The sequence below is a fragment of the Nonomuraea sp. NPDC002799 genome, from assembly GCF_053592075.1.
The window spans coordinates 57,672-112,901 of sequence record NZ_JBSFVA010000013.1 but is presented as its reverse complement, the minus strand read 5'-3'; the positions used below and the strand labels follow the sequence as shown (position 1 = coordinate 112,901).

At 70.6% G+C, this 55,230-nt stretch carries 56 protein-coding genes (2 of these 56 running past the window's edge); 29 read left to right on the top strand and 27 right to left on the bottom strand.

What is annotated here, in order from left to right; genetic code table 11:
* The 5 genes from ACWD0F_RS24105 to ACWD0F_RS24085 all read left to right on the top strand — a co-directional run.
* Nucleotides 1-326: the 3' portion of a YbaB/EbfC family nucleoid-associated protein gene (locus ACWD0F_RS24105; protein WP_449878952.1), read on the top strand. Its footprint begins 25 nt before the window's first position; 326 of the gene's 351 nt are visible here — the last part of the coding sequence; its start codon lies off the left edge, out of view; its stop codon occupies nt 324-326.
* A gap of 2 nt (nt 327-328) precedes the next feature.
* Nucleotides 329-928 carry a recombination mediator RecR gene (recR, locus tag ACWD0F_RS24100; protein WP_449878950.1) on the top strand — a complete coding sequence of 200 codons (600 nt, stop codon included), beginning with the start codon at nt 329-331 and terminating at the stop codon, nt 926-928.
* Nucleotides 921-1,451, top strand: a complete 531-nt coding sequence (locus tag ACWD0F_RS24095) for a DUF5063 domain-containing protein (RefSeq protein ID WP_449878948.1) — start codon at nt 921-923, stop codon at nt 1,449-1,451. Before recR ends, ACWD0F_RS24095 begins: the two co-directional genes overlap by 8 nt.
* 113 nt (nt 1,452-1,564) lie before the next feature.
* Nucleotides 1,565-2,839, top strand: a complete 1,275-nt coding sequence (locus ACWD0F_RS24090) for an aspartate kinase (RefSeq protein WP_449878946.1) — start codon at nt 1,565-1,567, stop codon at nt 2,837-2,839.
* The gene (locus ACWD0F_RS24085) at nt 2,836-3,894 is read left to right on the top strand and encodes an aspartate-semialdehyde dehydrogenase (protein WP_449878944.1); all 1,059 of its coding nucleotides are present in this window, start codon (nt 2,836-2,838) and stop codon (nt 3,892-3,894) included. Before ACWD0F_RS24090 ends, ACWD0F_RS24085 begins: the two co-directional genes overlap by 4 nt.
* A gap of 157 nt (nt 3,895-4,051) precedes the next feature.
* Here the strand turns inward: ACWD0F_RS24085 and ACWD0F_RS24080 are convergent, their stop codons facing one another.
* Complete coding sequence (locus ACWD0F_RS24080; protein ID WP_449878942.1) at nt 4,052-5,176, bottom strand: hypothetical protein; 1,125 nt, start codon at nt 5,174-5,176, stop codon at nt 4,052-4,054.
* 175 nt (nt 5,177-5,351) lie between these two features.
* On the opposite strand from ACWD0F_RS24080, the gene ACWD0F_RS24075 reads away from it, so the two are divergent.
* From ACWD0F_RS24075 to ACWD0F_RS24060, 4 genes are all read left to right on the top strand, one after another.
* The gene (locus ACWD0F_RS24075; RefSeq protein ID WP_449878940.1) at nt 5,352-6,020 is read left to right on the top strand and encodes a TetR family transcriptional regulator; all 669 of its coding nucleotides are present in this window, start codon (nt 5,352-5,354) and stop codon (nt 6,018-6,020) included.
* Between the two features lie 53 nt (nt 6,021-6,073).
* Nucleotides 6,074-7,033, top strand: a complete 960-nt coding sequence (locus ACWD0F_RS24070; RefSeq protein ID WP_449878938.1) for an LLM class F420-dependent oxidoreductase — start codon at nt 6,074-6,076, stop codon at nt 7,031-7,033.
* 9 nt (nt 7,034-7,042) lie between these two features.
* Nucleotides 7,043-8,461, top strand: a complete 1,419-nt coding sequence (locus tag ACWD0F_RS24065) for an amidase (RefSeq protein ID WP_449878936.1) — start codon at nt 7,043-7,045, stop codon at nt 8,459-8,461.
* 262 nt (nt 8,462-8,723) lie between these two features.
* Nucleotides 8,724-9,053 (top strand): YkvA family protein, encoded by a 330-nt coding sequence (locus tag ACWD0F_RS24060; protein ID WP_449878934.1) that lies wholly within the window; start codon nt 8,724-8,726, stop codon nt 9,051-9,053.
* On the opposite strand, the gene ACWD0F_RS24055 is transcribed toward ACWD0F_RS24060, so the two are convergent.
* From ACWD0F_RS24055 to ACWD0F_RS24040, 4 genes are all read right to left on the bottom strand, one after another.
* Nucleotides 9,050-10,246: an amidohydrolase family protein gene (locus ACWD0F_RS24055; protein WP_449878932.1), complete on the bottom strand. Its 1,197-nt coding sequence runs from the start codon at nt 10,244-10,246 to the stop codon at nt 9,050-9,052. The two genes, ACWD0F_RS24060 and ACWD0F_RS24055, sit on opposite strands and share 4 nt — an antisense overlap.
* A 164-nt stretch (nt 10,247-10,410) precedes the next feature.
* Complete coding sequence (locus ACWD0F_RS24050; protein WP_449878931.1) at nt 10,411-11,154, bottom strand: tyrosine-protein phosphatase; 744 nt, start codon at nt 11,152-11,154, stop codon at nt 10,411-10,413.
* A 10-nt stretch (nt 11,155-11,164) separates the two neighbouring features.
* Nucleotides 11,165-11,983 (bottom strand): SURF1 family cytochrome oxidase biogenesis protein, encoded by an 819-nt coding sequence (locus tag ACWD0F_RS24045; RefSeq protein WP_449878929.1) that lies wholly within the window; start codon nt 11,981-11,983, stop codon nt 11,165-11,167.
* A 33-nt stretch (nt 11,984-12,016) separates the two neighbouring features.
* Entirely contained in the window at nt 12,017-12,478 is a 462-nt protein-coding gene (locus ACWD0F_RS24040; RefSeq protein ID WP_449878927.1) for a winged helix-turn-helix transcriptional regulator, read from the bottom strand.
* A 59-nt stretch (nt 12,479-12,537) separates the two neighbouring features.
* Between ACWD0F_RS24040 and ACWD0F_RS24035 the strand changes: the two genes are divergently transcribed.
* From ACWD0F_RS24035 to ACWD0F_RS24025, 3 genes are all read left to right on the top strand, one after another.
* The gene (locus tag ACWD0F_RS24035) at nt 12,538-13,053 is read left to right on the top strand and encodes an N-acetyltransferase family protein (protein ID WP_449878925.1); all 516 of its coding nucleotides are present in this window, start codon (nt 12,538-12,540) and stop codon (nt 13,051-13,053) included.
* Nucleotides 13,050-13,646 (top strand): TetR/AcrR family transcriptional regulator, encoded by a 597-nt coding sequence (locus ACWD0F_RS24030; protein WP_449878923.1) that lies wholly within the window; start codon nt 13,050-13,052, stop codon nt 13,644-13,646. The genes ACWD0F_RS24035 and ACWD0F_RS24030 overlap by 4 nt, the downstream gene beginning before the upstream one ends.
* An 82-nt stretch (nt 13,647-13,728) precedes the next feature.
* The gene (locus tag ACWD0F_RS24025) at nt 13,729-14,703 is read left to right on the top strand and encodes an NAD(P)-dependent oxidoreductase (protein WP_449878921.1); all 975 of its coding nucleotides are present in this window, start codon (nt 13,729-13,731) and stop codon (nt 14,701-14,703) included.
* Between the two features lie 54 nt (nt 14,704-14,757).
* On the opposite strand, the gene ACWD0F_RS24020 is transcribed toward ACWD0F_RS24025, so the two are convergent.
* Nucleotides 14,758-15,060, bottom strand: a complete 303-nt coding sequence (locus ACWD0F_RS24020; RefSeq protein ID WP_449878919.1) for a hypothetical protein — start codon at nt 15,058-15,060, stop codon at nt 14,758-14,760.
* A 150-nt stretch (nt 15,061-15,210) separates the two neighbouring features.
* On the opposite strand from ACWD0F_RS24020, the gene ACWD0F_RS24015 reads away from it, so the two are divergent.
* On the top strand, nt 15,211-16,692 hold the full coding sequence (locus tag ACWD0F_RS24015) for a DUF7059 domain-containing protein (RefSeq protein ID WP_449878917.1): 1,482 nt from the start codon (nt 15,211-15,213) through the stop codon (nt 16,690-16,692).
* A 282-nt stretch (nt 16,693-16,974) separates the two neighbouring features.
* On the opposite strand, the gene ACWD0F_RS24010 is transcribed toward ACWD0F_RS24015, so the two are convergent.
* From ACWD0F_RS24010 to ACWD0F_RS24000, 3 genes are all read right to left on the bottom strand, one after another.
* Entirely contained in the window at nt 16,975-20,142 is a 3,168-nt protein-coding gene (locus ACWD0F_RS24010; RefSeq protein ID WP_449878916.1) for an AfsR/SARP family transcriptional regulator, read from the bottom strand.
* Nucleotides 20,143-20,402: 260 nt separating this feature from the next.
* Nucleotides 20,403-21,047: a GNAT family N-acetyltransferase gene (locus tag ACWD0F_RS24005; protein ID WP_449878914.1), complete on the bottom strand. Its 645-nt coding sequence runs from the start codon at nt 21,045-21,047 to the stop codon at nt 20,403-20,405.
* Between the two features lie 157 nt (nt 21,048-21,204).
* Nucleotides 21,205-22,476 (bottom strand): pyridoxal phosphate-dependent aminotransferase, encoded by a 1,272-nt coding sequence (locus ACWD0F_RS24000; protein ID WP_449878912.1) that lies wholly within the window; start codon nt 22,474-22,476, stop codon nt 21,205-21,207.
* Between the two features lie 79 nt (nt 22,477-22,555).
* On the opposite strand from ACWD0F_RS24000, the gene ACWD0F_RS23995 reads away from it, so the two are divergent.
* Genes ACWD0F_RS23995 through ACWD0F_RS23985 form a run of 3 tightly spaced genes read left to right on the top strand, consistent with a single transcriptional unit; the run spans nt 22,556 to nt 25,389 of the window.
* Nucleotides 22,556-23,587 carry a LysR family transcriptional regulator gene (locus ACWD0F_RS23995; protein WP_449878910.1) on the top strand — a complete coding sequence of 344 codons (1,032 nt, stop codon included), beginning with the start codon at nt 22,556-22,558 and terminating at the stop codon, nt 23,585-23,587.
* Nucleotides 23,588-23,617: 30 nt separating this feature from the next.
* Nucleotides 23,618-24,289, top strand: coding sequence for a ribonuclease HII (locus ACWD0F_RS23990; protein WP_449878908.1), 672 nt, complete (start codon nt 23,618-23,620; stop codon nt 24,287-24,289).
* 11 nt (nt 24,290-24,300) lie between these two features.
* Entirely contained in the window at nt 24,301-25,389 is a 1,089-nt protein-coding gene (locus ACWD0F_RS23985) for an LLM class flavin-dependent oxidoreductase (RefSeq protein WP_449878906.1), read from the top strand.
* Between the two features lie 38 nt (nt 25,390-25,427).
* On the opposite strand, the gene ACWD0F_RS23980 is transcribed toward ACWD0F_RS23985, so the two are convergent.
* Entirely contained in the window at nt 25,428-25,814 is a 387-nt protein-coding gene (locus ACWD0F_RS23980) for an SCO5389 family protein (RefSeq protein WP_449878904.1), read from the bottom strand.
* 71 nt (nt 25,815-25,885) lie between these two features.
* A complete protein-coding gene (locus tag ACWD0F_RS23975) occupies nt 25,886-26,815 on the bottom strand; it encodes an ATP-binding protein (RefSeq protein WP_449878902.1) in 930 nt (309 codons plus the stop codon).
* Between the two features lie 67 nt (nt 26,816-26,882).
* Between ACWD0F_RS23975 and ACWD0F_RS23970 the strand changes: the two genes are divergently transcribed.
* Entirely contained in the window at nt 26,883-27,362 is a 480-nt protein-coding gene (locus ACWD0F_RS23970; protein ID WP_449878900.1) for a tetratricopeptide repeat protein, read from the top strand.
* Here ACWD0F_RS23970 and ACWD0F_RS23965 read toward each other — a convergent pair.
* Nucleotides 27,359-28,753 (bottom strand): LCP family protein, encoded by a 1,395-nt coding sequence (locus tag ACWD0F_RS23965; RefSeq protein ID WP_449878898.1) that lies wholly within the window; start codon nt 28,751-28,753, stop codon nt 27,359-27,361. The genes ACWD0F_RS23970 and ACWD0F_RS23965 overlap by 4 nt on opposite strands.
* Before the next feature lie 126 nt (nt 28,754-28,879).
* On the opposite strand from ACWD0F_RS23965, the gene ACWD0F_RS23960 reads away from it, so the two are divergent.
* Entirely contained in the window at nt 28,880-29,602 is a 723-nt protein-coding gene (locus ACWD0F_RS23960) for a class I SAM-dependent methyltransferase (protein WP_449878896.1), read from the top strand.
* Nucleotides 29,603-29,643: 41 nt separating this feature from the next.
* Nucleotides 29,644-31,074 carry an MFS transporter gene (locus ACWD0F_RS23955; RefSeq protein ID WP_449878894.1) on the top strand — a complete coding sequence of 477 codons (1,431 nt, stop codon included), beginning with the start codon at nt 29,644-29,646 and terminating at the stop codon, nt 31,072-31,074.
* Here the strand turns inward: ACWD0F_RS23955 and ACWD0F_RS23950 are convergent.
* Nucleotides 31,052-31,609, bottom strand: coding sequence for a hypothetical protein (locus ACWD0F_RS23950; RefSeq protein ID WP_449878892.1), 558 nt, complete (start codon nt 31,607-31,609; stop codon nt 31,052-31,054). The two genes, ACWD0F_RS23955 and ACWD0F_RS23950, sit on opposite strands and share 23 nt — an antisense overlap.
* Nucleotides 31,610-31,660: 51 nt before the next feature.
* Nucleotides 31,661-32,332, bottom strand: a complete 672-nt coding sequence (locus ACWD0F_RS23945) for a hypothetical protein (RefSeq protein ID WP_449878890.1) — start codon at nt 32,330-32,332, stop codon at nt 31,661-31,663.
* Nucleotides 32,333-32,486: 154 nt separating this feature from the next.
* Here ACWD0F_RS23945 and ACWD0F_RS23940 point away from each other — a divergent pair, with 154 nt between their 5' ends.
* Nucleotides 32,487-32,996, top strand: coding sequence for a flavoprotein (locus tag ACWD0F_RS23940; protein WP_449878888.1), 510 nt, complete (start codon nt 32,487-32,489; stop codon nt 32,994-32,996).
* A 50-nt stretch (nt 32,997-33,046) separates the two neighbouring features.
* Nucleotides 33,047-34,009, top strand: a complete 963-nt coding sequence (locus ACWD0F_RS23935; protein ID WP_449879186.1) for a serine hydrolase domain-containing protein — start codon at nt 33,047-33,049, stop codon at nt 34,007-34,009.
* Between the two features lie 114 nt (nt 34,010-34,123).
* On the opposite strand, the gene ACWD0F_RS23930 is transcribed toward ACWD0F_RS23935, so the two are convergent.
* On the bottom strand, nt 34,124-34,993 hold the full coding sequence (locus ACWD0F_RS23930) for a LysR family transcriptional regulator (RefSeq protein WP_449878886.1): 870 nt from the start codon (nt 34,991-34,993) through the stop codon (nt 34,124-34,126).
* A gap of 71 nt (nt 34,994-35,064) precedes the next feature.
* Between ACWD0F_RS23930 and ACWD0F_RS23925 the strand changes: the two genes are divergently transcribed.
* Nucleotides 35,065-35,943, top strand: coding sequence for a 4-hydroxy-tetrahydrodipicolinate synthase family protein (locus ACWD0F_RS23925; protein ID WP_449878884.1), 879 nt, complete (start codon nt 35,065-35,067; stop codon nt 35,941-35,943).
* A 191-nt stretch (nt 35,944-36,134) separates the two neighbouring features.
* Nucleotides 36,135-36,509 (top strand): MarR family transcriptional regulator, encoded by a 375-nt coding sequence (locus tag ACWD0F_RS23920; RefSeq protein ID WP_449878882.1) that lies wholly within the window; start codon nt 36,135-36,137, stop codon nt 36,507-36,509.
* 70 nt (nt 36,510-36,579) lie between these two features.
* On the opposite strand, the gene ACWD0F_RS23915 is transcribed toward ACWD0F_RS23920, so the two are convergent.
* Genes ACWD0F_RS23915 through ACWD0F_RS23905 form a run of 3 tightly spaced genes read right to left on the bottom strand, consistent with a single transcriptional unit; the run spans nt 36,580 to nt 43,991 of the window.
* Nucleotides 36,580-41,397, bottom strand: a complete 4,818-nt coding sequence (locus ACWD0F_RS23915) for a DNA repair ATPase (protein WP_449878880.1) — start codon at nt 41,395-41,397, stop codon at nt 36,580-36,582.
* 6 nt (nt 41,398-41,403) lie between these two features.
* On the bottom strand, nt 41,404-43,500 hold the full coding sequence (locus tag ACWD0F_RS23910; protein ID WP_449878878.1) for a flotillin family protein: 2,097 nt from the start codon (nt 43,498-43,500) through the stop codon (nt 41,404-41,406).
* Nucleotides 43,500-43,991 (bottom strand): hypothetical protein, encoded by a 492-nt coding sequence (locus ACWD0F_RS23905; RefSeq protein WP_449878876.1) that lies wholly within the window; start codon nt 43,989-43,991, stop codon nt 43,500-43,502. The genes ACWD0F_RS23910 and ACWD0F_RS23905 overlap by 1 nt, the downstream gene beginning before the upstream one ends.
* A 205-nt stretch (nt 43,992-44,196) precedes the next feature.
* Here ACWD0F_RS23905 and ACWD0F_RS23900 point away from each other — a divergent pair, with 205 nt between their 5' ends.
* Nucleotides 44,197-45,108, top strand: coding sequence for an NADP-dependent oxidoreductase (locus tag ACWD0F_RS23900; protein ID WP_449879185.1), 912 nt, complete (start codon nt 44,197-44,199; stop codon nt 45,106-45,108).
* 19 nt (nt 45,109-45,127) lie between these two features.
* Here the strand turns inward: ACWD0F_RS23900 and ACWD0F_RS23895 are convergent, their stop codons facing one another.
* Nucleotides 45,128-46,042, bottom strand: a complete 915-nt coding sequence (locus ACWD0F_RS23895; protein WP_449878874.1) for an aminoglycoside phosphotransferase family protein — start codon at nt 46,040-46,042, stop codon at nt 45,128-45,130.
* A 101-nt stretch (nt 46,043-46,143) separates the two neighbouring features.
* Here ACWD0F_RS23895 and ACWD0F_RS23890 point away from each other — a divergent pair, with 101 nt between their 5' ends.
* On the top strand, nt 46,144-46,986 hold the full coding sequence (locus ACWD0F_RS23890; protein ID WP_449878872.1) for a hypothetical protein: 843 nt from the start codon (nt 46,144-46,146) through the stop codon (nt 46,984-46,986).
* Nucleotides 46,987-47,037: 51 nt separating this feature from the next.
* On the opposite strand, the gene ACWD0F_RS23885 is transcribed toward ACWD0F_RS23890, so the two are convergent.
* Together ACWD0F_RS23885 and ACWD0F_RS23880 are read right to left on the bottom strand one after the other, a co-directional pair.
* Entirely contained in the window at nt 47,038-47,916 is an 879-nt protein-coding gene (locus ACWD0F_RS23885) for a 1,4-dihydroxy-2-naphthoyl-CoA synthase (protein WP_449878870.1), read from the bottom strand.
* Nucleotides 47,917-47,926: 10 nt separating this feature from the next.
* Complete coding sequence (locus tag ACWD0F_RS23880) at nt 47,927-48,439, bottom strand: PadR family transcriptional regulator (protein WP_449878868.1); 513 nt, start codon at nt 48,437-48,439, stop codon at nt 47,927-47,929.
* 78 nt (nt 48,440-48,517) lie between these two features.
* Here ACWD0F_RS23880 and ACWD0F_RS23875 point away from each other — a divergent pair, with 78 nt between their 5' ends.
* Nucleotides 48,518-49,072 (top strand): hypothetical protein, encoded by a 555-nt coding sequence (locus tag ACWD0F_RS23875; protein ID WP_449878866.1) that lies wholly within the window; start codon nt 48,518-48,520, stop codon nt 49,070-49,072.
* Here ACWD0F_RS23875 and ACWD0F_RS23870 read toward each other — a convergent pair.
* The gene (locus ACWD0F_RS23870) at nt 49,065-49,397 is read right to left on the bottom strand and encodes an ArsR/SmtB family transcription factor (RefSeq protein WP_449878864.1); all 333 of its coding nucleotides are present in this window, start codon (nt 49,395-49,397) and stop codon (nt 49,065-49,067) included. The genes ACWD0F_RS23875 and ACWD0F_RS23870 overlap by 8 nt on opposite strands.
* A gap of 86 nt (nt 49,398-49,483) precedes the next feature.
* On the opposite strand from ACWD0F_RS23870, the gene ACWD0F_RS23865 reads away from it, so the two are divergent.
* Both ACWD0F_RS23865 and ACWD0F_RS23860 read left to right on the top strand, forming a co-directional pair.
* A complete protein-coding gene (locus ACWD0F_RS23865; protein WP_449878862.1) occupies nt 49,484-49,654 on the top strand; it encodes a DUF3073 domain-containing protein in 171 nt (56 codons plus the stop codon).
* A 273-nt stretch (nt 49,655-49,927) separates the two neighbouring features.
* Entirely contained in the window at nt 49,928-50,494 is a 567-nt protein-coding gene (locus ACWD0F_RS23860; protein ID WP_449878861.1) for an NADPH-dependent F420 reductase, read from the top strand.
* Between the two features lie 61 nt (nt 50,495-50,555).
* On the opposite strand, the gene ACWD0F_RS23855 is transcribed toward ACWD0F_RS23860, so the two are convergent.
* From ACWD0F_RS23855 to ACWD0F_RS23835, 5 genes are all read right to left on the bottom strand, one after another.
* On the bottom strand, nt 50,556-51,962 hold the full coding sequence (locus ACWD0F_RS23855; RefSeq protein ID WP_449878859.1) for an LCP family protein: 1,407 nt from the start codon (nt 51,960-51,962) through the stop codon (nt 50,556-50,558).
* 114 nt (nt 51,963-52,076) lie between these two features.
* A complete protein-coding gene (locus ACWD0F_RS23850; protein WP_449878857.1) occupies nt 52,077-52,343 on the bottom strand; it encodes a DUF6510 family protein in 267 nt (88 codons plus the stop codon).
* 1 nt (nt 52,344) lies between these two features.
* Nucleotides 52,345-53,070, bottom strand: coding sequence for a ferredoxin reductase (locus ACWD0F_RS23845; protein ID WP_449878855.1), 726 nt, complete (start codon nt 53,068-53,070; stop codon nt 52,345-52,347).
* Nucleotides 53,071-53,670 (bottom strand): sulfite oxidase-like oxidoreductase, encoded by a 600-nt coding sequence (locus ACWD0F_RS23840; protein ID WP_449878853.1) that lies wholly within the window; start codon nt 53,668-53,670, stop codon nt 53,071-53,073.
* A gap of 140 nt (nt 53,671-53,810) precedes the next feature.
* Entirely contained in the window at nt 53,811-54,284 is a 474-nt protein-coding gene (locus tag ACWD0F_RS23835; RefSeq protein ID WP_449878851.1) for an MSMEG_6728 family protein, read from the bottom strand.
* A gap of 73 nt (nt 54,285-54,357) precedes the next feature.
* Here ACWD0F_RS23835 and ACWD0F_RS23830 point away from each other — a divergent pair, with 73 nt between their 5' ends.
* Nucleotides 54,358-55,230, top strand: the 5' end (the start) of a protein-coding gene (locus ACWD0F_RS23830) for a xanthine dehydrogenase family protein molybdopterin-binding subunit (protein ID WP_449878849.1). 1,449 nt of this gene lie beyond the right edge of the window; only the first 873 of its 2,322 coding nucleotides appear in the window; its start codon is at nt 54,358-54,360; its stop codon lies off the right edge, out of view.

Here is a 55,230-nt window from a genome sequence, read left to right as displayed (position 1 = left end):
AGCAGCTTCTGGAGCAGGCACAGCTCATGCAGCAGCAGCTTGTGAGCGCCCAGCAGGAGCTCAACGACGCGCAGATCGAGGGCTCATCAGGCGGCGGCCTGGTCACAGCCGTCGTCAACGGCTCGGGCGAGCTGCTCGAGCTCAAGATCAACCCGAGCGTGATCGACTCCGGCGACGCGCAGGATACCGCCGACACGATCGCCGACCTGGTGATCGCCGCGGTCCGCGACGCCGTGCGCGCGGCAGCCGACCTGCAGCAGGAGAAGCTCGGCCCGCTGGCCCAGGGGCTCGGTGGCGGCGGCCTCGGACAGTTGCCAGGGTTCTAGGCATGTACGAAGGGGTCGTCCAGAATCTGATCGACGAGCTGGGCCTGCTGCCCGGCGTCGGTCCCAAGAGCGCGCAGCGGATCGCGTTCCACCTGCTGGCGGCCGATCCAGCCGACGTCAAACGGCTGGCGCACGCGCTGCTTGAGGTCAAGGAGAAGGTGCGCTTCTGCCGGGTCTGCGGAAACGTGGCCGCTGAGGAGGAGTGCCGCATCTGCCGCGACCCGCGCCGCGACACGCATGTGATCTGCGTGGTCGAGGAGTCGAAGGACGTCGTCGCCATCGAGAGGACGCGCGAGTTCCGCGGCACCTATCACGTGCTCGGTGGCGCGATCAGCCCGATCGACGGCGTCGGCCCCGACGACCTGCGCATTCGCGAGCTCATGACCCGCCTGGCCGACGGCAGTGTGACCGAGCTCATCCTCGCCACCGACCCCAATCTCGAGGGTGAGGCGACGGCTACTTACCTTGCCCGTCTGGTCAAGCCGATGGGTCTGAAAGTGACACGACTGGCCAGCGGTCTGCCTGTGGGCGGTGACCTCGAATACGCCGACGAGGTGACCTTGGGCCGCGCGTTCGAAGGACGGAGGCTGCTGGATGTCTGACCAGTGGAGCACGCTGGCGGGAGAGATCTCCGCGCATGCGCAGAACTACGTGGACGGCCTCACCAGGGTCGCGGGCGGCGAGGGCGGCGACGCCATCTGGTCGCTGCTGCTGGTGGAGGTCGCGCAGGTCAGCTTGGCCGGTGCCAAACTGGGCGCCAATCAGGACGTGATCCTCGCCGGCAACTACGAGCCGCCGATGAGCGAGGACCCCGACATCGACGGCGTACGCACGGCGCTGGCCGAGCGGCTTGAGGCGGTCGACGACTACGCCGAGGTCTTCGACCCCTACAAGGACACCGGCGTCACCCCTTACCGGCTGTCCGACGACCTGACCGCGGTCGCCGCCGACCTCATCCACGGGCTGCGTCACTACCACGCGGGCCGTCCCCTTGAGGCGCTGTGGTGGTGGCAGTACTCCTACTTCAACACCTGGGGAAACCACGCGGGCGCGGCCATGCGGGCCCTCCAGGCGCTGGCGGCGCACTCGCGCCTCGACGTCGCGGAGGAAGCCACCGCGGTGTGACCAGCACAGCATGGTGATCAGCGGGATGATCATCCACATAGTGGTATGAGCCATCGAGCGCATGAGAGGCCCCCAGTAGACTGGCAGCTCACAGTCCAAACCGGGAGACTCTCGTGGCACTCGTTGTGCAAAAGTACGGTGGTTCGTCCGTCGCCGACGCGTCCTGCATCAAGCGGGTAGCGCAGCGGATCGTCGCGACGAAAAAAGCCGGCAACGACGTGGTCGTGATCGTCTCGGCGATGGGCGACACCACCGATGAGCTGCTCGACCTGGCCGAGCAGGTGTCGCCGCTGCCTCCAGGCCGCGAGCTGGACATGTTGCTGACCTCGGGCGAGCGCATCTCGATGGCGCTGCTGGCGATGGCGATCGCCAACCTCGGCCACGAGGCCCGCTCCTTCACCGGCTCGCAGGCCGGTGTGATCACCGACTCCACCCACGGCAAGGCGCGCATCATCGACGTGACGCCCAGCCGCATCCAGGAGGCCATCGACCAGGGTCACATCGCGATCGTGGCCGGCTTCCAGGGCGTTTCGCAGGACACCAAGGACATCACCACGCTGGGTCGCGGTGGCTCCGACACGACGGCGGTGGCGCTGGCGGCGGCCCTTGAGGCCGACGTGTGCGAGATCTACACCGACGTCGACGGCATCTTCACCGCCGACCCGCGCATCGTGCCGGCGGCCCGCCAGATCCCCAGGATCTCCTACGACGAGATGATGGAGATGGCGGCCTGCGGCGCGAAGATTCTGCACCTCCGCTGCGTCGAGTACGCTCGGCGGTTCAACCTGCCGATTCACGTCCGCAGTTCGTTCAGCACCAAGGAAGGCACGTGGGTCGTCATCGACCCTTACACCGAAGGAACCGAGATGGAGCAGCCGATCATCTCCGGCGTCGCGCACGACCGGAGCGAGGCCAAGATCACCGTTGTCGGGGTCCCCGACAAGGTCGGCGAGGCTGCCTCGATCTTCAAAACGCTCGCCGAGGCCGAGGTCAACATCGACATGATCGTGCAGAACGTGTCGGCCGCGGCCACCGGCCGCACGGACATCTCGTTCACGTTGCCCACGGCCGACAGCTCGACGGCCCTGACGGCGCTGAAGAAGATCCAGGCCGGCATCGGCTACGAGTCGCTGCTCTTCGACGACCAGATCGGGAAGGTGTCGCTGATCGGCGCGGGCATGCGCTCGCACCCCGGCGTCACGGCGACGTTCTTCGCGGCCCTCGCCGACGTCGGGGTCAACATCGAAATGATCTCCACCTCGGAGATCCGCATCTCAGTGGTCGTCGAGCAGGACGGTGTCGACGCGGCCGTGGCGGCCGCCCACCGTGCCTTCGATCTCGACGCCGACCAGGTCGAAGCCGTGGTGTACGGAGGTTCCGGACTATGAGCAAGCCCAATCTCGCCCTGATCGGGGCCACCGGCGCCGTGGGCACCGTGATGCGCGACATCGTCTCCTCGCGCGCGGACATCTGGGGCGAGATCCGTCTCGTCGCCTCCGCCCGCTCAGCGGGCAAGGTGCTCCCCGTACGCGGTGCGGACGTCGTGGTGCAGGCCCTCACGCCCGAGGTGTTCGACGGCATCGACATCGCCATCTTCGACGTGCCCGACGAGGTCTCGGCCGTGTGGGTGCCGATCGCGGCCGAGCGCGGCGCGATCGCGATCGACAAGTCCGGCACGTTCCGGATGGAGGCCGACGTTCCGCTGGTCGTGCCCGAGGTCAACCCGCTCGACGCGCGCGAGCGGCCGCGCAACATCATCTCGACCCCCAACTGCACGACCCTGTCGATGATGGCGGCCATGGGCGCGCTGCACGCCGAGTTCACGCTCAAGGAGCTCGTCGTCGCCTCCTACCAGGCGGTGTCGGGCGCGGGCGTGGCGGGCTCGGAGCGGCTCTACGACGAGATCGAGGCGCTGGCCGGTGACCGGTCGATCGCCCAGGTGGCGGGCGACGTGCGCAAGGTGCTGGCCAACAAGCTGCCCGCCGAGTCGCCGTTCCCGGCGCCCGTGGCGTTCAACGTGGTGCCGTGGGCCGGCTCCTACAAGGACGGCGGCTGGGCCTCCGAGGAGCTCAAGCTCCGCAACGAGTCCCGCAAGATTTTGGGCATCCCCGATCTCAAGGTCTCCGCGACCTGCGTACGCGTGCCGGTGATCACGACCCACTCGCTGGCCGTGCACGCGCGCTTCGAGCGCGAGATCACGGTCGCCGACGCGCACCGCATCCTGGAGGCGGCGCCGACGGTGGTCCTCATGGACGACCCGGCCAACGGGGTGTTCCCGACGCCTCTGGAGACCGTGGGCAACGACCCGACCTACGTGGGCCGCATCCGTCAGGCGATCGACTTCCCCAATACGCTCGACCTGTTCGTGTGTGGTGACAACCTGCGCAAGGGAGCGGCGCTCAACGCGGCGGAGATCGCCGAGTTGGTGGCTTCCGAGCTGTAACCGGTTGGTCAGGAAGGGCGCCGTGCGAGATGTCGTGCGGCGTCCTTTCATGTCCGGCGCAGGGTCATGTCCGGCGCAGGGTCATGTCCGGCGCGGCAAGGCACGTCGCGCGTCGGGTGTCCGTGTCCGGTCGCCGGGACGGGGCACGGTTGCTCTGTCACCGGAAGAGGATGTCCCAGTGGCTGCTCTCGTCGGCGAACGTCGTGCCGGTGTCCGAGCGGTAGAGCGCGGCGCCGTCACTGCGTACCCCGCTCTTGTGGTGGTTCTTGGTGATGTGCCGGTCGATGCAGGCGCTGTGTGAGATGTCGAGTTTGTAGCCGTTGCCGTGGCTGAAGTGACCGGCGGCGTGGCCCTCTTCGGTTCCGCCCGTGACCATGATCGGGCAGCCGCTCTCGCGCTTGAGCTCGATGACGCGGGCGATCGTCCCGGCGCGTACGGAGTCGAGCGAGGTGCAGTGATGCATGTGCTTGCTCGTGCAACTTCCGGTCGAGTGCGTCCGCAGCCCGGCGCTCTTCAGCCAGCTGCTCGCGGTGCGGTGGGACATGTGCATGGCCGCCTGCCGGGGCATGACGCGTGACAGGTCGGGACGAACGCGCTTGTGGGCCACGTGAGGCCGCGCTTCGGGCATCACGGCCACACCGGTGCGCACCGGCCGCTTACGGACGGTCTGAAGCGGCGTCTGGGGCCGCTCGCGGGCCGTCTCCTCCTGCACGGCCCGTGGCTGGACCCGCGAGGGCCGCCCGGCGCGTGCGTGGATCGGCCTGTCCTGTGCGGTTCGTGGCTGGATCCGCGAGGGCCGCCCGGCGCGTCGGTGGATCAGCGCGGGTTGCTCGGCCCGTGGGCGGATCAGCGTTTCCTGCTCGGCCGGTGGCTGGAGAAGCGTCTCCTGCTCGGCTCGTGGCTGCGGGGCTTCCTGCTCGGCCGGTAGCTGGAGCAGTGCTTCCTGCTCGGCCCGTGGCTGGACTCGCACGGGCCGCTCGGCCCGTGGCTGGAGCAGCGAGGGCTGGTCGTGGATCTCGTTCGAGCCTTCCGTCATGGTCAGCGGCCAGCCGTTCCGCAGATCGAGCAGGTGCCCGCGAGCCATCATGAGACGCTCGTGGGCCACCCATGGGCCGACCTCGAAGGTCTCGAGGAAGCCCAGGGCCGCCGGGTGGGGAGGCACGGCCTCGTACGGTCCGCTCTGTGCCGGCTGCCCTTCGGGGAAGGTAGCGGCGGAAGCGGCCGAGGCCAGCGCGATTATGGAGATCTCAATGCCGAGGAGCGCGACTACGATGAGGCGCACTGTTCCACGTATCCACATGTCGATGCCTTTTCGCGGAAAAGAGCCCTTCCGCCACAAACGACAATCCCACCATTCACAGGAGATAACTCATGCCGCGAGCGCAACTTTGCCTTGTGGCGGTGATCACCGTGCGGCTTCATGACCGAACCAGGTCTCACGACGTAAAGTGACGAACGTGTCCGAAGCCCGAAACCGAGGATCGGAGAGCACCCGAGAGGTCATCGTCGACACGGCTTTGCGCCTGTTCCGGGAGCGCGGCTTCGACGCGACCACGATGCGTGCCATCGCCGCCGAGGCCGGAGTGTCAGTGGGCAACGCCTACTACTACTTCGAGGGCAAGGAGGCGTTGATCCAGGCGTACTACGACCGTGCCCAGGCCGAGCACGAGCAGGCCTGCAGGGATTTCCTGGCCACCGAGGAGTCGTTCGCGGGCCGGCTGACCGGGGTGCTGCGCGAATGGATCCGCGTGTCCGAGCCGTACCACGAGTTCGCCGTGAAGTTCTTCAAGCACGCGGCCGAGCCGGCGAACCCGCTGAGCCCGTTCAGCGAGCAGTCGTCCCCCGCCCGTGAGGCGTCCATCGCGATCTACCGCGAGGTCGTCGAGGGGTCGCGGGACCGCATGAACGCCGAGCTGCGCGAGGAGCTGCCCGAGTTGTTGTGGCTCATGTCCATGGGCATGGTGCTGTTCTGGGTGCACGACACCTCGCCGGGGTGCCGGCGTACGCACCGGCTGATCGACGTCACGGTGCCGCTGGTGGACCGGCTGGTCGGGCTCTCCCATCTGCCAGGACTGCGGGGGATCACGAAGGACTTCATCGCGGCGGTCCACGAGCTGCGCGCATAGGGAAACATACCGAGCGGTTGGTATGGTCGGCCCAAAAGATCTGGAGGCCGTGTATGACGCAGAACTGGGGCATGACGATCCCCTTCTACGACCGCTCGCTGTCGAAGTCCCAGGAGCTGATCGCGCAGTTGCCGGGGCTCGGCTACACCGACGCGTGGTCGGCCGAGGTCAACGGCGCCGACGGGTTCGTGCCCCTGGCCATGGCCGCGCAGTGGGCGCCGGGGATCAGGCTGGGCAGCGCCATCGTCCCGGTGTCGACGCGCGGCCCGGGACTGCTGGCCATGTCCGCGGCGACACTCGCCGACCTGGCGCCCGAGCGGTTCGTGCTGGGCATCGGCGCGTCCTCGCCCGCGATCGTCGAGCGGTGGAACGCGGGCACGTTCGACAAGCCGTACGCGCGCACCCGCGACACGCTGCGCTTCCTGAAGAAGGCGCTGGCGGGGGAGAAGGTCTCGGAGAAGTACGAGACGTTCGAGATCAAGGGGTTCAAGCTGGAGCGGGCCCCCAAGATCCCGCCCAAGGTGGTCCTGGCGGCCCTGCGGCCCAGGATGTTGCGGCTGGCGGCCGAGGAGGCCGACGGGGCGATCACGAACTGGCTCTCGCCCGACGACGTCCGCCAGGTGCGCTCCGTGATCGGCCCCGGCACCGAGCTGATCGCCCGCCTGTTCGTCTGCGTGAGCGAGGACGCCGACAAGGTACGCGAGCTGGGCCGGTGGATGCTGGCCAGCTACCTGACCGTCCCGGTCTACGCCGCGTTCCACGACTGGCTGGGCCGCGGCGAGGTGCTGCGCCCCATGCACGAGGCGTGGGCGGCCGGCGACCGGCAGGCGGCGCTCAAGGCCATCCCCGACGAGGTGGTCGACGCGTTGATCGTGCACGGCGACGCGGCCACCTGCCGCGCCAGGATCCAGCAGTACGTGGACAACGGGCTCGACACCCCCGTGCTCGCCCCCATCCCGGGCGGAGAGATCTCCATCGAACAAGCCGTGCGAGACCTGGCTCCCAAAGCGTAGGAGGGGTTCATGGACGACTTACTGAGGCTGGACGCGGTCGGGCAGGCGCAGGCGGTCAAGGACGGCCTGGTGTCCCCCCGTGAGCTGACCGAGGCCGCGATCGCCGCCATCGAGGCCCGCGACGGCGAGCTGAACGCGGTCATCCACCGCCGTTTCGAGCGGGCCCTGGCCGAGGCCGGCGCCGTCCCCGGCGAGGCGCCCTTCGCCGGTGTGCCGATCCTGCTCAAGGATCTCGGCTGGCGGCAGGCGGGCGAGCCGTACAGCGCGGGCTCGAACGTCCGCGACGGCCTGGAGGACGCCGCGGACGGCTACGGCGTCGTACGGCTGCGCTCGGCCGGCTTCGTGATCCTCGGCCGGACCAACACCCCCGAGTTCGGCAGCACGATCACCACCGAGCCGGTGGCCTTCGGGCCCACGCGCAACCCGTACGACCCGGCGTACTCGGCGGGTGGTTCGAGCGGCGGCTCCGCCGCGGCGGTGGCGGCCGGGATGGTCGCGCTGGCGTCGGCCAGCGACGGCGGCGGGTCGATCCGCATCCCCGCGTCCCTGTGCGGCCTGGTGGGGCTCAAGCCGACGCGGGGGCGGACGAGCATGGGACCGAGCATGGGCGAGGGCTGGAACGGCTTCTCGTGCCCGGGATTCGTCACCAGGACCGTACGCGACACGGCGGCGGCGCTCGACCTCGTCGCAGGGCTGCACCCCGGTGACCCGTACGACGCTCCCGCGCTGCCGGGACCGCTGGCCGCCGAGACGAAAGCGGAGCCGGGGAGGTTGCGGATCGGGTTCCTGACCACGCATCCCCGGGGCGACGTGCCGGAGGCGCCCGAGCTGACCGAGGCCGTGGCCACGACCGCCGCCCTGCTGGAGGCGCTCGGCCACGACGTCGCCCCGGGCGGCCCCGAGGCTCTGGGCGACCCCGAGTTCACCGGTCACTTCGGGGCCATCGTGGCCAACAACCTCGCGGCGCAGGTCGCCGGCCTGGGCGAGCTGCGCGGCAAGCCCGTGGAGCTGGAGGAGCTGGAGCCGCGCAACGCCGCCATGGTCACCGCCGGCCGCGGGCACAGCGCGGTCGAGCAGATCCTGGCCACCCAGTGGGTGGACGGCTTCCGCCGCCGGATGGCCGGGTGGTGGAGCTCCGGCCACGACCTGCTGCTGATGCCGTCGCTGGGCGTCGCGCCGTTCCGGCTCGGCTGGATCCCGCCCGATGACCTCAGCATCGCCATGGGCAGGACCATGCACGGCGTGGCCTTCACCTCGCCGATCAACGCCACCGGGCAGCCGGCCATCTCGCTGCCGCTGCACCGGGACGAGGCGGGGATGCCGGTCGGGGTGCAACTCGTGGCGGCGGCCGGCCGGGAGGACCTGCTCATCAGGGTGGCGGCACAGATCGAGCGGGCCAGGCCGTTCACGCACACGGCCATGCGCTGATCGAGCGGCCAGGCCGTTCACGCACGCGGTGATGCGCTGATCGAGCGGCCAGGCCGTTCACGCACGCGGTGATGCGCTGATCGAGCGGCCAGGCCGTTCACGCAGGGTGATGCGCTGAACCGGCAGGAACTCCTCACCTCGGCAACGCGTTATGTCGTGAGAAGCCGGGGGTAGGGGGTTTTCCATGATGGCTAAGGCAGCACGGGCAGCGGCGGCGTGGCGCACGTATCGCGATGTGACCAAGCCTGGTTCTCCTGGCCTGTTGACCAGGGTCCGGGCCATCCCCCGCATGGTGGGCGCGGTCATGCGCGGCCGGTACGCCGGGATGGGCAAGGGCAAGCTGGGCCTGCTGGGCCTCGGGGTGCTCTACATCGTGTCGCCGGTCGACGTCCTGCCCGACTTCCTCGTGCTGATCGGGGTCGCCGACGACTTCGGCGTCTTCCTGTGGCTCATGGCCTCGCTGCTCGGCGAGAGCGGGCGCTACGTCGAGCACGAGCGCAGCGTCATCCAGGGCCGGCTCGAAGCGGACCGGCTTGATCAGGGCCGGCTCGACGAGGGCCGGCTCGGGCGGGGCCGGCTCGACGAGGGTTAGATCTCCTCCATCCGCAACCAGGCGCGTGACGGCAGCGGGTGCCCGAACAGGCGGGCCGCGTTGCCGTAGGCGACCCTGGCGATGTCGGCGGGCGGAAGCGTGCCGAGGTTGCGCGCCACCGACTTCTGGGTGTCGGGCCAGGTCGAGTCGGAGTGCGGATAGCCGCTCTCCTGCAGCACGTGGTCGAGGCCGACCGCGAGCCGCACCCCCGACAGCGCGTGGTCGTCGAGCGTGCCGAAGAAGAAGTTGCGGCGCATCACCTCGCTGGGCTTGAGCCCGCCCTCCCACTGCGCCTCGCCGGCGACCGGGTGGTCGAGGGCGTAGTCGGCGCGCTCGGCCAGCATCGGCAGCCAGCCGACGCCACCCTCGACGATGAGGATGCGCAGCGCGGGGAAACGCAGCGGCAGCCCCGACCAGAGCCAGTCGGCGCAGGCGAACATGGCGCTGGTCGGCATCAGCGTGGTGATGGCCTCGATGGGCGTGTCCGGCGAGGGCACGGGCGACCACGACGAGTCACCGGCGTGCAGGCAGACGACGGTCCCGGTCTCCTCACAGGCGGCGAAGAACGGGTCCCAGTGGCCGGTGTGGATCGACGGCAGGCGCAACCTGGTGGGGAACTCGGGGAAGACGACGGCCTTGAAGCCCCGGGCGGCGTTGGCGCGGATCTCCTTGGCGGCCACGTCGGGATCGGGCAGCCACGGAAGTTGCAGGCCGATGATCCGCTCGGGATAGGTGCCCGCCCAGACGTCGATGTGCCAGTCGTTCCACGCCCTGACGAGGGCGAGGCCGAGCTCCTGGTCGCGGGTCCTGGCGAACGGCATGCCCGACTGACCGGCCAGCATGCCGGGGAAGCAGAGCGCGGCCCAGATGCCGGCGACCTCCATGTCCTGGATGCGGGCCTCGATGTCGTGGCAGCCCGGCCGCATGTGCTCGAACCGGACGGGATCCAGCGTCCACTGCTCGCGCGGCAGCCCCGCGCCCACGTCGATGCCGGCGCACGGATAGGTGGCCCCGCCGTAGCGCCAGACTTGGTGACCCGCCTCCGTCTCCACGACCTTGGGCGCGACCTCGGCGTATTTCTCCGGCAACCGGTCTTCGAAAAGGTCGGGAGGCTCGATCAGGTGATCGTCGGCGGAGATGATCACATAGTCGCGCCGCCTCGGGTCAGGGTCGGGGAGCAGCGGCGTAGTCACGCAGGTAACCGTACGACGGCGGCATAACGTCGAACAAGCTGCGACGTATCCGTTGGGTATCCGTGTTTTTCTGACCCGGGACCGCCGGGAGGGGGAATGCGGGCGATCCCGGGCTCAAAGGGCCCGCTCGCCGAGCCGCAGCCGACGGGGGGCCTCGGGTCCCACTACCCCTCTGAGATCTCTTCAGTCAGCAAATGCCGGCGAAGTTCGGCGACCGTGGCCGGGCCGAGCTGGAGGACGTCTGTGACGTAGTTCTCGACCGAGCCGTGCCGCCTGGTCATGTCGGTGAGGAAGAAGCGCATGGCCTCGGCGGGAGCCTGGCCGAAGCCCGGCCACAGCGGCGCGTCGGGATGTCTCCTGCTCCAATCGGCCACGAAGCGCTCGGTGGCCAGCCCGGTGAGCGCGTAGTCGGCCACGATGTCGTCCTCGCTCACGCCCGCCAGCGACAGGATCATCGCGATGAGCACGCCGGTACGGTCCTTGCCGGCGGCGCAGTGGACGACGGCGGGGGAGTTGTCGGCCCGCGCCACCGTCTCCAGGGCGGTCCTGAGGTTGCCGACGCCGTCCTCGGTCACCTCCAGGTAGCGGTCGGCCAGGTATCTGCCGACGCCCGCCTCCTCGCTGAAGGCGGCGGTGTCCCAGCGACGTCCCTCGATGGGCAGGTTCTGGTAGTGCTGGCCCTCGGCCTCCGGCACGCGTCCCATTCTCTCGACCTCGAACGGGTGCCGCAGGTCGATGACGGTGCGGACGCGCAGCGCCTGGAAGGCCGTCAGATCGTCGCCGGTCAGCCAGCCCAGGCTGTCGGCGCGGTAGAGGCGCTGCCACTGGACGGTGCGCCCGTCCCTGGCGGCATATCCACCTATATCGCGAAAATTGCAGAGATTAGTGAACTCAATGTGGCGGATCACCCTCAATACCTTAAGTGGTGGCGGTCTCGGCCTCCTGGGCCGCTGACGAGCCGCCGCCCTCCTGGGCCCGGCGCTCGGCCACCTCACGCCGGATCAGCAGGATCCACCCCCCGATGGCGATGCCGATGAACAACCACCACTGCACCCCGTAGGCCAGGTTGAGCCCGCCGCCCGCGCCGACGTCGGGCGCGGGCACCGGCTCGGGCGCGGTGGCGGGCGCGGGCTGCTGCTCCATCAGGTCCACGTAGCCGCCGACGAGACGGTAAGGGAGCCCTTGCCCGATCTTGTCGCTGTTGATCAGCAGGACCTGCCCGGCGGGCAGCCCGGAGCGCTCCCTGATGCCGCTGGACTCCTCGGTCTCAGTGAGCCGTAGCCGTCCGGTGACACTTACCTGTCCGGTGGCCGGAGGGGGCACCTCCGGCGTGGCGTCGGCGGTGGCGCCCGCCTTGACCCAGCCCCGGTTGACGATCACGGCCGTGCCGGAGCCGGTGACGAGGGGGGTCAGCACGTAGTAGCCGGGCCGGCCGTCCTGGGGGCGCCGGCGTACGAGAAGGGCGTGGGACGGGTCGTACGTGCCGGAGACCGTGACGGTCTTGAACCGGTCGTCCTCGCGCACCTGCCGCCCCGGGGCCGTCAGGCCCGCAAGGGGCACCGGCGCGGCCTCGATGTTGGCCGTGACCAGCTCGCTGTTGGCGGAGCGCTCCTCGAAGCGCCCGAACTGCCACCGCCCGAGGAACACGAAGGCGGGAATGACCAGCAGCACCACCACATGGAGCGCGAGCCATCGAGGCGTCAGCAGGAACCGGTACACGCCTTCAAGGGTAGGCACCGGCACCGGTGCTCCTCCACACGGCTCGGCTGCTCAGGCACTCTCGCGGGCGGCCCCGGGCGCGGGGCTGACCTCGCGCGGCCCGCTCACCTCGTGGCCGTCGGCGCAGCGGAAGTGCTGCTCGATGGCGGCTCCGCAGTCGCGGTGCGTCAGCAGCACGGGGGGCCCGTCGTCGCCTGCCAGGTATTTGTCGCCCCAGTGCATCAGCGCGACGAGCAGCGGATAGAGGTCGCGGCCCTTCTCCGTGAGGCGGTATTCGTCGCGCTGGCGCTGCCCAGGCTCGCGGTAGGGCTTCTTGCGCAGCAGGCCCTCGTCGACCAGCCGGCAGAGGCGGGCGCTGAGCACCTGGCGGGGGGCGCCGGTGGCCGCCTGCATGTCGGCGAACCGCCGGACTCCGCTGAACGCCTCGCGCAGCACCAGGAAGGTCCACTTCTCCCCGACGATGTCCAGGGTGCGCTCGATCGAGCAGTTGTCCACCCGGAAGGGAACGTTCATTTTTACATTATACCTGAGTTCGATTGACAGACTCAGGCACGCGGATGCACGCTGGGTCTATGCACCGAACTCAGATCCGGCCGGCTCGCCCGGACGACGAGGAACGGATCAGGCGCTTTCTGACGGGGTTGTCGCTGCACACGCAGACACTCCGCTTCTTCACCGGCATCACCACACCGGCCGCCGGGCTGGTCCGCACCCTGATCGCGGTGGACGAGCGCCGCGACGCCCTCGTGGCCACGGCGGCGGGCGGGGAGATCGTCGGCCACGCCATGAGCTACCAGGGCGGTTGTGCCGACGTGGAGATCGCCGTGGTCGTGGCCGATCAGTGGCAGGGCTTCGGGCTGGGGTCCAAGCTGATCGACACGCTGTTGTCGCGGGCCTCGGTCAGGGGCGCGCGGACCGTGGGCATGGACGTTCTCGGCGAGAACCGGCGGGTGCTCAGGCTCATCCGCAGGCGCTGGCCGGAAGCCGAGATGAAGGTCACGTCAGGGTCCGTTGCGGTGACGGCTATGATCAATCAGGCCGGGTCATTTGCGGAACAACGTTCTGGTAGCACACCATTGACAGCGTGAAGAGTGTCAAGAACGGACGCGACGGCCGTACCCGCATCATCGAGGGCGCCCTCCGCCGCTTCAGCCAGGACGGGGTGTCGGCCACCACGCTGGCCAGCCTCCGTGAGGAGAGTGGCGTAAGCGTCGGCAGCTTCTACCACCACTTCGCCAGCAAAGAGCACGTCTACGGAGTCCTCTACTCCGAGATCCTCGCGGCCTACCAAGAGGCCTTCCTGGCCGAGCTGGTGGGCCACGAGGGCGCCCGAGACGGCATCGAGGCGGTCGTGGCCTTCCACATGCGCTGGTCGGGAGAGCACCCGGAGCGGGCCAGGCTGCTGGTCAGCGAGCGCCCGCCACGCAAGACCGAGCCGGGTGGAGCGGAGGTCGCCGAGGCGCGACGCGCCTTCTTCCGCAAGGTCTCCGACTGGTGGCGGCCGCACATGAAGAACGGCCTGCTCCAGCCGGTGCACGCGACCATGTGCTACGTCCTGTGGCTGGGCCCGGCGCAGGAGATGTGCCGGTTGTGGTTCGCCGGGGCGCACACCCCCACGGAGGAGGAGATCAACGGGCTGGGCGAGGCCGCCTGGCAGAGCCTGCGCCAGCGCGAGGAGTGAGGTCCGGCCAGCGTGGGGATTAAGGTCCGGCCAGCGCGGGGAGCAATGATCTGAGCACCGTGTGTGGTGTTATTGTCCAGATGTGACACGACCGCGGGCGCTGGTGCTGCCCACCCTGCCGGAGCGCGCGCTCGCCCGCCTGGGTGAGGTGGCCGAGCTGGTCGAGGTTCCCGCGCGGCCGGATCTCGGCTTCACCGATGACCAGCTCGCCGATCTGGTCATCGAGACCGGCGCGACCGTCGTCATCACCGACGGCGACCAGGTCCGCACGTCCGTGCTCGGGTTGCATCTGGACGTGGTGGCCATCATGGGCGCGCCCGCGAGCGTCGACCTGACGCTGGCCACCGAGCGCGGGATCACCGTGCTGTACGCCGCCGACCGCGATCCCGAGGCGGTCGCCGAGCTGACCCTCGCGCTGCTGTTCGCCGTCAGCAGGAACATCGTGACCGCCGACAGGGAGCTACGCCACGGGCACGTGCACCGCGGCCGGGTGCCGCCCGCGCAGCGCCACCGGGGCAGGCGGCTGACCGGCAGGACGTTCGGCATCGTGGGCCTCGGCCGCGTCGGCCGGGCCATGCACTGGCGCTGCGAAGGGCTCGGCATGCGGGTGATCACCTGCGATCCGTTCGTGCCCGAGGCCACCCACACGCTGCCCGACCTGCTGGCCGAGTCTGACGTGGTGTCGCTGCACGTGCCGCTGAACTCGGAGACCAGGGGCCTGTTCGGCTACACCGAGTTCGGCGCGATGCGGCCGGACTCCATCTACCTCAACACCTCGCGTGGCGCGCTGCACGATCTGAAGGCGCTGGTCGACGCGCTGCGCTGGGGTCAGGTGGGCGGCGCGGGGCTCGACCACTTCGAGGGCGAGTGGCTCGATCCGGCCCACCCTCTGACCAGCCTGCCCAACGTGGTGCTGACGCCCCGGCTGGGCGAGGCCACGGGGGAGAGCCAGGAGGAGCTGGCCGAGACACTGGTGGCGGACATCGCGCGGCTGCTGCGGGGCGAGGCGCCCGCGCACGCGTACGCGCCCGTCATGCCGCTGGCGGGGCCGGCGTAGATCAGGCGGGGTCAGCGGGCGTTGGTCGGGGTCAGCGGGCGGGTGCCGCTGGGATCAGGCCGGCTGCCGGAGGCGGGTGGGGACCCGCCAGCTCGCCCGGTCGAGTGAGATGTCCAGCCGCAGATCGCCACGCTGCCTGCGCAGCCCGGGGACCCGGACCCGGTCGTGCACGTCGAACCTGCCCCGGTGCGGATAGCCGAACCCGAGCTCGCCGGGCAGCACGCGGAGGTCGTCGCGGTTGCCGCAGCGCGGGCAGGTCCATGAGACCAGGTCGAGGCCGCGGTTGTAGTCGGAGCAGGCGCTGAAGTACTCGTCGGGCCCGAATCGGGATTCGCAGGCCAAGCAGGGGATCAGCATGTGTCCGCTCCTCGGTATGGCGTTCTTGCACTCCTAGAGATACCGCGCCCTACTTGTCCAACGCTTGCAGAACGCTTGGGCGCTTAAGTAACAGTATGAGCACTGTCGGTATCGGATCATGCGTGGAGTCCGCGGTGAAAGGATGGGCTCGTGGAAAGACTGCGCCAGCATCTCCTGGAAACCGGATACACGATCGACGGCGTCCGCGAGCGGCTGGGGAGCATGGCCGCCTCGGCGCTGTCCCGCGAGGAGCTGGTCCCGGCTCTGCGGGCGACCGCCGACGGCGACCCGCTGGCCACGTTGATCAGGCTGTGGTGGCTCGGCGTTGCCGTTCCCGCCAAGGACGTCGCGCGCGAGGTGCTCGACTCCGGGCTGGTCGAGGCCGTCAACGGTCAGGCGGGCGGCGATGGCCGGTCGGGCGGTGACCAGCTCAGCGGCAGTCAGACGGGCGGCAGTCAGGCGGGCGGTGGTCTGGTGCGGGCGACCGTGCACCTTCAGCCGTGGGAGACCGGCGGCTACCTCGTCTCCGACCGTAAGGTGCGGCCCGGCGACCCGTCGTTGCGGTCCGACCACGTCGTGGGCGCCGGGGGCGCGTCGGCCAACCTGGCTCAGCTCGTCAGCCGCCGCCCGGTCCAGCGCGCGCTCGACCTGGGCACGGGGTGCGGCGTTCAGGTGCTGCACCTGGCGGGGCGGGCCGAGCACATCACGGCCACCGACCTCAACCCGCGCGCCCTGGAGCTGGCCGAGCTGAGCTGGCGGTTGTCCGGCGTCGAGGGGGTGGAGCGGCGCACGGGGTCGATGTACGAGCCGGTCGGGGACGAGCTGTTCGACCTGATCGTGAGCAACCCGCCGTTCGTCATCGCTCCCACGCGCGACCAGCGGCTGACCTACCGGGAGTCGGGGGCCAGGGGCGACGGCTTCTGCCGCGACCTCGTCCGCCGCACGCCCCGCCACCTGGCGCCGGAGGGCCAGGCCCACTTCCTGGCCAACTGGCTGCACGTCGAAGGCGAGGACTGGCACGACCGGGTCGGCGGCTGGTTGCGCGAGACCGGCTGCGACGCCTGGGTGGTCCAGCGTGACGTGCAGGACCCGGCCGAATACGTCGAGCTGTGGCTCAAGGACGCGGCCGAGCAGGGCACCAGGGACTACACCGCGCACTACGACCGGTGGCTGGCCTGGTTCGACGAGCTGAAGGTGGAAGGCGTCGGCTTCGGCTGGATCACCATGCGCAACTCCGGCACGCTCGACCCGGTCGTCCGCGTGGAGCACCTGGATCACCAGGTCATGCTCCCGGTCGGCGACTATGTGGACGCCGTGGTCGACGCCATCTCCGTCGCACACCGCGCTCGGGGGCTGGACGCCGCGCTGCTGCGTACGGTCGACGGTCTGCTGGACGAGCGGATCGGCCTGCCCGGCGCGGAGGACCCCATGCGCATCGTGCTGCGCCAGACGCAGGGGCTGCGCCGCAGCAGGGAGGTCGGCACGGTGGAGGCCGCGCTGGCCGGCGTGTGCGACGGCGAGCTGGCCCTCGGGCCGCTGCTCAACGTGATCGCCGAGCTGGTCGGCGACGGCGAGATGCCTGACTCCGACGCGATTAGGCCCCTCATCGCCGAGGGTTATTTCTTGCTTTAATTCGCCGTTGATCCGACGTTGACTCCGTGGGTGGAGTCTCTTGACCAGGACACGGACCTGGGGGGTTCGAGGGCCGTGTCAGGTTCGGCCGGTCGTCCTGAGTGAGGCGGCTAGCTACTACGCGGAGCATCCGGATAACCGGGCCCCCTAGCGACGCGTGGCGGCGAGGGCGACCGGCCGGGCTCAACATCGTGATCAGCAGTCCGCTTCGCAGGTTTCCCATGAGAAGGGAGAGCCTTGATCAACCACGTGTGGATGACACGTCTGGACGACGAGCTGTACTCAGGGCTCGACGACGGACTCAGCGACGGACTGGGCGACAGGGTCAGTAATGGACCCAGTGACGGACCCAGCGGCGACGGACCGGACGACGGGCTCAGCGGCGGACTCGGTGGCGGACTCGGTGGCGGGCTCGGGGACGGGCTCGGGGACGGCGTCCGTGCGGGGGACGCTGTCGAGGAGGAGCTTGAGGTCGCCGGCCTCGGGAGCGCCGAGCCGGGCGAAGATCTCGAAAGCCTGCCGTAGACAGTCGAGGCTCCGCATCGTGCTGCCTAGACCGCGCAGCGCCTTGCCCAGGACGGTGAGCGAGAGCGCCTCCCCATAGGGATGGCCGATGTCGCGGGCGACCACCAGAGCCTGCTCCGCGTGCCGCACGGCGTCGGGATAACGCTCGGCGGCGATGAAGGTCTCCGCCAGCCTGGAGCACACCCGCTGCTCCCACACCCGCTGCTTGCTCGCCCGGAAGAAGGCCAGGCACTCGGCGTGGTGGTGGACGGCCTCGGTGAGGCGGCCGACCCGGGACAGGACGATCCCCAGGTGGTAGCGGGCACGGGCGGTGCCGGCGCCGCTGCCGATCTCCGTGAAGATGGCCAGGCCCGCCTCCGCCGCGGCGATGGCGTCCTCGGGACGGCCGAGGCCCAGGTGGTCGCGGGCGGAGTAGCTGAGGACGAGGGCCTCGCCGGCCGGTACGCCGTTCTCGCGGTAGAAGCGCGTCGCCGCGTCGAACAGGGCCAGCGCCTCGGTGTGGCGGCGCTGCCTGCCGACGACGACGGCCAGGGCGTTGAGCACCTCGCCGGTGACCAGCTTCTCGCCGCGGGCCTGCGACAGCTCGTGCACGACCCTGAACTGCTCCTCGGCCTCCTTGAGCCGGTTGCCGGCGAACAACACCCGGCCCAGCACGTAGCGCGACCGCAGCTCGCCGGCCTGGTCGCCGAGTTTCTGCGCGGCGGCCAGCACGGCCCGCGTGCTCTGGTCGAACTCGCGCGTGTGCGTGCCCGACTCCAGCAGCGGCTCCATCGCCACCAGCAGGTCGCCGGCGGGCAGGAGCTGCTCGCCGGTACGGGCGGAGGCGGCGGCCTGGTTGATGGTGGCGAACAGCGAGTCGCCCTCGGCGATCAGCCACGCCACGGCCTCGTCGGCGCTGGTGAACGTCCGCCCGCTGCCGATCACCACGATGTTGGCCGGAATCATGCTGCCCTCGTAGGCCAGCCCGTGGGCGGACTGGGCCGAGGCCAGGTAGAAGCCGAGCAGCCGGCGCAGCGCCAGGGTCTTGGCCTGGGGCCGCTCGCTCCGCTCCAGCGCCCGCCGGGCGAACAGCTTGAGCAGGTCGTGGAAGCGGTAGCGGCCCGGGCCCGGCGCCTCCAGCAGGCTGGCGTCCACCAGGGACTCCAGCACCTCTTCGGCCTCGAACTCGCTCATCGACAACACCGCGGCCGCGGCTCCGGAGGAGATGTGCGGCCCGTTGGGCAGCGAGAGCAGGCGGAACGCGCGCGCCTGGCCGGGCTCCAGCTGCCCGTAGCCGAGCGCGAACGTGGCCTCGACGGCGAGGTTGCCCACGCGCAGCTCGTCGAGGCGGCGCTGCTCGTCGGCGAGCCTGGGCACCAGGGAGGCGACCGTCCACGTGGGCCGCGCGGCGAGCCTGGCCGCCACGATCCGGACGGCCAGGGGCAGGAACCCGCACGCGGCCACCACGTCCATGGCCGCGCCGTGCTCGGCCGACACGCGCTCGGCCCCGGCCACGGTCGAGAAGAGCGACAGCGCCTCGTCCGGCTCCATCACGTCGAGGTCGATCAGCTTGGCGGAGGCCAGGTCGGCCAGCTTGACGCGGCTGGTGACGAGGGCCGCGCACCCGGCCGAGCCCGGCAGCAGCGGGCCGACCTGCCGGGCGTCGCGGGCGTTGTCCAGCAGCACGAGGATGCGGCGCTCGGCCAGGATCGACCGGTAGAGCGCGGAGCGCTCCGGCAGCCCTTCGGGGATGACGTCGGGCGGGACGCCGAGCGCGCGCAGGAAGCCGCCGAGCGCCGACTCGGGGGCGGTGGCCTCGTCGGTGTAGCCGCGCAGGTCGGCATAGAGCTGGCCGTCGGGGAAGGCGTCGTCCATCAGGTGGGCCACGTGCACGGCCAGCGCGGTCTTGCCGACGCCGCCGATGCCGGAGATCGCGGCCACCGGCACGCCCTCGGGCGACGAAAGCGACGAGGACTGGGCCGACAACAGCGAGCGCAGGCGGACGGAGATCTCCTTGCGGCCGGTGAAGTCGCTGGCGGCGGCGGGGAGTTGCGCGGGGCGGGGCAGCTCGTGCGCCGGCGGCTCCTCCTCGTGCGCCGGTTCCTCCTCCTTGGCGGTCGTGACCAGCCCGGGAACGAACACCAGGGTGGGCAGGGGGGCGGCCAGCGTGGGGTCGGCGGCCAGGATGCGCTGGTGCAGCGCGGCCAGCTCGGGCCCCGGCTCGATGCCCAGCTCGTCGACCAGCGCCTCGCGCGTCTCGGTGAAGACGTTGAGCGCGTCGCCCTGCTGGCCGCACCGGTAGTAGGCCAGCATGAGCTGGGCCCGCAGCCGCTCGCGCAGCGGGTGGTCGGCGGTCAGCGCGATGAGCTCCGAGACGACCTTGGCGTGGTTGCCCAGCTCCAGGTCCACGTCCATGAGCGTCTCGACGACGCTGATGCGCCGCTCGATCAGCCGGTCACGCTGGTGCTCGCAGTAGGGGCCGACGGTCCCGGCCAGCGGCTCGCCCTCGAACAGCGACAGGGCGCCCCGTAGCGCCACGGCGGACTCGGCCAGCCGGCCCGCCTTGCGCGCGGACTCGGCCTCGTTGATGTCGTGTTCGAGGCGGCTCACGTCGAGCGCGCCGTCGGACAACCGCAGCGCGTAGCCCCTGCCGATGGAGGTGAGCAGCTCCGGCCGGGCGCGGGCGGCGCGGTCCGGCTCCAGCACCGTGCGGAGCCTGGAGACGTAGGTGCGCAGCGCGCCGAGGGCGCGTGGCGGCGCCTCCTCGCCCCAGACCGCGTCGATCATCTCGTTGGGGGTGACCGCGTGACCCGCACGCAGGAGCAGCATGCCGAGGATGGAACGCTGCAGCGGAGTGCCCAGGTCGAGCTCCTGGCCATCGCGCCACGCGCGGACGGGACCGAGCACGGCGAACCGCAGCCCGCCCTCAACGCTCTGACCAGCCATGCCGTCTATCTCCAAGTTAATGGAACGATTTGTTACCAAATGATAGATCCGTGGCGGCTCATCACCTATATGTGGGCTGATCGTTAACCGACTCGTTGATCCGCCTTTAATTAGCTGTTGAGCCCGTCCCCCGATGCTGAAGGTCCGGCTAGGCCTGACGCACCATCGCGGGGGTGTGTCATGTAGAGCACGTGCAGGCACGAAAAAATACAGGCCCCGCCCGAGATTCTGGGCGGGGCCATCCGGATGTACGGGAACGCTCAGGCCGCCTCGACCAGCCCGAGCCTCATGACCAGGCGTTCTCTGACGGCCGGCCATTCGGAGTGCAGGATCGAGTAGAAGGCGGTATCTCGGACCGTGTTGTCGGCGCCTCGGCTGTCCGCTCGCCGCACCCCGTCGAAGTGTGCGCCGAGGGCCTCGATGGCGGCCCGGGATTTCGCGTTGCGTATGTCTGCTTTGAGGGTGATGCGGTGGACGTTCCACGTCTCGAAGGCGTGCGAGAGCATGAGGAACTTGCTCTCCCGGTTGACCCCCGTGCCCTGGGCGCCGGCGCCCAGCCAGGTGTAACCGATGTCGGCCACGGACGGGATGTCGCCCACCGCGCCACGTGTACCCGGCGGCCAGGGCATGGGGCCCTGCCAGTACTCCAGGTGCATGAGACGGGTGGCACCGACCACGCGGTCGGTGTTCAGCCACCGGATGGCGAAGGGCAGAGTGCGGCCCTCCGCCTGCTCAGCCATGGCCGCTTCCACGTAGGAGACGACCTCGTCCCGGCCATGCGGGACACGAGTGAAGGCGTAAGTGGAACGATCTTCACTCGCCGCGGTGACCAGGTCATCGACCACCGCGAGGCTGAGAGGTTCCAGGCGCACGGAGCGCCCGGACAGGGTGACAAGAGCGGGCATGTGCACATGATGGGGCTTACCGCTCCGTGTACGGAACCAGGCTCCAGGACTCATCTTTTGCCGGTTTCTGCAACTGCAGTGTTTCCCCAGGTCAGAGGCCCCTTTTGGGGGACGGTCAACCGGTTCTTGGGGAAAGATTCGCCTAACCGTGACATGGCTACCGGACCAGCGCCGGGCGCCGTTCACGTCCCGTCCCCCGGTGTGCCGGAGACAACCTCTGCAAACCCCTCGACAGGAAGTCCAGATTGGCGGCGATCCACGGCAGCCGCAGCGGGTCGGTGCTGCTCAGAGCGGTCAGCCGCTCCTCGGTGGTCTCGCCGTAGAGCAGGCTCACCGCGACCCGCACCCGCGCCGCCGCGGGGTCGTCGCCGAAGGCGTGCCCGGGAAGGACGCCGATGCCGTGTTCCTCCAGGAGCATCTTGGTGAGCTCGGTGGCGCCGCCGAGCCGGAGGTGACCCAGGTCGGGATAGAGATAGAAGCCGCCCTGTGGCGGGGCCACCTCGGCGCCGATCTCCGCGAACCTGTCGTGGACGGCCCCTGCGACCAGGCCGTGCAGCCGCCGGCTGCGGATGATGCGGTCGGTCAGCTCCTGCGGATCGCCGAAGGCGTAGGCCGCGGCCTCCTGGACCGGCGCCGCGGGCGCCGACCAGATCTCGCTGGCCACCGCGAGCAGCCGGGCGCGCAGGTAGTGGCCGCCCTCCGGCAGCCTGGCCACACCGATCCGCCAGCCGCCCAGCGCCAGGCTCTTGCTCAGCCCGGTGGTGATGATCGTGCGCTCGGGCGCGAGCTCGGCCGGCGAGGTGTACGGCAGGGCCGGGTCGTGCAGCAGATCCCGGTAGATCTCGTCCGAGATGATCGTCAGATCGAGTTCGCGGGCGACCTGGGCCAGCCGGCCGATGGTGGCCGGCGTGGCGAGCCGGCCGGTCGGATTGTCGGGCAGCGTGACCAGGATCGAGCTCACGGTCCTGCCCTCGGCCCTGGCCCGCCGCACCTCGGCGGCCACCCGGCCGGGGTCGGGCACTCCGCCCTCTCCTGGCGGTGCGGGCACCAGGATGGGGCGGGAGCCGACGAGGTCGGCCTGCGCGGCGTAGCTGACCCAGCTGGGCATGGGCAGGACGATGTCTCCGCCGATCGCCAGGAGCAGGCCGTACAGGAGCGACTTGCTGCCTGGGCCGCAGACGACCAGGTCGGGGTCGGTGCTGAGGCCACGTCGTGTCCAGTAGCCCGCCGCGGCGGCGCGCAGTTCGGGCGCTCCCGCGACCGGCCCGTAGCCGTTGCGGGCCGATGCGGCGGCCAGTCTGTCGCGCAGTGCCGGGTGGACGGGCAGCCCCGCCTCGCCGAAGGCGAGGTTGAGCACGCGTTCCCCGGCGCGCCGTCTTCGTTCGATGTCCTCGTTGGCCGCCAGGGTCGCGGACAGGGTTACGGTCATGTTTGTCACGTTCCCAGGGTGGTTGGATGAAGGCATCACGACAAGCGAGGCTTTTTGTGGGTAGGCATAAGGAAGTCTGATGCTCGAATTGCGGCGTTTGGTGCTGATCTGCGAGTTCGCCCGCCGGGGCAGCATCGCAGCGACCGCTGAGTCGCTCGGCTACAGTCCTTCGGCTGTGTCGCAGCAGCTCGTCGCGCTCGAACGCGAGACCGGCACGGCCCTGATCGACAGGACCGCGCGCAGCGCCGAGCTCACCGACTCGGGCCGCCGGCTGGTCGCGCACGCGGAGCGCATCCTGTCCATGGTCGAGGAGGCCGAGTCCGACCTCTCGGCCCACGCGGGGACCCCGGCGGGGCGCGTCGTGGTCACCGCCTTCCCGACGGCGGCGGTGGCGTTCGCGCCCGCGCTGGCGCGCTCGCTGCGCCGCCACACCGAGCTGACGCTCCGGCTGGGGCAGAGCAGATCGGGCCGGGGGATGCGCGAGGTGCAGTCGGGAGAGGTGGACATCGCGCTCGTCGACGACTGGTACGGGCGGGTGCGCGACAGCGAGAGCCTGCGGGTCTTCCCGCTGCTGCGTGACCCCGTGGTGCTGGTCGTGCCGCGCAGGCACCGGCTGGCCGACCCCGGCGTGCCACTGGACCTGCGGGAGTTGCGGAACGAGCCGTGGATGGCGACGCCGGACGGTGAGCCGTCGCGGCTGGCGGTGGACCGGTTGTTCGTGGACGTGGGCGGCACCCGGCCGACGCCATGGGAGTTCGAGGGGCTGGGGACGATCCTGTCGCTCGTGGCCAAGGGGATCGGCATCGCGGCCGTGCCCGCGCTGGCGCTGGCTGCCGGGGTGCGGGGGCTGGCCGTGCGGCGGTTCCCCGGCGACCCGGTGGGGCGCGACGTGCACGCCGTCGCCCGCGGCTCCAGCGTCCACCGGCCCTCGGTGTCGGTGACGCTGCAGGCCGTCCACGAGGCCGCCCGCTACATCGCCGCCGACCTCGATCCGGTGGGCCTGGCGGAGCGGACGCGGGACGACCACGGTCCTGAGGAGGAGCCCGGGGACCGGCCCGGCGGCCTGCGCCACTCGGCCCGTGGCGCGATGGGCCGGCCGTTCGGTGAATGAGCGCGGGCGGAGGCGGTAGCGTCTGCGTTCATGGCGCCGACGTACGACATCGAGCACCTGCTGCTCTCCCAGCCCAGCATCCGCACGGTCGCGGGCGTCGACGAGGTGGGCCGGGGCGCTTGGGCGGGACCTGTGACGGTCTGTGCCGTCGTCACCGACCTGTCGGAGCCGCCGGCCGGCCTGACCGACTCCAAGCAGGTCTCCGAGGCCAGGCGCACGCCACTGGCCGCCGAGGTGGCGGCCTGGGCGGCGGGCGTCGGCTACGGCGAGGCCACGCACGAGGAGATCGACACCGTCGGCATGACCGAGGCCCTGCGCCGCGCCGCGCGCCGCGCCCTGCGGGCCCTTCCCGTCCGGCCCGACGCGGTGATCCTCGACGGCAAGCACGACTACATCGGCGCGCCCTGGCCGGTGCGCCTGGAGGTCAAGGGGGATGCGGCGAGCGTCTCGGTCGCGGCGGCGTCCGTCCTGGCGAAGGTCCGCCGCGACGCCTACATGGGAACGATCGGATGCGACGAGTACGGCTTCGCCGAGAACGCCGGTTATCCGTCGCCCCTGCATCAGGATGCGCTCGCCCGTCTGGGCCCAACGCCGCATCACCGGCTTTCCTGGTCATATCTCGACGGCCTTCCGCAGTGGCGCCATCTCAAACACCATCGGGATCCGCTCGCGGGTGAAGGGCAGGCGGCCCTTTTCGGCTGACGTCGGCCATCATGGGTCGGGTGCGCATCGGAATCTTTCTGATCGTGGCGCAGTTCCCCGGCCACGGATCCGGGCAGGTGCTGACCGACGCCGTCGAGTCGATCGTGGCCGCCGAGGAGGCGGGATTCGACGACGCCTGGATCGCCGAGCATCACTTCATGTCCTACGGCGTGTGCCCGTCCGCCACCACCCTCGCCGCCGTCGCCGCCGGCCGGACCACGCGGATCGGGCTCGGCACCGCCGTGAGCGTGCTGAGCACCCAGCATCCCGTCGCGCTGGCCGAGCAGGCGGCGATGTTGCACCACCTGTCCGGCGGGCGGTTCACCCTGGGCGTCGGCAGGGGTGGGCCGTGGGTGGATCTGGAGGTGTTCGGGGCGGGGATCGAGCGGTTCGAGCGCGGGTTCGGGGAGTCGCTGGACCTGCTGCTGGCCGCTCTCTCGGCGGGATGGGTCGGTGCTGACGGGGAGTTCTTCCGGTTCAGGCGGGTTCGGATGGTGCCTGAGGCGCGGTTGCGGCCCGTGGTCGCGTGCACGTCGGTGGCGACCGTGCGGCTGGCGGCCGAGCGCGGGCTGCCGATGTTGCTCGGCATGCACGTGGGGGACGCCGAAAAGGCCGCCCTGGTCACGGCGTACGCGGAGTACGCGGCGCGCGTGGCCGGCGCGGGAGAGGGCGGCGCGGGAGGGGCCGGCGCGGCCGGGCACCTGGCGCGCGGGGTCGGCGCGGCCGGGCGGGTGGCGGGGGACGGCGGGGCGGTCGGGCATGTGGCGGCCGGGGTGGGGTATGTCGCGGATTCGACGGGTGCGGCGGTGCGGGAGCTCAAGCGGTCGATGCCCGCGTGGCTGGGGCCGGGGCTGGCGGGATATGTGCCGGTGGACGGCCGGGCCCGGCCAACACGGGATATTTCGGCATATGTGGATCTGCTGACGCAAATTCACCCGGTCGGCTCGGCCGAGCATTGTGCCGAGAACATGTTGCGGACCGCGGCGAACACCGGAATCGGCCATCTGATCCTCATGGTCGAGGGCCTGGGGGACCATCAGCGGACATTGGAGAACATCCGGCGCTTCGGGAGTGAGGTGCTGCCGCTGCTGCGCGGCTGACCGGCGAGCCGGGAGACGCCGGCTCGCCGGGTGGGGGTTCAGCAGTCCACCAGCTCCGGTTCCTGGTTGAGGATCTGGGCTCTCGGCGTGACGAAGTCCGCCAGCGCCTTCGTGGCCGCCGGGTCGAAGACGGCCACCCGATGGCAGTTCTGGAAGGCCAGCCGCATCCCGAAGTGGCGCTCCAGCGCGCCGCGCATGGAGTCGCTCGCCAGGCAGCGCAGGAGCTGACCGCGGGCCTCCTCCGACGGCGGTGGCACCTGGTTGTCGGCGAACTCGGCCCCGCTGTGCTCACGCTGCTTGACCAGCTCGCTGATCAGCGACCACGCGTAGGGGAGGGAGTCGCGGACGCAACGGATGAAGGCGGCGTCGTCCACGTCACCGGCTCTCGCCTGGTCGAGCAGATCGTTCGGAACGGTCAGCGACATGCTGTCTCCTCTCGAAGGGGGTCAAATCTGACGCTAAGTCGAAAAGCGGTAACGCTCCAGGTGTCAGTTCGTCAGGGACCGTAGACGAAGTCCGGATCTATCTGGACGGACAGGTCGAAGCCGACCCGCTCGTTACCCCACGCCTGCGCGTTGCGAAGGTGGAACTCCACGGTCTGCCGGCCGAAGCGCGCCCAGTCCTTCTCCTGCTCATCGAGGGTTTTGCGGAGCGCGGCCAGGGCGTCGGCGTTGGCGGGCTCCAGGTCGGTGAGCGCGAAGTGGCGGCCCTGCTCCATGGCACGGACGGCGGCGGAGTGCTCCATCCAGGTGAGGAGATCGTCACCTACGTGCTCACGCAGGAAGTCGACGTCGGAAGGACCGTGCACCTTGTTGCCGATCACGGCGAGGGCGACGCCGTACTTGGCGGCGTAATCGCGGTATTGCCGGTAGACGCTCACGCCCTGCCTGGTCGGCTCGGCGACGAGGAAGGTCAGGTCGAAGCGGGTGAACAGGCCGGAGGCGAAGGAGTCGGCGCCGGCCGTCATGTCGACCACGACGTATTCGCCCGGGCCGTCGACCAGGTGGTTGAGCAGCAGCTCCACCGCGCCGACCTTGGAGTGGTAGCAGGCCACGCCGAGGTCGTCCTCGCTGAACGGGCCCGTCGCCAGCAGGCGCAGGCCGTCGGGGGTGGCGAGGGAGCAGGGGTCGGCGGCCAGGTCGTCGAAGGTGAGCAGCGTGGAGCCGCGGCCGGGCGGCGTGGTCTTGACCATGGCGTCGGCGGCGGGGATGCGCGGGTTGCTGCCGCGCAGCCGGTCCTTGATCTCGCCGAGATGGGCGCCGAGGGGCTCGGGCTGCCGGTCGAGGCCGAGGACGAGGGCCAGGTGCTGGTTGATGTCGGCGTCCATGGCGACCACCGGGTCGCCCTGGCTCGCCACGTGCCTGGCGAACAGCGCCGACATCGTCGTCTTGCCGCTGCCGCCCTTTCCGACGAACGCCACTCTCACTGCTGACTCCAGGTGGAATGAAAATCGTTTCCGTTTGAACTGGTCCTCATCATGCCACACTCCGTGCATGCGTGATGGGGAATTGGCCCGTGCCGTGCGGCTCCGGGAGGAGGGTGCGCACGAGCAGGCTCGTGCGGTGCTCGTGGAGCTGGCCCGGCGGCATCCCGAGGATGCCGAGGTGGCTTACCAGACGGCGTGGGCGCACGACGTGCTCGGCCTGGAGGCCGCGGCGGTGCCCTACTACGAGCAAGCCCTGGCGGGGCCGGGGCTGAGCGACGGCGATCGGCTGGGGGTCTACACCGGGCTCGGCAGCACGCTGCGCGTGCTCGGGCGCTACGCGGAGGCGCTGGAGACGTTCACGCGGGGGCTGGCGGAGTTTCCCGAAGACGCGGGGCTGCGCACGTTCATGGCGATGGCGCTGCACAACGCCGGGCGCTCCGGCGAGGCGGTCTCGGTGCTGCTCAAGGTGGTCGCCGAGTCGGACCGGTCGGGGCCTTACCGGCGGGCCATCGCGTACTACGCCGACAACCTGGACGAGACGGTCTAGGCGCAGGTCGCGTCGAGGGTGACCGGGTCGTCCTGACTCGGCGACTGTGACGGCGACGGCGACGGCGACGGTGTACGCGCGTCGGTGGCGGACCTGGTCGTGTGGCGCTCGTCGAGGGCGTCGGAGACCTTGCGGCGGATGAGATACCAGTCGGGGTCGGCCGTGACGATCAGCGGCGGCACGAAGTTGAGGCTGCGGATCTTGGTCTCCTTGACCTTCTGCGACAGGTCCACGACGGCCGGCAGCAGGTCCTGCGGGAGGTCGGTGGAGATGGCGCGCTTCGTGGCCGCGGCCAGCCGTTCGAAGCTGTTGAGCACGGTCATCGGATCGGCCTGCTTGGCGACGGCGTTGAGCAGGCACTTCTGGCGTCCCATACGGACGTAGTCGTCGCTGTCGGTGCGGGAGCGGCCGTACCAGAGGGCCTGCTCGCCGGTCAGCTTGCGGGTGCCGGCGGGGATCAGGCCCTCGCGGTGGCGGCCGTAGACGATGGGCTCCTTGATGGTGACCCGCACGCCGTTCATGGCGTCGATGATCTCGGCGAAGCCCTTCATGTCGACCATGGCGTAGTAGTTCACCGGGATGCCCAGCATGTCGCCGACGGTCTGCTTGATCAGGGCCGGGCCGCGTTTGCCCTTCTCCACGCCCGGCACCATGTCCGGGTGGTCCTCGGCGTACTGGAAGATCTCGTTGAGCAGGCCCGGGGTGTCGGGGCCGCTGCCGGTGAAGCCGAAGGGGAAGCGGGCCCTGGCCGGGCCGTGCGGGAGTTGCACCTGCTGGAGGTTGCGTGGCAGGCCGAACAGCGTGGTCGCGCCGGTCTCGACGTCCACGCTGGCCACGGTCATGCTGTCGGTGCGCACGCCGGGCCTGCTGGGCGCCGAGTCGCCGCCGAGCAGCAGGAAGTTGACGCGCTCCGCGCCGCTCCACGGATCGTGGGCCAGGACGGGCGCGGTGCCGGTCGTGGGGAACAGGGAGTTGACGACGTCGCGGGAGACGTAGGCGAGCCTGGTGGCGTAGGCGGTGGGGGCCAGGACCAGGGCGCAGAGGGCGACGGCCAGCGCCGTGGTCAGGAAGCGGCCGACGGTGTCGGAGCGCGCGGGGCGTACGAGGACGAACGACCAGACGATCACGCCGGTCCAGACGAGTGCGATCACCACCAGCGCGACGGTGAGCACGATCAGCCAGCGGGGCTGGACCGCCAGCGACAGCAGGTTGGTGCTGAACGCGGTGAACACCGTGAGCACGAAGGCGAGCATCAGGACATAGGCGGCCATGAGCGTCAGACCGGTCTTGCGGCGTTCGGCGGCCAGGTGCGCCACTCCCCACAACAGGGCCGATCCCAGCGTCAGTGCGAGGCTCACGCCCAGGCCGAAATGTCGCTCTTTTCCTGTCATGCCTGGTCAAACCCCCATCGAGTGCCCATCTAAGCCACCTTAGTAATGCGTTGTGCGTCATCGGCGGTGTGCGGGGAAGGGTTCGGTCAATTCCCAGTCAAGTCCACCTTGAGATATAACGTGAGTGTGAGCAAGAGGCGCGGTAGCTACGGGTTCGACGCACCTTGGGCGCTGTCCGGTCTGCTGTTCGGGGCGATCGTGCTGCTGGCCCTGGGCGTGTTCTCGATCACCCTCGACATCGTGGCCGCGGGCCTCGCCTTCCTGTTCGGCGGGCTCTACACGCTGGCGAGCGCGGCCAGCTACCTCTACACGATCAGACGCGGCAAGTTCGCCGTCTGGGCGGAGGAGCTGGAGCGGCTGGCGGGCGACGAGCGGCTGCTCGACCTCGGCTGCGGGCGCGGCGCGGTGCTCATGCTGGCCGCCCGGCGGCTGGAGAAGGGCCGGGCGACCGGGGTCGATTCGTGGCGTTCCAGAACCGGCGGCGGGGAGTCGGCGGCCAGGGCCAACGCCGAGGCCGAGGGCGTCTCCGAGCGGGTGGAGCTGGTGACGGGCGACGTCCGGGAGTTGCCCTTCGACGACGGCGCGTTCGACGTGGTGGTGGCGAGCCAGTCGATCCACGACGTCCCCGGCGCGGAGGGTCGTGAGCGGGCCGTCCGCGAGGCGCACCGGGTGTTGCGGCCCGGCGGGCTGCTGCTGGTCGCCGACATCCAGCACACGGCCGCGTACGAGCGCACGCTCCGCGACTTAGGCGTCATCGACGTGCGCCGGCGCGACGCCGGCTGGCGGTTCTGGTACGGCGGCCCCTGGTTCGGCACAGGCATCCTGGAGGCCAGAAAGCCTTCCGCATAGGCACGTTTGCCCTCCGCCCGCCGGGTAAGCGGGATGACCTTATGAGCGACGTGGAAACCGGCACGATCAGCACGAGGGTGCCCGCACGGCTGGATCGGCTGCCGTGGTCGCGCTGGCACTGGATGATCGTCATAGGTCTGGGCACGGTCTGGATCCTCGACGGGCTCGAAGTCACCATCGTCGGCAACCTCTCGGCGCAGCTCGCCAAGCCGGGCAGCGGCCTGGACATCACCCAGGCGCAGGTCGCGGGCCTGGCCGCCGCGCTCTACGTGGCGGGGGCCTGCACGGGGGCGCTCTTCTTCGGCTGGCTGACCGACAGGTACGGCCGCAAGAAGTTGTTCATCCTCACGCTGGTCGTCTACCTGGCGGCCACGCTGCTGACCGCGTTCTCCTTCAGCGCGTGGTGGTTCTTCCTGTTCAGGTTCATGACGGGGTTCGGGATCGGCGGCGAGTACGCGGCCATCAACTCGGCCATCGACGAGCTCATCCCGAGCCGGCATCGGGGCCGCGTCGACATCATCATCAACGGCAGCTACTGGCTCGGCGCGGCGGGCGGCGCGCTGCTGACGGTCCCGCTGCTGAACGACCTGCCGGTGAACATCGGCTGGCGGGTGGCGTTCGGTCTCGGCGTGGTGCTGGGGCTGGCGATCCTGCTGGTCCGGCGGAACGTGCCGGAGAGCCCGCGCTGGTTGTTCATCCACGGCAGGGACCGGGAGGCGGAGGAGATCGTCGGCGACATCGAGCGGCAGATCGGCGGGGATCTGCCGGAGGCGACGGAGTCGATGACCATCCACCAGCGCAAGTCGATCGGGTTCGTCCGGATCGCGCACACGATGGTGGCGCTGTATCCCAAGCGGACCGTGCTGGGGTTGTCGCTCTTCATCGGCCAGGCGTTCCTCTACAACGCGATCACCTTCGGGTACGCGCAGATCCTGTCCACGTTCTTCAAGATCGACACGCATACCGGCTACTACTTCGCGGTCATCGCGGTCGGCAACTTCCTCGGCCCGCTGCTGCTCGGCCACCTCTTCGACACCATCGGTAGGGTGCCGATGATCTCGGCCACCTACATCGGCTCCGGGGTCCTGCTGCTGGGCACGGCCTGGCTGTTCAGCCAGGGTCTGCTCACCGCGGTGACGCTGACCGCGTGCTGGTCGGTGGTGCTCTTCGTGGCCTCGGCCGGGGCCTCGTCGGCCTACCTGACCGTGAGCGAGATCTTCCCGATGGAGACCAGGGCGATGGCCATCGCGTTCTTCTTCGCGATCGGGACCGGCGCCGGCGGCATCGCCGGACCGCTGATCTTCGCCTCGCTGGTCGAGAGCGGGAAGCTGGCGGACACCGCGCTCGCCTTCGCCATCGGCGGAATCGTGATGATCGTCGGCGGGCTGGTCGAGGTGTTCCTCGGGGTCAAGGCCGAAGGAAAGGGACTGGAGGCCATCGCGCCGCCGCTCACGGCGGTGAAGGACGCATGACCCGCAGCGCGCGGGTGCTGTCGGTCAGATAGAGGTGCGGAACGTCCACGAACACCCGCATGGGGCCGCGCTCCCTGCGGAGTTCGCGGGCCATGTGCGCGTGGACGTCGGCCAGCGGCACATAGTTGAGGTAGCTGGTGTAGGCGTTCTGCGAGCGGAAGGCCGCGGTCATGACGAGCTCGCCCTGCCTGATCCGGAACGCCAGCCCGGCCAGGCACGGCACCGCGTCGTGGGGCTCGCCCGGGGTGGTCAGCGAGATCCACGCGCTCTTGCTGTACGGCCGCGCCCGCAGCAGGTCGGCCGCCCAGCCGAGCTGCCCCCTGATCCGGGCCCCGTAGCTGTACTTGAACGGCGGCACGATCACGTCCTCGCTGAACTTCCTGCCGTACAGCGCCAGCCGGTCCCGATCGCCGTACCGCTCGATGATCGGATCGTCCCTGCTGACCCTGGCGATCTCGAACAGCACGGCCGGTCCTTCGATGACGGGGCCCCTGTCATCAAGGGCGAGCCGCCCCGCCGACCAGACATGGCGCATCAACCAGATCCACGCCTCCCCACACGACGCCCATTGTGCTGGGCCGGGCATTCAGGTCTCCACATGGGGGAATTCGTAGGGGTTGTGCGGCAGCCTGCGCCGTCTGCTCACGTTGCAGCGCACGTAGTAGACGGCGTAGTGGACCAGCGCGACGAGCAGGACGCCGGTCATGAGCGGGAGCAGGCTCGGCTCCTGGTCGCTGAGGCCGGTCACGCCGACGGTCAGGTAGGTGGAGTTGACCGTGGCCAGCGTCATGACGTTGATGCCGGGCCAGGTCAGGGGCGCGTACGTCTCGGGGAACCTCGGGTCCGTCGGGAGGTTCGGGCTCCAGCCGAGCTCGTCGCGGAGCCTGGTGACGTACAGGAGGCGGAAGTTGTTGATCGCCCGGGCCGTTCTGGCGTGCGCGTTGACCGCCTCGATGAGGCGCAGGAACGGCAGGACGCTGAGCAGGCCGAACGCGGTGACGAGGGCGAACAGGTACCACGGCACCCGCTGCCACTCCGTCAGGCTCTGCGGGTCGACCACCTTGGCGCTGGTCAGGGCGATGGCCGCGAGGAACGGTCCGGACAGCAGGCTCAGCGCGAGCCTGGTCATCTTCAGCCGCTCTTCCTTGGCGGCGAGGTGGACCGCGTAGATGCCGGTGAAGTCCACCGCGGCAAGCTGGAGGAACTGGCTCGATGCCAGGTCGTCCGCTCTGACCATGCGATGGGAGGTCTTTCGCATGAGCACGCTCCTGGTGTGCGTACCTCCAGTATGAGCACTTTTTCCAAGATCGGACGGGCATTTCTACCATTTGTTCCAACAAATCACTACCGACGGCGGTCAGGCGCGTGGACCCTCTCAGCCCGCCGGAGCGGGCGCGTGACATCCTGCAACCGTGACCGAATCGCTGGGGAAGGTCCTCTACGTCATCGTCTGCGCAGCCGGACCGGCCTCGGAGGTCGGCCGCCTCATCGCCCTGGCGCGGGACGAGGGCTGGATCGTCCAGGTCATCGCCACGCCGTCAGCGCTCGACTTCATCGACGTGCCGGAGCTGGAACGGCTGACCGGGCGGCCGGTCCGCAGCCGCTACCGCAAGCCGTCCGAGCCGAAGCCGCCCCGGGCCGACGCGATCATCGTCGCCCCAGCCACGTTCAACACGATCAACAAGTTCGCCCTGGGCATCGCCGACACCTACGCGCTGGGGCTGCTGGCCGAGGCCCCGGGGCTCGGCATTCCCGTCGTGGTGGCGCCGTTCGTCAACAGCGGCCTCGCCGCCCGCACCCCGTTCCGGCGTAACATCGCGGAGTTGCGCGCCGACGGGGTCCGGGTGCTGCGTGAGCCCCTGGACTCCGAGTCCTTTCCGTGGGAACGCGCGCTGATGGAGTTGTCCGGACCCCGAGATTGAGCCCGGCGTCGTCCGAGGCGCCAGGAAGACAAGGGAGGACGATCGTGGCGATGGCCGCACGGGTCGACGAGGTTCTGCGGGAGGGCAAGGCCCCCGGCTTCCACGGTCTCGTGGTGCTGCGGGGCGGGGAGGTCGTGCTCGAACGTTATGGCGCCGGAGCGGACCACCGGGTCGGTGAGCCGCTGGGGCACGTGGACTTCGGCCGGGACACGTTGCACGACGTCCGGTCGGTGTCCAAGGGCGTCGTGGGGCTGCTGTACGGCATCGCGCTGGGCGAGGGGCTGGTGCCCGAACCTGACGCGGGGTTGTACGCCCAGTTCCCCGAACATCCCGATCTGATGGGTGATCCGGCGCGGGCCCGCATCACCATCGAGCACGTCCTCACCATGACGCTCGGGCTCGACTGGAACGAGGACGCGCCCTACACCAGCCCGGTCAACAGCGAGATCGCGATGGAGCTGGCCCCCGACCGGTACCGGTACGTGCTGGAGCGGCCTGTCGTCGAGGAGCCGGGGTTGCGCCGGGTGTACTGCGGCGGGGCGACCGCGCTGCTCGGCGGCGTCATCGCGCGCGGGACAGGCCGGCCGCTGGCGGAGTATGCCGCGAGCGCGCTGTTCGGGCCGCTCGGGATCGAGCGGTTCGAGTGGCGCCAGGGTGCCGACGGGCTGGCCATGGCCGCGGCGGGGCTGCGGTTGCGGCCGGTCGACCTGGCCGCCATCGGGCAGCTCGTGCTCGACGGCGGCCGGGGGATCGTGCCCGGGGACTGGATCCGGGACATGGCGCGGCCACGGGTGGCGATCGACGGCGACCTCGGCTACGGCTACCACTGGTACATGGACAGCGGCGAGCCCCGCTCGGTGCAGCTCATCGGGAACGGCGGGCAGCGTCTGGTCGTGCTGCCCGATGCGGGGCTGGTCGTCGCGGTGACCGCCGGTGAGTACGACGCCGATCCGGTCAGCGCACGCGCCGTACTCGACGCGGTACTCGACACCGGCGGGGAACAAGACCGCTAGCAGGGGCTTCTCGCGCACGGGACTGCTGGCCGGCGAGGCTGCCGGCCGACGCCTTGCGCACGAGGCAGCCGGCCGGCTCCGCGTGCACGAGGCCGTTTCAGTCGGGCGTGCCGCTCAGAGGGGCAGGTGGGCGATGGCCTGGTGGAAGGCCGCGATCGCGGCCCTGATCGCGGGGTGCCCGCCGTAGCCCTTACGGAACGCCGCCAGCGTGCGGCGGCTCAGGGGCAGGTGGGTGAGCCGCACCCCGGGCGGCGGATCGACGGCCGCCAGGCGCGGCACGAGCGCGACGCCCTGACCCGCCGCGGCGAACGCCAGCACGGTGTCGAAGTCGTCGATGTGGTGCCGGACCCGCGGCTCGAAGCCGGCCGCCTGACAGGCCCTGATCGCCATGGTGTGGCAGAGCGTGCCGGGCTTGTTGGTGATCCACGAGTCGGCGCGGGCATCGGCGACCGACGTCCGGTTCGTCAGGTACATCGGCTCGCTGAACAGCGGCTCGGTCTCGATCGACGTGTCGGTGACCGGGGGGACGAAGTCGTACTCGTGCACGAGCGCCACGTCCAGCTCGCCGGCCCGCAACGCGGCGGAGACGTCGGCGGGGTCGATCTCGGCCACCATCGGCTCCAGTCCGGGGTGCGCGCCGGTCAGTGCGGCGAGCGCGGGCGGCAGCAGCACGCGGGCCGCCGTCGGGAACGCGCCGATCCGCAGGGGCCCGGACGGCCCGCCGCGCGCCGCGGCGAGCGCGGCCGACGCGCGTTCGAGCTGTTCGAGCACGGCGTGCGCGTGCTCGACCAGCAGATGTCCGGCGGGCGTCAAGGTCACGGTGCGGCCCGTGCGTTCGAGAAGGGGCACGCCTGCCTCCCGCTCCAGGGCGCTGAGCTGCTGGGAGACCGCCGACGGCGTGAACGTGACGGCCTCGGCGACGGCCGCGATCGTGCCGCGCCTGGCGAGTTCGCGGAGCAGGTGGAGCTTGCGCGGGTCGAGCATAAGCTCAGCTTAATCTGAAAGCAAGAAATCGTCGCTGGACCTAATGGGTCCGGCCGGGTGACCCTTGAGGCATGCTGACAGGAATCCACGTACCGCTGGTCACCCCGTTCACCTCGTCGGGGGAGGTGGCGCTGGACGCCATCGAGAAGCTCGCCTATCACGTCCTCGACCAGGGCGCGGCCGGGCTGGTCGCGCTGGGCACCACCGGTGAGGTGGCCGCGCTCGACCCCGAGGAGCGGGCCGGCGTGATCGAGGTCTGCGCGGGCGTCTGCGCGCAGCGGCAGGCGCTGCTCACGGTGGGGGTCACCGGCAACGACACGCGCTCCACGGCACGGGCGCTGCGGAGCCTGCCGGACGGGGTGGGGGCCGCGCTGGTGACCGTGCCCTACTTCCTGCGGCCGGGCGAGCGCGGGGTCGTCGCGCACTTCGAGGCGCTGGCCGAGGAGACGCCGGTGCCGCTGGTGATCTACCACATTCCCTACCGGACGGGTCAGGCGGTCGGGGCGGGGACGTTGCGGCGGCTCGGCGCGCATCCGATGATCGCCGGGGTGAAGTACGCGGCGGGCGGGATCGACCAGGACGCCGTGGACCTGCTCGGGGACCTGCCCGAGGGGTTCGAGGTGCTGGGCGGCGACGACACGTTCGTCTCGCCGCTGCTCGCGCTGGGGGCGGCGGGCGGGATCCTCGCCTCCGCGCATCTGGAGACGCGGGCGTTCGCCGACCTGGTGGCGGCCTGGCACGCGGGCGACGTGACCACGGCCAGGTCGCTCGGGCACCGGCTGGCCAGGCTCTCCGCGGCGCTCTTCACCGAGCCGAACCCGACGGTGATCAAGGGCGTGCTGCACGCCCAGGGCCTGATCCCGACCCCGGACGTACGGTTGCCGCTGGTGCCGGCCGCCGCCGAGGCCGTGTCACGGGCTCACCAGGTAGCGGTACGTCCAGGCGAGTGACACGAGCCCCTGTCATCGGCACCCTGCCCATACGCCTCGGAAGTGGTAATTTCGTTCGGCCGAACGAAATGCGGGGGCGAGAGGCGGGACCGGTGGCGAGGGATGTTTCGGCTAAGCGAAAGAAATTACTCGAAGCGCTGGGCGTGGCCGGACGGGAGAGCGGCCACGCCGCCGTGACGTATCACGGCGCCATGAGCGAGCGGCTGGGCCTCGGCGGCACCGAGGAGAAGACCCTCGACCTGCTGCGACGTCTCGGACCCCTGACGGCGGGAGAGATCGCGCAGCACGCCGGCCTGGCCCCGGCGACGGTCAGCGGGCTCATCGACCGGCTGGAGGCCAAGTGGCTGGTCCGCCGCGTCCGCGACATCCGGGACCGGCGCCGCGTCATCGTGGAGATCAACCACGAGCGGCTGGCCGGGTTCGACGAGCTGTACGAGCCGTTCGTGACGGCGCTGGCCCGGCTCTACGAGCGTTACACCGACGAGGAGCTGGCGCTGATCCTCGACTTCCTCGACCACGCCACGTCGCTCCAGCGGGCGGCCACCGTGGCGCTCACCGAGCAATGACCGGACCGGAGCCGCGGCGGTCCTCAGCGGAGCTCCCCGAGTAGGCACGGCTCCGGAGTTGCGGCGGTCCTCAGCGATCGGTTTCCCGGATCGCCGAGCCGACCTCGCCCACCCGGTCGGCCAGCAGGCCGATGGCGCCCACCGCCCTGGTCATCGGATCGTCGCCGGCGCCCCCGAGCGCCTTGGCCCTGAGATAGGCGGCCTTGATCAGCGCCCAGCGCTCGGCCTGGGCGGGGGTGAGGCGGCCGCGCAGCTCGGCCAGCTTGAGCAGGTTGGCCTCGGCGTCCGTGGTCAGCGTCTGCGCCTCGCCCGCGTAGTGGTCGTCGATCACCGCTTCCAGCTCGGCGTCGTTCATGGCGGGGACGATGCGCTCGGCCAGCTTGTTCATGTTCCGGTACGACCCCTGCAACCGGAACGGCGGCTCGGTCCTGGCGGCGTCGGACTGGGCGGCCGAGGCGATATAGGCCCGGTTGCCGGCCAGGACGACCTCCTGGACGCGCGCCAGCTTGGCCAGGACGCTGAGCATCTGGTCGAGCTCCGGCTTGGTGTAGGGGTGCCGGAGCTGGTCGGGCCGGACCGTCGTGTCGCCCTTGGCCAGGCGTACCAGCAGCTCCACGTCCGAGCGGTCACGGCCGGACAGGGGCGCGAGGACCGGGTTGGAGGTGAGGGCGTTGTCGATGTAGCTGAGGGCGAACAGGTCGTCCTGACCGGACAGGACGTCGCCCAGGTTCCACACGTCGGCCCGGTTGGCCAGCATGTCGGGCAGGCGGAAGCGCCGCCCCGACTCGGTGTACGGGTTGCCCGCCATGCACACCGCGAACCGCTTCCCGCGCAGGTCGTAGGTGCGGGTACGACCGTTCCACACACCCTCGATGCGGCGCTGGGCGTCACAGAGGGAGATGAACTTCTGCAGCAGCTCCGGCGAGGTGTGCTGGATGTCGTCCAGGTAGAGCAGCGTGTTGTTGCCCGTCTCCAGCGCGAACGAGATCTTCTCCACCTCCTGCCTGGCCGTCGCGTCGGGTGCGTCCGCCGGGTCCAGCGAGGTCACCCCGTGGCCGAGCGCGGGGCCGTTCACCTTGACGAACACCAGGCCGAGGCGGCTGGCGACGTACTCCATCAGGGTCGTCTTGCCGTAGCCGGGCGGTGAGATGAGCAGCAGGAGGCCCATCTGGTCGGTGCGCTTGCCCGCGCCGGACGCGCCGAGCTGCTTGGCCAGGTTGCCGCCGATGAGCGGCAGGTAGACCTCGTCGAGCAGGCGGTTGCGGACGAAGGCGCTCATGACCTTGGGCTTGTACTCGTCCAGGCGCAGGCGGGCGCGCTCGGCCTCGACCAGCTCGGTCCTGCGGCGCTGGTAGGCGCGGTAGGCGGGGACACGTTCGTGCCGGAACCGGCGGGTCCTGGCCAGGAGCTCGTCGAGGCGGAGCTCCAGCTTGCGGTCGTGGATGCGAGGGTGGGTGCCGAGCAGACCTTCGACGGTTTCCGCGGTGCTCGCGCTGGAGTCCTGGCGGGGGAGGTCGCACAGCAGCACGGCGATGGCCTCCGGCACCTCCGGGCCCTGGTGGTAGGCGGTCATCCAGGCCCGGGCGAGCTGGAGGCGGTCGGGCAGGGCGACCGCTTCGAGGTCCGCCTCGAACTCGCGCGTCTTGGCCGGGCCGAGCGCCTGGCGGAAACCGTCCAGGACGTCACGGGCCGCCTTGCTGGTGACGAACCCGATCGGGCTCTCGCCCAGCTCCTCGACCAGATACTCCCCGGCCGGCCCCGCCACGGCGCCGGGCGCGCTCGCCAAGCTTGTCAGGAACGCCGCGATGCGGCCGCTCAGCTCCGCGGCCAGCGCCTCCAGCGCCGGCGTGACGCCGAAGATCGTCCTGGCCCTGACCAGGGACATCGCGCGGGTGGTGAATGTTGCACGTGAAACCTCGTCCACCCCGAACGCCCAGAACACCTGGGCCGCCGCCCGGACCTCGGCCGGATAGCGCAGCAGCCCGGCGCCCTCCCGCAACCGCACCAAGGCGTCCAGGATGGCCGTGGCGTCGTGGTCGTGGACACCGCGCTCGTACCCCTCGTCGTACCGGGACTCGGCGGCCTGCCGGACCAGCTCCGCGAGCGGCGCTCCCGGAGCGGCCGAGTCCAGCAGCGAGGCGGCCAGGTGTTCGGCGCGGTAGACCTCCGGCGTCTCCGACACCAGGAGCTGGTCCCAGAAGGGCCGGGTGTCGGCGAACGCGGCCGGGACGGGCGCGCGGTAGTCGGTGCCGGTGATCGCGAAGTGCATGGCGCCGTCGTGCGGCACCAGCGTCAGGTCGATGGGCTGGGTGTTCACGGCGAAGCGGTGGTGGCCCAGGCGCAGGGTCTCGCCGCCGTCGGTGAACAGGTCCAGCCGGTCGCGCAGCGCTCGCGCGGCCTCCTGCTGGGCCGCCTTGACCCGCCCGTCCAGCTCCTCGGCCCGTACGGCGTCGCCGAGCGCGCGCAGCTCGGCGGCGGCCGAGCGCACCTTGGCCACCATCGGGTCGGTGGCGAAGTAGGTGTTGACCTCGTCCATGGACGCCAGCGACGCCAGCCGCCGCGTGACGCTGCCCAGGATGCGCTCGGCGGAGGAGAACAGGCGGTCGGCGCGGCGGGCGAGGGCGTCGAGCTGGGTCTGCTTGCGGGCGGAGAACGCCTCGTAGACGTCCTCGCGCTTGGCCGAGAGCTGCGCGGCGAAGTCGTCGAACTCGCCGAAGCGGGACTCCAGGGTCTCGACCTGGAGCATCAGCCGGCCGAGCTGCTCGTCGCACTTCTCGGGGCTGTCGGCCATCGCCAGCGAGCCGGTGATGGCCTGGCCGAGCAGGGCGAACTCGGCGGCGAAGGCGGCCCGGCCCTCCGCGCCCAGCAGCTCGCGGCGGCGGCCGTCCAGAAGGGCGCGGGCCCGGTTCACGCCGCCGAGGACCTCGGCGATCCGGCCCAGGATCGAGGTGCGGACGGTCGCGTCGGCGATGTCCAGCGAGCCGACGACCTCCGTCACCACCTCCAGCCCCTCGGACTGGGCGGCCAGCCGGTCGGCGATCGGCTCCGCCGTGGCCACCGTGGCGATGGCGGCGGCCTCGGCGGCCAGCGTCTCGACGGCCGCGTGGTAGGCGGTGAACGCGTCCGCGCCCTCCAGGAAGGCGACGGCCCGCCGGCCGACCGAGGCCAGCTCCCCGGTCACGGAGGCGGCCAGCGTGTCCAGGGCGGTGAGGTCGATGTAGCGGACCTCGCGCAGGGTCACCAGGCGGCCCTGGGTCCTGCGCAGCCTGGCCAGCGTGCTGACCCAGGCGTCGGCGGTGCCCGGATTGTCGGCGCGCGCCTGGCGTACCAGGTGGGTGGTCTCCTCGGTGGCCTCGGCGAGGGTCCGCGCGGCCTGGCGGGTGAGTTGCTCGACGTTCTCGTACTCGTCGAGCACCTGCTCGGCGGTGGCGCGGACGTCGGCGAGCGGCGCGCGCAGGCCGTGCTCGCCGAGCCAGTGGTAGGAGTCGAAGGAGCGTGTGCACGCGGCGATCAGCGCCTCGAACGTGGCCGTCGAGGGCGCCATCTCCTCGACCATGCGGGAGACCGACAGGCAGTCGGAGACGCCCCGGACCAGCTCGGCGTTGCCGATGCGCTCCAGCGGGCCCGTGCCCGCGGGCTGGGCGGCGGCGTAGGTGTCGGACACGTACGGGGTCTGCCACACCTGCATCGGGTGGACCCGGGTCGGCTCGTCGGAGGTGGCGCGGAAGACCACCATGGTGCCGTCGTCGAACAGCGAGTAGCCGTGGCAGACGATGGGGTTGGCCACCTCCTTCCTGATCACGTTGTACGGCAGCAACAACGACCGGCCGTCGCCCCTGGCGTGGAAGACGTACAGGACGTCCTCGCCGTTGGGGGAGCGGACCACCCGCTCGAACTCCAGGCCCGTCACGTCCGTGTCGAACGTCTTGCTGAGCCCCGTGGTCAGGTAGTAACCGCCGGGGAAGATCAGCCCCTGGTCCTCGGGCAGCCGCCGGCACGCCTGGCCGATGCCGTCGAGCCTGACGACGGACTTGGTGCGGGTGTTGAAGACCAGGTGACGCCGCTCGTCCTCCTTGTACGGCCTGATCCGCATGAGGATGAGCGGCCCCACCCTGGCGTGCTCGACGTCGGCGTCCGCCAGACTCTGCAGCGGCTCGGCGACCGGCTCGGCGTAGATGCCGGCGCCGGTCTCCGTGTTGTCCTCGACCTTGATGGTGAGGTCGCCGCCGACCGTCTCGACGAACACCTCGCCGCCGATGGAGATGTGCGGATGGCGGCCGAGGACGTGGTCGTCGCGGGTGGCCGGCGTCCACTCGAAGTCGTGCGACGGAGGAAAGACGTGGTCACGCTCTCCCTGGTTGTCCACATACGCCGGGGCCCCGCCGGTGCCGGCCGTCCAGCGCAGCACCCGCAGATCGGCGGGCCCGGTCTGGAAGACGGCCAGCAGTTTGCCCTCGACCCGCCTGAGCTGCTGGAGCCGCGTCTCCTTGTAGTAGCGGTAGAGCTCGGCGAAGTCCTTCCTGAACGCCGGATCCTCCAGCGCCGCCAGTTTGTCGGCGTCGAACCGGAACGCGTCGCCGTCCCTGGAGAAACGGTGCACCGCGAACACGTCCGCCACCGTCGTCTCCGGCTTGAGCCCGATGAAGACGTTGTAACCGAACAACATCACGTCGCCCAGGGAGACGATGTCCCTGGGGACGCAGTTGTTCTCGGTGCGGATCCGCTCGGTGCCCAGCAGGCGCAACTCCGCGCCGCCGAAGACGCGCAGCCGCTCCTTGTTGACCGTCTCGGCCGCCGCCGTCAGGGCCTTGGCCTGGGCCTGGAGCCGGTTCCTGAGGACTTCGTACGTCCCCGCCTCCAGCTCGGGGCCGGCTTCCACCGTACTCACAGATCGTCAGCCCTTCGCCCCGGCCAGCGCCGCCACCGGGGAGTCGGCCACCCCCAGGCGGCGGGCGGTGTCCAGCAGCTCGCCGAGCGCGGTCGTCTGCGGGCCGCCGTTCTGGATGAGCCGCAGGAGCAGGGCGGAGACGGTCAGGTTCTTGAGATCCTCGGAGCGTACGCCGCCGACCACGCTCGCGAGGTCGGTCGCCAGGCTGGCCGTCCCGTTGACGTACGGGGAGACGATCGCCCCGGCGACCTGCGAGTGCCCCACGAACCCGTCCACGACCTTGCCCGCGGTGATCGAGCCGACCACCTTGTCGAAGAACATCGTGTCGCCGCCGACGATGTCGATGTTGGCCTTGGCCAGGCCCGCGGCCAGCACGCTCGCCTGCGACTCGGCCACCTGCCGTGACACGTCGATGTGCTTGAGGCTGATCTCCTTGTCGGCCTCCAGGCGCAGGCGGTACTCCTCGTGCCCCCGGCTGGCGTCGTCCAGCGCCGCCATCGCGGCCGCCTTCTGCGTCAGGCCCTCGGCCTCCGCCTTCAGCTTCTCGCCCACCGCGGTGGCCCCGGCCAGCGCCATGGCCTGCTCGCCCTCGGCCCTGGCCTTGAGCCGGTCGCCCTCGACCAGCGCCATCGCCCTGGCGCCCGCGGCCTCGGCCGCCAGCTTCTCCTTCAGCACCAGCGCCTCGGCGCGGCCGATCTTCTCGATGGCGTCGGCGTCGCGCTCCCTGACCTGCACCTGCGCCAGCCCGCCGGCGGCCGCCTCGGCCTGCACGCCCTCGGCCAGCCGGATCTTGGCGCGGGCGTCCAGCTCGGCGGCCTGCTGCCGCGCCTCGGCGAGCACCAGCTCCTCGCGGGCCCGGAACTTCGAGGCGGTCTCCGCGGCCTCGGCCGCCTTGATGCCCTTGACCAGGTTCTCCTGGGCCTCGGCCTCAGCGGCGATGATCACCTGCTGGCGGGTGCGCTCGGCCTCCTCGACCACGCGCAGCCGCTTGATGCTCTCCTCCTGCTCGGCCACGGTCTTGTCGACCGCGATGCGCTCGCGGATGACCTCGGCGATGGCCCGCTTCTCGGTCTCGACCTCTTTGTCCTTGGCGATGCGGGACAGCTCGGTCTCGCGTTCGCGGGCGATGACCTCCAGGAGGCGGTCCTTCTCGATGCGCTCGGACTCGATCGCGATCACGCGCTCGCGGTTCTTCTCGGCGACCGCGACCTCGCGAGCCTGGTTCTCCTGCTGCACGCCGAGCTGCTCGTCGGTCTTGATGCTGGCGGTCATCGCGCGCAGCCGCTCCTCGGCCTGTACGCGGGCGACCTCCGCCTCCTCGCGGGCCTTGACCGTCTCGATCTCGCGGCGCTGCTTCATCTCGGCGTCGGCCTGGCGGCGCTGGAGTTCGAGTATGGCCTCGCGGGCGTCGACGTTCTGGCGGGTGATCTCCTTCTCCTCGTTGCGCTGGAACTCGTTCGTGCGCACGTGCTCGATGGCCGTGAGCTCGGTGATCTTCCTGATGCCCTGCGCGTCGAGGATGTTGCTCCGGTCGAGCTGGAGCAGCGCGGTCTGCTCCAGGTGGTCGATGGCGGCGTCTTCGAGGCTGTAACCGTTCAGGTCGGTGCCGATGAGCCGGATGATCTCATCGCGGAACTCGTCACGCTTGGTGTAGAGGTCGACGAAGTCGAGGTGCTTGCCCGCCGTCTTCAGCGCCTCGGAGAACTTGGCGTTGAACAGCTCCTGCAGCGTCGTCTCGTCGCTGGCCCTGGCGGTGCCGATGGCCTGGGCGACCTTGATGACGTCCTCGGCGGTCTTGTTCACACGGACGAAGAAGGTGATCTTGATGTCGGCCCTGATGTTGTCGCGGCAGATCAGGCCCTCGCGGCCGGCCCGCTCGATCTCGATGGTCTTCACCGAGATGTCCATGATCTCGGCCTTGTGGACCACCGGCAGCACCACCGCCCCGGTGAATGTCACGTCGACGCGGTTGACCTTCGACACGATCAGCGCCTTGCCCTGTTCGACCTTGCGGAAAAGGCGGCCGACGACGAGGAGAAGGCCAATCACGATGACCAGGATGACGGCGAGGAATATTCCGAAACCGGTGGAGATGACGTCCATCAGAGCTCGCTTTCGTAGGGCATGACCCAGAAGAATTCGCCGTCTTTGTCGTATTCGAAGATGAGGGCGTTGTCGCCGCGCATCAGGCGGTCCTGGCCGGTGGTGCGTACCTGCACGACCGCGGACGAGCCGTCGGCCGCGGTGACCTCGGCCTGGCCGAAGCCGGGGGTCGCGGTGCCGGTGCGGATGACGCACATCTGGCCCACGAAGTCGCCGCGCGAGTGCCGGTGCCCGCCAGGGAAAAGCCTGCGCAGCGCGATCAGCAGGCCGCGGACGGCCAGCCAGGCACCGCCCAGGGCGGCGAAGGGGACGACGACGAGCAGACCCCCGCCCACCACCACCCCGCCGACCAGACAGAGCAGCCAGGCCAGCGCGATCAGCAGCGAGAGTGTGACGCCCGCCGGGGCTCCCCCGAGACCCAGCCAGGCGGCGTCGTCCTCCAGCTCGAACAGTCCCGTGACGACAGCCAGCCAATAACCGGTTACCACCACGAGCAGGAAAGTGAAAATGACCGTTGGAAAGCTCAGTGCAGCCGCTATGAACCCGCTCATCCCGCCTCGGTTTGTGCCCCGTCCCCGTGTAGTCCCGCCGGACTATATCTAGATAAAGTGCGACTAAAGCTGAAAGTTCCCAAAATGTCTAGTGACTTGACCTCAAGCATGGTTGGGGTTGCAGGCTGGGCCCATGAGCGAAGTGATGAGGGCCGCCGCCTTCGCGGCGCCGGGCGGTCCCGAGGTGCTGAAGACGATGGAACTGCCCGCCCCTCAGGCGGGGCCTGGACAGGTCCGGGTACGCGTGCGGGCAGCCGGCGTGCAGCCCTTCGACACGGCCGTGCGGGCCGGCTGGCTGCCGCCGTACCTGGGGGACGTGCCGTGGCCGCGGATCCCCGGCAACGAGTTCGCCGGCGTGGTGGACCAGGTGGGCGAAGGCGTGACCGGAGTGGCCCTGGGCAGTGAGGTGCTCGGGTTCTGCGTGCTGTTCGCCTACGCCGAGTACGTCGTGGTGCCGGCGGCGAACGTGGCCCCCAAACCGGCGGGCGTGCCCTGGGAGGTGGCCGGCGGGCTGACCTCGGGCGTACAGACCGCCGAGCTGGCCGTCGACGGGATCGCTCTCGCGGCGGGCGAGACGCTGCTCGTGCACGGCGCGGCCGGGTCCGTGGGCACGGCGGCCGTGCAGATCGCCAGAAGGCGCGGGGCCACCGTGATCGGCACCGCGCGCGAGGTCAACCACGACTACCTGCGCGACCTCGGCGCCGTCCCCGTCGCCTACGGGGACGGGCTCGCCGACCGGGTGCGGGAGCTGGCGCCCGGCGGGATCGACGCGGCCCTGGACGGGGCCGGCGGGCATGCGCTGGAGGTCTCGATCGAGCTGGTCAAGGACCGCGGGCGGATCGTGACCCTGGTCGAGCATGGCAAGGCGGCCGAGCTGGGCGTGCGCCTCGTCCAGGGCGAGCGGTCCGCCGAGCGGCTGGGGCGCTACGCCGCGCTGTACGCGGAGGGGGCGTTCGTATTCGCGGTGCGTCGGACGTACCGGCTGGAGGAGGCCGCGGCCGCGCACCGGGAGAGCGAGACCGGCCACGGCGCGGGCAAGATCGTCCTGACCGTCTGACCGACTGTGCCTGTGTGCGTCACAGGCGGTGGCGGATCGCCTCGGCGATGGCGAGCTGGATCTCGCCGAGCTCGCTCTCGCCGTCCTCGACGTCCCACAGGCAGTTCTGCAGCACCCGGCCGAGCGTCCAGCGGGCCGCCCGCCGCGCGTCGAGACCGAGCCCGTCCACCATGAAGTCGAAGCGCCGCAGCACCGCCCGCGGCACGTCCCCGGTCGCGACCACCTCGTCCCACCGGTTGTCCAGGGCGGGCATCAGGTCGAAGCCGGGGTCGCCGGCCAGCGGCTTGGGATCGATGCTCAGCCACGGCTCCCGGTCCGCGGCCAGGACGTTCTCGTAGTGCAGGTCCCAGTGCAGGAGCCGGTCGCCGGACTCGGCTACGACCTCGGCGACCGCGTCCGCGCACCGTCGCAGCCAGTGGCGGTCGTGCTCCTTCGGCAGCTTGGCCGCCGCCTCCGCCACGTCGTCGAGCATGACCAGGGCGATGTCCGCAAGGCGCCGCATCCCCTCCGGCGCGGGATGGGCGACCAGGCGGCGCAGCAGGCCGGTCAGGATGCCCAGCGCCGCCATCTCGTCCGGCACGTCGGCCAGGGAGCGGTCGGCCGTCAGCCGTTCGAGCAGCAGGGTGCCGGTTGCGGGGTCGGAGTCGAGCAGCAGCACGGAGCCGTCCCCGGCCCACGTTCGCAGGCCGGGGGCCTCCGTGTCGTTCTCGTCGGTGACGGGCTGGAGCTTGAGGGCCGCCTTGGTGCCGTCCGCACGGATCACGGGCAGGACGAGGGAGACCACCCCGTGCCGGGTCTCGCCGTCGAGCCGCAACCCCCACTCGTCGAGATAGCGCTCGGCCAGTGCGGGCAGCCCGGCGGACCAGGCGCGGCCGGCCTCGCCGTCGTACTTGACATGGGACGCTGTCAACGCGGCGGGAACCTTGATCCTCATACCCCCAGTCTGCCCGGGGTGCCCGTCCTAGGGCTTCCCCTTATCCCGTCCCTGGGGCGCTCGTGGCCGGCCGTCCCTACGCTGGTCAAGGGGTGATGGCCATGACGACGATCGTGTTCATTCACGGGCGGGGCCAGGAGGGCAAGGACCCTCAGGAGCTGCTGAAGGAGTGGCGTGCGGCGCTGGCCGCCGGGCTCGGCACCGCGCGGCTCGCCCACGAGAGCGTGCTGCCCTACTACGGCAATGTCCTGCACCGGGTCACCGCCGAGGTCGCCCGGCCGCCGGCGGAGAGCCTGGCCGCCGACGGCGATGAGGAGGAGATGCCCTTCCATCCCCACCTGCCGGAGGACACCACCCAGCTCGAACGCCTGCTCCTGCTCGACCTGGCCGCGGCGACGGGGAGCAGCCCGCAGACGCAGATGGGCATCTCGGACATCCTGTCGTGGACGCTGGCCCGCCGGCTGCTCGGCTGGGTCTCCCGGCACACCAGCGTGGACAAGGAGATCATCAAGGTCTTCCTGCAGGACGTCGCCGTCTACCTCAGCCACGGCAGGCAGCCGGTGCTGGCCGAGGTGCGCCGGGGCCTGCCGGCCTCGGGCCGGATCGTGCTGGTCTCGCACTCCTTGGGCACGGTGGTGTCGAGGGACCTGCTCGTGGACGCCGGCCTGCGCAGGCGGGTCGCGTTATGGGTGACGGCCGGCTCGCCGCTGGGAATGCCCACGATCCAGCGCAACCTGCTGGCGAAGGGCACCCAGCATCCGGACGTGCCCTGGCTGACCGCATGGGACGTCAACGACATCGTGGCACTCGGGCATCCGCTGGAGCGGGCATGGGGCACGCCGCTCGACCAGAGGGAGGTGGAGAACCGCGACGCGCCGCACGCGATCGACCGCTACCTCCGGCACCGCACGGTGGCCGTGCCCATCGGCAAGGCCTGCACTTAGCGGCGCCAGGAGCCCTGGCTGGGCCAGGGGCTCAGCAGCGGTGCCAGGGGCTCAGAAGTGCCAGGGGTACGGCGACCAGTCGGGCTCGCGCTTCTCCAGGAACGAGTCGCGCCCTTCGGCCGCCTCGTCCGTCATGTACGCCAGCCGCGTCGCCTCGCCCGCGAACACCTGCTGCCCCACCAGCCCGTCGTCCAGCGCGTTGAAGGCGAACTTGAGCATCCGCTGCGCCATGGGCGACTTGCCGTTGATCTTGCGCCCCCACTCCAGGGCCGTCGCCTCCAGCTCCGCGTGCGGGACCACGGCGTTGACCATGCCCATCCGGTGGGCGTCGGCCGCCGTGTAGGTGTCGCCCAGGAAGAAGATCTCCCGCGCGAACTTCTGCCCGACCTGCCGCGCCAGATAGGCCGAGCCGAAGCCGCCGTCGAAGCTGGCCACGTCGGCGTCGGTCTGCTTGAAGCGGGCGTGCTCCTCGCTGGCGAGGGTGAGGTCCGCCACCACGTGGAGACTGTGGCCGCCGCCCGCCGCCCAGCCGGGCACCACGCAGATCACGACCTTCGGCATGAAGCGGATCAGGCGCTGGACCTCCAGGATGTGCAGGCGGCCGGTCGAGACGGTGCCGTCGGCGTACTGGTAGCCGTCCTTGCCCCTGATGCGCTGGTCGCCGCCGGAGCAGAAGGCCCAGCCGCCGTCCCTGGGCGAGGGGCCGTTGCCGGTGAGCAGCACGCAGCCGACGTCGGTGCTCTGCCGGGCGTGGTCGAGCGCGCGGTAGAGCTCGTCGACCGTCTGCGGGCGGAAGGCGTTGCGCACCTCGGGGCGGTCGAAGGCGATGCGCACGGTGCCCTGGTCGACTGCCCGATGGTAGGTGATGTCGGTGAAGTCGAATCCCTCGACCGCCTGCCACGCCTTGGGATCGAACAGCTCGGAGACCATGGCCGGAAGTTTAGTGGATGCGCTCCTGCGCCCATTCGGCCCACTCCCGCCGGCCCTGGCCGACGCGCAGGCCGTATTCGAGGGCGATCCTGCCGTACACCGACAGGTTGTCCTGGCCGTTCTCGACGAACTCGCGGACGCTCTCCAGCTGCTCAAGCTGCTTGGTGGTCAGCTCCACCTGATGGCGCAGGTACGCTCGGGCCTGCTCGGGATCGACCTGACCCAGGAAGAACACGCGGAGCAGCATGTCGCTGCGCGCGACCGTGGTGGGCTCGACCTCAAGGATCCAGCGGCGCAGCTCGGCCAGGCCCGTCTCGGTGATCGAGTATTCCTTGCGCCCGCGCGGGCCCTCGGCGGTGACGTCCACGAGAGCGGCCTCGGCCAGCTTGCCCAGCTCGGCGTAGAGCTGGCTCTGGGTGGCCGGCCAGACGTTGGAGAGCGAGACGTCGAACATCTTCATCAGGTCGTATCCGCTGCCGGGCTCCTCGGCGAGCAGTCCCAGCACGGCGTGTCGAAGGCTCATGTTCCTATGTTGACATATCGGCACAGGAAGTTCTACGTTCGACCTGTCTGCATAGGAACGTCAAAGGGAGTCCTCACCATGCGCGGCCTGCTCGGTTTCCTGCCTTGGATCGTCTACGCCGTCATCGCGACCGGCGACGAGTGGCGCTGGGGTGCGATCACCGGCCTGGCCATCGCCGTCGTCCTCGTCGTCATCGACCGCCGGGCGGGCAAGGGGTGGGACGAGATGGTGATCGAGGCGAGCGCGGCGGTGTTCTTCGCCTGCCTCACGGTGTTCTCCCTGCTGGCCCCGCACTCGCCGCTCACACCGTACGGCCCCGCGCTGGTCAACGTCTGGCTGGCGGGCACGGCCTGGGGGTCGCTGGCCGTCCGCCGGCCGTTCACGCTGGGCATCGCGCGCACGATGGCGCCGCGGGAGGTCTGGGAGACGCCGCGGTTCTACCGCGTCAACCTGATCATCACGGCGGTCTGGGGAGCGGCCTTCACCATCGCCGCGATCTCCCTGACGCTCATCCTGAATGTCTCGCCCCATGCGACGGCGCTCGTCATCGCCGTCAAGGTGCTCTCGTTCTGCGTTCCCGCCGTCTTCACGGCGTGGTACCCCAAGCGCGTGCGGAGCGTGTCGGCTAGGTGATCTCGGCCCGCAACTCCGCCAGCAGCTCGCCCTGGTCGGCGAGCATGTCGGTGAGGATGCGCCGGGCGGCCCCGAGCAGGTCGGCCAGCTCTGGCGTGGCCAGCGTGTAGACCACGGTGCTGCCCTCCCGGATGGCGCTCACGATTCCCGCCCTGCGCAGGATGGCCAGTTGCTGGGAGAGACTCGAAGCCTCGATGTCGATCTGGGCCAGAAGTTCCCTGACGGGCAGCGGCCCTTCCTGGAGTAGCTCCAACACTCGGATGCGAGCGGGGTGGCCGAGCGTTCGGAAGAAGTCGGCCTTGGCCTGATGGACCTCCACGTGCATATGGCAAGACTAATCGAGCGCAGTTGCATAATTCTTCAAGTCACCATGTTGTTGGATAGCATGACAGCGGGGACTAGGGAGTAGCCATGGGCAGAGGAAGAGCCAAGGCGAAGCAGACGAAGGTTGCTCGCCAGCTTAAGTACACGAACCACAACATCGACTACGACCAGCTCCGCGAGGATCTGGGCGCAGACACGGGACGTGAGGAGATTCACCCGCCTGCGGCGTCTGAGCAGGAGTCCGAGCGCGGGCATTGACGCGGTTCGCTCCGCGGGGCTGGGATGACCTTCTCCAGCCGCCGGGCCTCCGGCGCCTGCTCGGGCGCCGCGGGCTCCAGGCGGTACGGCCTCGCCAGGGGTGACCCACACCTCGCGGACGATCACCCTTCCGGGGTGCCTCGCGAGTGATGACGCGTACCCTCAGGAGCTCGGCGCCGCCCTTTCGGCGCCCATCGCCTAGCAAAGGTCTCCTCCTGTGAGGAATGTCACCGGCGTCTCTGGGCAGATCCCGGAGCGCGAGGTGATCAAGACATGCGCGTAGCAATCGTGGGTTCCGGAAGGCTCGGCGCGCCGCTCGGACGCCTGCTCGCGGTGGCCGGCCACGAGGTGTTCTTCAGTGACGCCGAGCCTGCCCGCGTGACGGCCGCCGCCGGGGCGACGGACGGTCAGGCCAGGGGCGGCTCGCCGATGGAGGCCGCGCGGTTCGCCGAGGTGGTCATCCTGGCGGTGGGCTGGGAGGCGTTCCCGGCCGTGGTGGCGGAGCTCGGCGAGGCGCTGACCGGCCGGATCATCATCGATCCCAGCAACCCGGTCGCCGAGCGCGACGGCGCCGCCGTGGTGGTGGCCGTCCCCGGCGGGCTCACCAGCCCGCAGTATCAGCAGGGGGTGCTCGGGGCCGGTGCGCGGCTGGTGCGCACGTTCAACACCAGATACCCCAACGAGCTGCTGGAGCTCGGTACGGCGGGTCAGCGCGGCGGGCCGCGGGCCGACATGCCCTACTGGGGTGACGACGACGGGGCGAAGAAGGCCGTGGTGCCGCTCATCGAGGACGCCGGATTCACGGCCATCGACGGCGGCGGCCTCTCAGACGCCCTCTGACACGCACACGGACGCTCGGACGGCAGCCGGCCGGTAGCTCAGACGGCACCCGCCCCGCTGCTCAGGTGGCGCACGTGTCGTGGGTGGCGTCGAAGCCCTTGATCGCCTCCGTGTCGTCGGACCGCAGCGCCTTCAGGCCCTTCCAGTCGTCGCCGATCACGAGCACCAGCCGGCTGGTCCGCGCCTGCGCCACCAGCTTCGGCGTGGCGGCGAGCAGGTCGTTGGAGAGGGTGGGCACCCGGGTCTCGCCGGCGGCGCCGTAGAAGATCGTGGTCTTGGCCTGCGGCTTGCGCGCCGAGTCGCCGATCTTCGAGATGTGGTAGCCGCGCTGCTCCAGGAACGCGGCCACCTGGGTGCCGAGCCCGCCGCGCCAGGTGCCGTTGCGCAGCTCCACCTGGATCTTCGACCGCGCCACCTTGGCCTGGCCGCCCTTGATGCCCTGCACGCTCTGGTCCCTGGCCACGATCTGGAAGAGCTTGCCCGCCTGCTGCTGCACCCACTCCACCCGCCCTGGCTGGGTGAACGAGTAGTGCCACGGGGTGGTGATGAACCGGATCTGCCCGGCGTCCAGGCCCTGAAGGCTGGTGGCCAGGTCCTTCATGACGCCCACGGACAGGGCGCGGTCGGTGGTCACGGCCTTGGTGCCGGCGTCGAGGATGCCGTAGAGCTTGGCGGGGTCGGTGAGCGTCTCGCCGCTCATCACCTTCTTGACCATCGAGGCGATGAACATCTGCTGCCGCTGGATGCGCCCGATGTCCGAGCCGTCGCCCAGGCTGTAGCGGGCGCGGACGTAGCCGAGCGCCTGCTCGCCGGTGAGCGTCTGCCGCCCGGCGGGCAGGTGCAGCAGCGCCTTCTTGTCGTCCACGGCCTCGGGCAGGCAGACCTCGACGCCGCCCACGGCGTTGACGATGCCCTTGAAGCCGGTGAAGTCGACCTTCACGAAGTGGTCGATGTGGATGCGGGTGAGCGCCTCGATCGTCTTCCACGTGCAGGCGATGCCGCCGGAGTTGAACGATTCGTTGATCATGCCCAGGTGCGGCTGCTGTCCCGGCAGGCCGTTCGTGGCGCGGCAGGCGGGCAGTTGCACGAGCGAGTCGCGCGGGAAGCTGATGACCATGGCGTTGTCGCGCTTGGACGACACGTGGACCAGCATGATCGTGTCGGTGCGCTCGCCGGAGATGCCGTGGCCGTACTTGGCGTTCTTGCCGTCGCGCTGGTCGGAGCCGACGACGAGGACGTTCATCGCGGTGCCGGCCACCTTGGGCGGGCGGGTGGCCCCGAGGTCGTCGGCGGTCACGTCCACGTGCTTGACGTTGCCGTTCAGCTTGACGGCGACGCCCACGACGATGCCTGCGATCAGCAGGACGACGGTCACCACGACCGCGATCACCCAGCGCAGCCAGTGACGGGGACGGCGCGGTGACGCGCTCGGCTCGGTAGGCGGCGCGTCGACAAGCCCGCTGCTCACGTGACTCCAGGGGGGACGGGGCCGCGGGCGTCACCCATGGCCAAGAGCCTCGACGTACAGATCTCGGCCGATTGAACGTGCCGAGTGTACTCAGTCGGGCACGGTCACGTGTGCTCAGTCCGGCACGTTCACCCGCAGCGACACCGTGCCGCGCAGATCGAGCCAGACCGTGCCGGGGCCGCGGACCAGCCGGAGCACCACCTCGTCGCAGCCGGGGCAGCGCCCCACCAGCCCGGGATCGGGGCCGTAGACGCGCAGCGCGGCGACGGGGCCCGTCAGCCCGCAGCTCGCGCAGCGGCCGGTGGCGGCGGTGACGTCGACGGCGAAGATCTCGCCGAGCGGGCCGGCCAGCGCGTTGCCGTCGAGGTGTTCTGGGGTCATGTCAGCCTCCGGTCGGGCCGAAACGTTCGGTTCTGATGCGTTCGGGCGCGTGGCCCAGTGCGAGCAGCAGGTCGGCCGCGGCCTCCACGAACCCGGTCGGCCCGCACACGTAGCAGTCGGGCTCGAAGGAGGCCGGCCAGCCGCCCTCGGCCAGGTCGCCCAGCGCGATGCGGCCGGCCACGCGGACCGCGTCGGGCGGCGCGGCCCTGGTGTAGACGTAGGCGATGTCGAGCCCCGGGTCGGGGCGGCGCAACTCGCCGGCGTAGTAACGGCGGCCGGGGTCGCGCAGGGAGTAGAGCAGGCGGAACGGCACGCGGCTACCGGTCTGCCGGCGGGCCCTGATCATCGCCATCAGCGGCACGATGCCGGATCCGCCGGCCACCAGCAGCACCGGCGCCGTGCTCTCGGGCCGCCAGACGAACCAGCCGCCCACGGGCCCGCGGAGCTCGATCCGGTCACCGGCCTCGATCACCTCGGTCAGGTAGGGCGAGACCTCCCCGTCCGGCACGGTCTCCACGGTCAGCTCGACCAGCTCGCCGTCGGCGGGCGCGGCCAGCGAGTAGCTGCGCTGCGCGGTGTAACCGTCGTCGGCCGTCAGCCGCACGTCGACGTGCTGGCCCGCCAGGTGTCCCGGCCAGCCGGGCACCCGCAGGCGCAGCGTGCGCGCGGTGGCGGTCTCGGACACGATCGCGACGAGCTCGGCCGGCCGCCAGACCAGACGCCGCACCTAGTCACCCTCGTAGCGCTGCTCGCGCCACGGGTCGCCGTAGTTGTGGTAGCCGGCGGTCTCCCAGAAGCCGGGCCAGTCCTCGTCGAGCAGCCGGATGCCCCGCACCCACTTGGCGGACTTCCAGAAGTACAGATGCGGGACGATCAGCCGGGCCGGCCCGCCGTGCCGGGGCGCCAGGTCCTCGCCGTCGAAGCGGTGGACGATCCACGCCTTGCCGTCGAGCAGATCCTCCAGCGGCAGGTTGGTGGTGTAGCCGCCGTAGGAGGAGACCAGCGCGTATTCGGCGGCGGTCTCGACGTCCTCGAAGAAGGTGTCGAGCGAGACGCCCTCCCACGAGGTGCCCAGCTTGGACCACTTGGTCACGCAGTGGATGTCCACCGTGGGCGTCTCCGCGGGCAGCGCCGTGAACTCCGCCCACGACCAGCGGTGGGTGCGCTCCGCCTCGGTGTCGATGGTGAACTCCCACCGGTCGAGCGGCACCCGCGGCGTCGGGCCCGCCGACAACACCGGGAAGTCCTCGACCAGATACTGGCCGGGCGGCAACCGGTCGCCACCGCCTCTGCGCTTGCCGTGGAAGCCGCGCGAAATGATGCTCACGAGCCCCTCCTTGTGATCCAGGCCCATTCCATCATGTGATCAGCCGCGTCGCGGGATGACGAGGCCGCACTCGTCCGCGAAGACGAGCTGGGCCCGGGGGAGTGGTCGCGCCGAGCCGGCCACGCCGGGGTGCGGCCCGGTCAGGCCGGCAGGCGGTCGGAGCGCGGCCAGACGTAGGAGAGGTCGTCCGGGTCGTCGTCGCCGAAGATGGGCCGGTAGTAGGCGGGGTCCTTGCGCAGGAGCGCGGAGCGGTGGCTCAGGTGCAGCGCCTCGTCGCCCAGCCAGGGCGGCAGCTCACCGGCCGTGCCCAGCTCGATCTGACTGCGCACCAGCGTCGTGCCGCAGAGCCGGGCCAGATCGCCGCTCATCGTGGTCGCGCAGGTGTCGCGCCGGCCGAGTGCGCACCAGCGCTCGCACACGTCGAGGCCGTAGCGGACGAGCGCCTCCTCGTAGCCGGTCCACATCTTCGCCGCGGGGTGGTGGCGCCAGCCGTAGCCGGGGACGGTGATGGCGCGCAGGACCTGGATGGTCTCGACGCGCTGCTTGCCCAGCCGCAGCGGGTCCAGGACCGCGGCCGTGGCGGCGAAGTCCGGATACGGCAGGAACGTTTGCATCGAGACCCCCGCTGACGTGCTCTTTCTCGCGCATCGTATAGACCGCCCGGCGGGTGGCGCGCACAATCGGACCATGGGCGACAGGTATGTCGGCGCACGGACGCCGCGGCGGGAAGACGCCAGACTGCTGAGAGGAAAGGCCAGATATGTCGGGAGCGTTCGGCTGCCCGGCATGGCCCACGCGTACGTCGTGCGCAGCCCCATCGCCCACGGCCGGCTGCTCGGCTGCGACGCCAAGGCGGCGTGGGCGGTCGAGGGCGTGCTCGACGTCATCACGCCGGCCGACGCCCCGGCCCTGCGCCTGCCCTGCGTCAGCCTGGCGCCCGGCCAGCGGTTGTCGTCCTACCGGGCGCTGGACGACGAGATCAGGTACGCGGGACAGCCCCTCGCCGTCGTGGTCGCCCGTACGCCGGAGGCCGCCAGGGACGCCGCCGACGTCGTCGACCTGGACCTGGCGGAGCTGCCCGCGGTGATCGGGGCCGAGCGGGCGATGCGCGACGGCGCGCCCCTGCTCTACCCCGGCTGGGGCACCAACGTGCTCGCCGACTTCACGCTCGGCGACGACGACTGCGCGGCGGCCGTCGAAGGGGCCGAGCACGTCGTCGAGATGACGTTCAGGACGGCCCGGATCTCGCCGTACCCCATGGAGCCGCGCGGCGTCGTCGCCTCCTTCACCGACGACGAGCTGACCGTGCACATCTCCTCCCAGTCGCCGCACCACGTGCGCGATCACCTGGCGGAGGCGTTCGAGCTCACGCACGACCGGGTACGCGTCATCTGCCGCGACACGGGCGGCGGCTTCGGCGGCAAGGAGCACGTCTATCCCGACGAAGCGCTGGTCTGCCTGGCCGCGATGCGCCTGGGCCGCCCGGTGGCCTGGTCGGAGTCGCCCGGCGACCGGTTGTTCGCCACGCTGCCCGCGCGCGCCGCCGTGCACCGGGCGCGA

Coding starts and splice junctions, on each gene's coding strand:
- recR (WP_449878950.1), top strand. CDS start 329: ATGTACGAAGGGGTCGTCCAGAATCTGATCGACGAGCTGGGCCTGCTG.
- ACWD0F_RS24095 (WP_449878948.1), top strand. CDS start 921: ATGTCTGACCAGTGGAGCACGCTGGCGGGAGAGATCTCCGCGCATGCG.
- ACWD0F_RS24085 (WP_449878944.1), top strand. CDS start 2,836: ATGAGCAAGCCCAATCTCGCCCTGATCGGGGCCACCGGCGCCGTGGGC.
- ACWD0F_RS24070 (WP_449878938.1), top strand. CDS start 6,074: ATGACGCAGAACTGGGGCATGACGATCCCCTTCTACGACCGCTCGCTG.
- ACWD0F_RS24065 (WP_449878936.1), top strand. CDS start 7,043: ATGGACGACTTACTGAGGCTGGACGCGGTCGGGCAGGCGCAGGCGGTC.
- ACWD0F_RS24040 (WP_449878927.1), bottom strand. CDS start 12,478: ATGAACGTTCCCTTCCGGGTGGACAACTGCTCGATCGAGCGCACCCTG.
- ACWD0F_RS24035 (WP_449878925.1), top strand. CDS start 12,538: ATGCACCGAACTCAGATCCGGCCGGCTCGCCCGGACGACGAGGAACGG.
- ACWD0F_RS24020 (WP_449878919.1), bottom strand. CDS start 15,060: ATGCTGATCCCCTGCTTGGCCTGCGAATCCCGATTCGGGCCCGACGAG.
- ACWD0F_RS24010 (WP_449878916.1), bottom strand. CDS start 20,142: ATGGCTGGTCAGAGCGTTGAGGGCGGGCTGCGGTTCGCCGTGCTCGGT.
- ACWD0F_RS24005 (WP_449878914.1), bottom strand. CDS start 21,047: ATGCCCGCTCTTGTCACCCTGTCCGGGCGCTCCGTGCGCCTGGAACCT.
- ACWD0F_RS24000 (WP_449878912.1), bottom strand. CDS start 22,476: ATGACCGTAACCCTGTCCGCGACCCTGGCGGCCAACGAGGACATCGAA.
- ACWD0F_RS23995 (WP_449878910.1), top strand. CDS start 22,556: ATGCTCGAATTGCGGCGTTTGGTGCTGATCTGCGAGTTCGCCCGCCGG.
- ACWD0F_RS23990 (WP_449878908.1), top strand. CDS start 23,618: ATGGCGCCGACGTACGACATCGAGCACCTGCTGCTCTCCCAGCCCAGC.
- ACWD0F_RS23985 (WP_449878906.1), top strand. CDS start 24,301: ATGGGTCGGGTGCGCATCGGAATCTTTCTGATCGTGGCGCAGTTCCCC.
- ACWD0F_RS23980 (WP_449878904.1), bottom strand. CDS start 25,814: ATGTCGCTGACCGTTCCGAACGATCTGCTCGACCAGGCGAGAGCCGGT.
- ACWD0F_RS23970 (WP_449878900.1), top strand. CDS start 26,883: ATGCGTGATGGGGAATTGGCCCGTGCCGTGCGGCTCCGGGAGGAGGGT.
- ACWD0F_RS23965 (WP_449878898.1), bottom strand. CDS start 28,753: ATGACAGGAAAAGAGCGACATTTCGGCCTGGGCGTGAGCCTCGCACTG.
- ACWD0F_RS23955 (WP_449878894.1), top strand. CDS start 29,644: ATGAGCGACGTGGAAACCGGCACGATCAGCACGAGGGTGCCCGCACGG.
- ACWD0F_RS23950 (WP_449878892.1), bottom strand. CDS start 31,609: ATGCGCCATGTCTGGTCGGCGGGGCGGCTCGCCCTTGATGACAGGGGC.
- ACWD0F_RS23945 (WP_449878890.1), bottom strand. CDS start 32,332: ATGCGAAAGACCTCCCATCGCATGGTCAGAGCGGACGACCTGGCATCG.
- ACWD0F_RS23935 (WP_449879186.1), top strand. CDS start 33,047: ATGGCCGCACGGGTCGACGAGGTTCTGCGGGAGGGCAAGGCCCCCGGC.
- ACWD0F_RS23930 (WP_449878886.1), bottom strand. CDS start 34,993: ATGCTCGACCCGCGCAAGCTCCACCTGCTCCGCGAACTCGCCAGGCGC.
- ACWD0F_RS23925 (WP_449878884.1), top strand. CDS start 35,065: ATGCTGACAGGAATCCACGTACCGCTGGTCACCCCGTTCACCTCGTCG.
- ACWD0F_RS23920 (WP_449878882.1), top strand. CDS start 36,135: ATGAGCGAGCGGCTGGGCCTCGGCGGCACCGAGGAGAAGACCCTCGAC.
- ACWD0F_RS23910 (WP_449878878.1), bottom strand. CDS start 43,500: ATGGACGTCATCTCCACCGGTTTCGGAATATTCCTCGCCGTCATCCTG.
- ACWD0F_RS23900 (WP_449879185.1), top strand. CDS start 44,197: ATGAGGGCCGCCGCCTTCGCGGCGCCGGGCGGTCCCGAGGTGCTGAAG.
- ACWD0F_RS23895 (WP_449878874.1), bottom strand. CDS start 46,042: ATGAGGATCAAGGTTCCCGCCGCGTTGACAGCGTCCCATGTCAAGTAC.
- ACWD0F_RS23890 (WP_449878872.1), top strand. CDS start 46,144: ATGACGACGATCGTGTTCATTCACGGGCGGGGCCAGGAGGGCAAGGAC.
- ACWD0F_RS23885 (WP_449878870.1), bottom strand. CDS start 47,916: ATGGTCTCCGAGCTGTTCGATCCCAAGGCGTGGCAGGCGGTCGAGGGA.
- ACWD0F_RS23880 (WP_449878868.1), bottom strand. CDS start 48,439: ATGAGCCTTCGACACGCCGTGCTGGGACTGCTCGCCGAGGAGCCCGGC.
- ACWD0F_RS23875 (WP_449878866.1), top strand. CDS start 48,518: ATGCGCGGCCTGCTCGGTTTCCTGCCTTGGATCGTCTACGCCGTCATC.
- ACWD0F_RS23870 (WP_449878864.1), bottom strand. CDS start 49,397: ATGCACGTGGAGGTCCATCAGGCCAAGGCCGACTTCTTCCGAACGCTC.
- ACWD0F_RS23865 (WP_449878862.1), top strand. CDS start 49,484: ATGGGCAGAGGAAGAGCCAAGGCGAAGCAGACGAAGGTTGCTCGCCAG.
- ACWD0F_RS23860 (WP_449878861.1), top strand. CDS start 49,928: ATGCGCGTAGCAATCGTGGGTTCCGGAAGGCTCGGCGCGCCGCTCGGA.
- ACWD0F_RS23850 (WP_449878857.1), bottom strand. CDS start 52,343: ATGACCCCAGAACACCTCGACGGCAACGCGCTGGCCGGCCCGCTCGGC.
- ACWD0F_RS23835 (WP_449878851.1), bottom strand. CDS start 54,284: ATGCAAACGTTCCTGCCGTATCCGGACTTCGCCGCCACGGCCGCGGTC.